Source organism: Azospirillum agricola (assembly GCF_017876095.1).
GTDB classification, from domain to species: Bacteria; Pseudomonadota; Alphaproteobacteria; order Azospirillales; family Azospirillaceae; genus Azospirillum; species Azospirillum agricola.
In genome coordinates, this window is sequence record NZ_JAGINM010000020.1 from 56,863 (window position 1) to 111,069 (window position 54,207).

Annotated in this window: 61 protein-coding genes and 1 pseudogene (2 of these 62 cut by a window edge); 6 read left to right on the forward strand and 56 right to left on the reverse strand. The window is 68.6% G+C overall.

Annotation, left to right across the window (positions count from 1 at the left end; all coding sequences use genetic code 11):
* Together J2847_RS25210 and bcsA are read right to left on the reverse strand one after the other, a co-directional pair.
* Positions 1-1,987, reverse strand: the 5' portion of a protein-coding gene (locus J2847_RS25210) for a cellulose biosynthesis cyclic di-GMP-binding regulatory protein BcsB (protein WP_209781537.1). 527 nt of this gene lie to the left of the window's left edge; the window shows 1,987 of its 2,514 coding nt (coding positions 1-1,987); the start codon lies at positions 1,985-1,987; the stop codon falls past the left edge of the window.
* On the reverse strand, positions 1,984-4,266 hold the full coding sequence (gene bcsA / locus J2847_RS25215) for a UDP-forming cellulose synthase catalytic subunit (protein ID WP_209781538.1): 2,283 nt from the start codon (positions 4,264-4,266) through the stop codon (positions 1,984-1,986). The genes J2847_RS25210 and bcsA overlap by 4 nt, the downstream gene beginning before the upstream one ends.
* 778 nt (positions 4,267-5,044) lie before the next feature.
* Here bcsA and J2847_RS25220 point away from each other — a divergent pair.
* The 3 genes from J2847_RS25220 to J2847_RS25230 all read left to right on the forward strand — a co-directional run bounded on the left by J2847_RS25220 (position 5,045) and on the right by J2847_RS25230 (position 7,396).
* Positions 5,045-5,839, forward strand: coding sequence for a LuxR C-terminal-related transcriptional regulator (locus J2847_RS25220; protein ID WP_209781539.1), 795 nt, complete (start codon positions 5,045-5,047; stop codon positions 5,837-5,839).
* Positions 5,840-5,999: 160 nt separating this feature from the next.
* On the forward strand, positions 6,000-6,890 hold the full coding sequence (locus J2847_RS25225; protein WP_209781540.1) for an AEC family transporter: 891 nt from the start codon (positions 6,000-6,002) through the stop codon (positions 6,888-6,890).
* 23 nt (positions 6,891-6,913) lie between these two features.
* The gene (locus J2847_RS25230) at positions 6,914-7,396 is read left to right on the forward strand and encodes an OsmC family protein (protein WP_209781541.1); all 483 of its coding nucleotides are present in this window, start codon (positions 6,914-6,916) and stop codon (positions 7,394-7,396) included.
* 29 nt (positions 7,397-7,425) lie between these two features.
* On the opposite strand, the gene J2847_RS25235 is transcribed toward J2847_RS25230, so the two are convergent.
* Genes J2847_RS25235 through J2847_RS25255 form a run of 5 tightly spaced genes read right to left on the reverse strand, consistent with a single transcriptional unit; the run spans position 7,426 to position 13,577 of the window.
* Positions 7,426-8,739, reverse strand: a complete 1,314-nt coding sequence (locus tag J2847_RS25235) for a four-carbon acid sugar kinase family protein (protein WP_209781542.1) — start codon at positions 8,737-8,739, stop codon at positions 7,426-7,428.
* Positions 8,740-8,742: 3 nt separating this feature from the next.
* The gene (locus tag J2847_RS25240) at positions 8,743-10,014 is read right to left on the reverse strand and encodes a ribulose-bisphosphate carboxylase large subunit family protein (protein ID WP_209781543.1); all 1,272 of its coding nucleotides are present in this window, start codon (positions 10,012-10,014) and stop codon (positions 8,743-8,745) included.
* Positions 10,015-10,028: 14 nt separating this feature from the next.
* Complete coding sequence (locus J2847_RS25245) at positions 10,029-10,568, reverse strand: VOC family protein (RefSeq protein WP_209781544.1); 540 nt, start codon at positions 10,566-10,568, stop codon at positions 10,029-10,031.
* Positions 10,569-10,609: 41 nt separating this feature from the next.
* Positions 10,610-12,499, reverse strand: coding sequence for a TRAP transporter large permease (locus tag J2847_RS25250; RefSeq protein WP_209781545.1), 1,890 nt, complete (start codon positions 12,497-12,499; stop codon positions 10,610-10,612).
* A 49-nt stretch (positions 12,500-12,548) separates the two neighbouring features.
* Positions 12,549-13,577, reverse strand: a complete 1,029-nt coding sequence (locus J2847_RS25255; protein ID WP_209781546.1) for a TRAP transporter substrate-binding protein — start codon at positions 13,575-13,577, stop codon at positions 12,549-12,551.
* Positions 13,578-13,687: 110 nt separating this feature from the next.
* Here J2847_RS25255 and J2847_RS25260 point away from each other — a divergent pair, with 110 nt between their 5' ends.
* Complete coding sequence (locus tag J2847_RS25260) at positions 13,688-14,797, forward strand: LacI family DNA-binding transcriptional regulator (RefSeq protein WP_233474774.1); 1,110 nt, start codon at positions 13,688-13,690, stop codon at positions 14,795-14,797.
* Between the two features lie 6 nt (positions 14,798-14,803).
* Here J2847_RS25260 and J2847_RS25265 read toward each other — a convergent pair whose 3' ends face one another.
* The 17 genes from J2847_RS25265 to J2847_RS25345 form a co-directional block, all read right to left on the reverse strand.
* Entirely contained in the window at positions 14,804-15,589 is a 786-nt protein-coding gene (locus J2847_RS25265; RefSeq protein ID WP_209781547.1) for an AraC family transcriptional regulator, read from the reverse strand.
* Positions 15,590-15,623: 34 nt separating this feature from the next.
* Positions 15,624-16,037, reverse strand: coding sequence for a hypothetical protein (locus tag J2847_RS25270; RefSeq protein ID WP_209781548.1), 414 nt, complete (start codon positions 16,035-16,037; stop codon positions 15,624-15,626).
* A gap of 13 nt (positions 16,038-16,050) precedes the next feature.
* Positions 16,051-17,511 carry an SPRY domain-containing protein gene (locus tag J2847_RS25275; protein WP_209781549.1) on the reverse strand — a complete coding sequence of 487 codons (1,461 nt, stop codon included), beginning with the start codon at positions 17,509-17,511 and terminating at the stop codon, positions 16,051-16,053.
* Positions 17,508-18,374 carry a hypothetical protein gene (locus J2847_RS25280; RefSeq protein WP_209781550.1) on the reverse strand — a complete coding sequence of 289 codons (867 nt, stop codon included), beginning with the start codon at positions 18,372-18,374 and terminating at the stop codon, positions 17,508-17,510. The genes J2847_RS25275 and J2847_RS25280 overlap by 4 nt, the downstream gene beginning before the upstream one ends.
* Positions 18,375-18,387: 13 nt before the next feature.
* A complete protein-coding gene (locus tag J2847_RS25285; RefSeq protein ID WP_209781551.1) occupies positions 18,388-19,929 on the reverse strand; it encodes a hypothetical protein in 1,542 nt (513 codons plus the stop codon).
* The gene (locus J2847_RS25290) at positions 19,926-26,774 is read right to left on the reverse strand and encodes a tape measure protein (RefSeq protein WP_209781552.1); all 6,849 of its coding nucleotides are present in this window, start codon (positions 26,772-26,774) and stop codon (positions 19,926-19,928) included. The genes J2847_RS25285 and J2847_RS25290 overlap by 4 nt, the downstream gene beginning before the upstream one ends.
* Positions 26,775-26,876: 102 nt before the next feature.
* Positions 26,877-27,221 (reverse strand): DUF1799 domain-containing protein, encoded by a 345-nt coding sequence (locus J2847_RS25295; protein WP_209781553.1) that lies wholly within the window; start codon positions 27,219-27,221, stop codon positions 26,877-26,879.
* Positions 27,222-27,277: 56 nt separating this feature from the next.
* Entirely contained in the window at positions 27,278-27,781 is a 504-nt protein-coding gene (locus tag J2847_RS25300) for a hypothetical protein (protein ID WP_209781554.1), read from the reverse strand.
* 22 nt (positions 27,782-27,803) lie between these two features.
* The gene (locus J2847_RS25305) at positions 27,804-29,102 is read right to left on the reverse strand and encodes a hypothetical protein (RefSeq protein WP_209781555.1); all 1,299 of its coding nucleotides are present in this window, start codon (positions 29,100-29,102) and stop codon (positions 27,804-27,806) included.
* 6 nt (positions 29,103-29,108) lie between these two features.
* Positions 29,109-29,315 (reverse strand): hypothetical protein, encoded by a 207-nt coding sequence (locus J2847_RS25310; protein WP_209781556.1) that lies wholly within the window; start codon positions 29,313-29,315, stop codon positions 29,109-29,111.
* The gene (locus J2847_RS25315) at positions 29,312-29,791 is read right to left on the reverse strand and encodes a phage tail terminator protein (RefSeq protein ID WP_209781557.1); all 480 of its coding nucleotides are present in this window, start codon (positions 29,789-29,791) and stop codon (positions 29,312-29,314) included. The genes J2847_RS25310 and J2847_RS25315 overlap by 4 nt, the downstream gene beginning before the upstream one ends.
* On the reverse strand, positions 29,788-30,387 hold the full coding sequence (locus tag J2847_RS25320) for a phage virion morphogenesis protein (protein WP_209781558.1): 600 nt from the start codon (positions 30,385-30,387) through the stop codon (positions 29,788-29,790). Before J2847_RS25320 ends, J2847_RS25315 begins: the two co-directional genes overlap by 4 nt.
* Positions 30,387-30,812: a gp436 family protein gene (locus J2847_RS25325; protein WP_209781559.1), complete on the reverse strand. Its 426-nt coding sequence runs from the start codon at positions 30,810-30,812 to the stop codon at positions 30,387-30,389. The genes J2847_RS25320 and J2847_RS25325 overlap by 1 nt, the downstream gene beginning before the upstream one ends.
* Positions 30,813-30,889: 77 nt before the next feature.
* A complete protein-coding gene (locus J2847_RS25330) occupies positions 30,890-31,123 on the reverse strand; it encodes an HI1506-related protein (protein WP_209781560.1) in 234 nt (77 codons plus the stop codon).
* Positions 31,124-31,134: 11 nt separating this feature from the next.
* Positions 31,135-32,034, reverse strand: a complete 900-nt coding sequence (locus tag J2847_RS25335; protein WP_209781561.1) for a Mu-like prophage major head subunit gpT family protein — start codon at positions 32,032-32,034, stop codon at positions 31,135-31,137.
* 13 nt (positions 32,035-32,047) lie between these two features.
* Positions 32,048-32,458, reverse strand: coding sequence for a hypothetical protein (locus tag J2847_RS25340; protein WP_209781562.1), 411 nt, complete (start codon positions 32,456-32,458; stop codon positions 32,048-32,050).
* Positions 32,459-32,461: 3 nt separating this feature from the next.
* Positions 32,462-33,655, reverse strand: coding sequence for a phage protease (locus J2847_RS25345; RefSeq protein WP_209781563.1), 1,194 nt, complete (start codon positions 33,653-33,655; stop codon positions 32,462-32,464).
* A 530-nt stretch (positions 33,656-34,185) separates the two neighbouring features.
* On the opposite strand from J2847_RS25345, the gene J2847_RS25350 reads away from it, so the two are divergent.
* Positions 34,186-35,061 (forward strand): DUF4238 domain-containing protein, encoded by an 876-nt coding sequence (locus J2847_RS25350; RefSeq protein ID WP_209781564.1) that lies wholly within the window; start codon positions 34,186-34,188, stop codon positions 35,059-35,061.
* Between the two features lie 52 nt (positions 35,062-35,113).
* Here J2847_RS25350 and J2847_RS25355 read toward each other — a convergent pair whose 3' ends face one another.
* The 32 genes and pseudogenes from J2847_RS25355 to J2847_RS34995 form a co-directional block, all read right to left on the reverse strand.
* Entirely contained in the window at positions 35,114-36,403 is a 1,290-nt protein-coding gene (locus J2847_RS25355; protein WP_209781565.1) for a phage head morphogenesis protein, read from the reverse strand.
* Positions 36,404-36,409: 6 nt separating this feature from the next.
* On the reverse strand, positions 36,410-37,177 hold the full coding sequence (locus J2847_RS25360; protein WP_209781566.1) for a DNA-methyltransferase: 768 nt from the start codon (positions 37,175-37,177) through the stop codon (positions 36,410-36,412).
* Entirely contained in the window at positions 37,161-37,337 is a 177-nt protein-coding gene (locus tag J2847_RS34985) for a zinc finger domain-containing protein (protein WP_209781567.1), read from the reverse strand. The genes J2847_RS25360 and J2847_RS34985 overlap by 17 nt, the downstream gene beginning before the upstream one ends.
* A gap of 161 nt (positions 37,338-37,498) precedes the next feature.
* Positions 37,499-39,091 (reverse strand): DUF935 domain-containing protein, encoded by a 1,593-nt coding sequence (locus J2847_RS25370; RefSeq protein WP_209781568.1) that lies wholly within the window; start codon positions 39,089-39,091, stop codon positions 37,499-37,501.
* Between the two features lie 2 nt (positions 39,092-39,093).
* Positions 39,094-40,698 carry a hypothetical protein gene (locus tag J2847_RS25375; protein ID WP_209781569.1) on the reverse strand — a complete coding sequence of 535 codons (1,605 nt, stop codon included), beginning with the start codon at positions 40,696-40,698 and terminating at the stop codon, positions 39,094-39,096.
* Positions 40,695-41,264: a DUF3486 family protein gene (locus J2847_RS25380; protein ID WP_085557921.1), complete on the reverse strand. Its 570-nt coding sequence runs from the start codon at positions 41,262-41,264 to the stop codon at positions 40,695-40,697. Before J2847_RS25380 ends, J2847_RS25375 begins: the two co-directional genes overlap by 4 nt.
* Before the next feature lie 3 nt (positions 41,265-41,267).
* A complete protein-coding gene (locus J2847_RS25385; RefSeq protein WP_209781570.1) occupies positions 41,268-41,564 on the reverse strand; it encodes a VpaChn25_0724 family phage protein in 297 nt (98 codons plus the stop codon).
* Positions 41,564-41,863, reverse strand: coding sequence for a DUF2730 family protein (locus J2847_RS25390; protein WP_085557923.1), 300 nt, complete (start codon positions 41,861-41,863; stop codon positions 41,564-41,566). Before J2847_RS25390 ends, J2847_RS25385 begins: the two co-directional genes overlap by 1 nt.
* Complete coding sequence (locus J2847_RS25395; protein ID WP_085557924.1) at positions 41,851-42,066, reverse strand: TraR/DksA C4-type zinc finger protein; 216 nt, start codon at positions 42,064-42,066, stop codon at positions 41,851-41,853. The genes J2847_RS25390 and J2847_RS25395 overlap by 13 nt, the downstream gene beginning before the upstream one ends.
* Before the next feature lie 7 nt (positions 42,067-42,073).
* Positions 42,074-42,544, reverse strand: coding sequence for a hypothetical protein (locus J2847_RS25400; protein ID WP_209781571.1), 471 nt, complete (start codon positions 42,542-42,544; stop codon positions 42,074-42,076).
* 11 nt (positions 42,545-42,555) lie between these two features.
* Entirely contained in the window at positions 42,556-43,089 is a 534-nt protein-coding gene (locus J2847_RS25405; protein ID WP_209781572.1) for a hypothetical protein, read from the reverse strand.
* Between the two features lie 137 nt (positions 43,090-43,226).
* Positions 43,227-43,811, reverse strand: coding sequence for a hypothetical protein (locus tag J2847_RS25410; protein ID WP_085557927.1), 585 nt, complete (start codon positions 43,809-43,811; stop codon positions 43,227-43,229).
* Positions 43,808-44,257: a regulatory protein GemA gene (locus J2847_RS25415; RefSeq protein ID WP_209781573.1), complete on the reverse strand. Its 450-nt coding sequence runs from the start codon at positions 44,255-44,257 to the stop codon at positions 43,808-43,810. Before J2847_RS25415 ends, J2847_RS25410 begins: the two co-directional genes overlap by 4 nt.
* Entirely contained in the window at positions 44,254-44,520 is a 267-nt protein-coding gene (locus tag J2847_RS25420) for a hypothetical protein (RefSeq protein ID WP_209781574.1), read from the reverse strand. The genes J2847_RS25415 and J2847_RS25420 overlap by 4 nt, the downstream gene beginning before the upstream one ends.
* Positions 44,520-45,368, reverse strand: a complete 849-nt coding sequence (locus J2847_RS25425; protein ID WP_209781575.1) for a ParB/RepB/Spo0J family partition protein — start codon at positions 45,366-45,368, stop codon at positions 44,520-44,522. The genes J2847_RS25420 and J2847_RS25425 overlap by 1 nt, the downstream gene beginning before the upstream one ends.
* Positions 45,361-45,612 carry a hypothetical protein gene (locus J2847_RS25430; RefSeq protein ID WP_209781576.1) on the reverse strand — a complete coding sequence of 84 codons (252 nt, stop codon included), beginning with the start codon at positions 45,610-45,612 and terminating at the stop codon, positions 45,361-45,363. Before J2847_RS25430 ends, J2847_RS25425 begins: the two co-directional genes overlap by 8 nt.
* On the reverse strand, positions 45,609-45,803 hold the full coding sequence (locus tag J2847_RS25435) for a hypothetical protein (RefSeq protein ID WP_209781577.1): 195 nt from the start codon (positions 45,801-45,803) through the stop codon (positions 45,609-45,611). The genes J2847_RS25430 and J2847_RS25435 overlap by 4 nt, the downstream gene beginning before the upstream one ends.
* Positions 45,800-46,144, reverse strand: coding sequence for a hypothetical protein (locus J2847_RS25440; RefSeq protein WP_209781578.1), 345 nt, complete (start codon positions 46,142-46,144; stop codon positions 45,800-45,802). Before J2847_RS25440 ends, J2847_RS25435 begins: the two co-directional genes overlap by 4 nt.
* A 43-nt stretch (positions 46,145-46,187) precedes the next feature.
* On the reverse strand, positions 46,188-46,523 hold the full coding sequence (locus J2847_RS25445; protein ID WP_209781579.1) for a hypothetical protein: 336 nt from the start codon (positions 46,521-46,523) through the stop codon (positions 46,188-46,190).
* Positions 46,523-46,789, reverse strand: a complete 267-nt coding sequence (locus J2847_RS25450; RefSeq protein ID WP_209781580.1) for a hypothetical protein — start codon at positions 46,787-46,789, stop codon at positions 46,523-46,525. Before J2847_RS25450 ends, J2847_RS25445 begins: the two co-directional genes overlap by 1 nt.
* Positions 46,782-47,135, reverse strand: a complete 354-nt coding sequence (locus J2847_RS25455) for a hypothetical protein (RefSeq protein WP_209781581.1) — start codon at positions 47,133-47,135, stop codon at positions 46,782-46,784. Before J2847_RS25455 ends, J2847_RS25450 begins: the two co-directional genes overlap by 8 nt.
* A gap of 8 nt (positions 47,136-47,143) precedes the next feature.
* Positions 47,144-47,680: a host-nuclease inhibitor Gam family protein gene (locus J2847_RS25460; RefSeq protein ID WP_209781582.1), complete on the reverse strand. Its 537-nt coding sequence runs from the start codon at positions 47,678-47,680 to the stop codon at positions 47,144-47,146.
* A gap of 7 nt (positions 47,681-47,687) precedes the next feature.
* Positions 47,688-47,870 (reverse strand): hypothetical protein, encoded by a 183-nt coding sequence (locus J2847_RS25465; protein WP_209781583.1) that lies wholly within the window; start codon positions 47,868-47,870, stop codon positions 47,688-47,690.
* Positions 47,867-48,262 carry a hypothetical protein gene (locus J2847_RS25470; protein ID WP_209781584.1) on the reverse strand — a complete coding sequence of 132 codons (396 nt, stop codon included), beginning with the start codon at positions 48,260-48,262 and terminating at the stop codon, positions 47,867-47,869. The genes J2847_RS25465 and J2847_RS25470 overlap by 4 nt, the downstream gene beginning before the upstream one ends.
* A complete protein-coding gene (locus tag J2847_RS25475) occupies positions 48,259-48,606 on the reverse strand; it encodes a hypothetical protein (protein WP_209781585.1) in 348 nt (115 codons plus the stop codon). Before J2847_RS25475 ends, J2847_RS25470 begins: the two co-directional genes overlap by 4 nt.
* Entirely contained in the window at positions 48,603-48,956 is a 354-nt protein-coding gene (locus tag J2847_RS25480; protein WP_209781586.1) for a hypothetical protein, read from the reverse strand. The genes J2847_RS25475 and J2847_RS25480 overlap by 4 nt, the downstream gene beginning before the upstream one ends.
* Complete coding sequence (locus J2847_RS25485) at positions 48,953-49,561, reverse strand: hypothetical protein (RefSeq protein WP_209781587.1); 609 nt, start codon at positions 49,559-49,561, stop codon at positions 48,953-48,955. The genes J2847_RS25480 and J2847_RS25485 overlap by 4 nt, the downstream gene beginning before the upstream one ends.
* Complete coding sequence (locus tag J2847_RS25490) at positions 49,558-50,322, reverse strand: AAA family ATPase (protein WP_209781588.1); 765 nt, start codon at positions 50,320-50,322, stop codon at positions 49,558-49,560. Before J2847_RS25490 ends, J2847_RS25485 begins: the two co-directional genes overlap by 4 nt.
* Positions 50,323-50,385: 63 nt before the next feature.
* The gene (locus J2847_RS34310) at positions 50,386-52,356 is read right to left on the reverse strand and encodes a DDE-type integrase/transposase/recombinase (protein ID WP_325169480.1); all 1,971 of its coding nucleotides are present in this window, start codon (positions 52,354-52,356) and stop codon (positions 50,386-50,388) included.
* 12 nt (positions 52,357-52,368) lie between these two features.
* Positions 52,369-52,572: pseudogene (locus J2847_RS34990) on the reverse strand (DNA-binding protein); the annotation flags it as partial.
* Positions 52,573-52,578: 6 nt separating this feature from the next.
* Positions 52,579-53,277: a phage regulatory CII family protein gene (locus J2847_RS25500; RefSeq protein WP_209781590.1), complete on the reverse strand. Its 699-nt coding sequence runs from the start codon at positions 53,275-53,277 to the stop codon at positions 52,579-52,581.
* A 27-nt stretch (positions 53,278-53,304) separates the two neighbouring features.
* Complete coding sequence (locus J2847_RS34995) at positions 53,305-53,616, reverse strand: helix-turn-helix domain-containing protein (RefSeq protein ID WP_209781591.1); 312 nt, start codon at positions 53,614-53,616, stop codon at positions 53,305-53,307.
* 118 nt (positions 53,617-53,734) lie between these two features.
* Between J2847_RS34995 and J2847_RS25510 the strand changes: the two genes are divergently transcribed.
* On the forward strand, positions 53,735-54,207 hold the 5' portion of the coding sequence (locus tag J2847_RS25510) for a hypothetical protein (protein ID WP_209781592.1). The gene runs 79 nt beyond the window's last position; only the first 473 of its 552 coding nucleotides appear in the window; it begins with the start codon at positions 53,735-53,737; its stop codon lies off the right edge, out of view.

Sequence of the window (54,207 nt, forward strand, 5' to 3'; positions counted from 1 at the left end):
CGGCCATGCGCTGCCAGCGGCTCTGCGCGCCCCCCTCCGGCACCGGAGCGATGGGGGCGAGCGCGCGGGAGCCGCCGCCGATGCGCCCGCCGTTTCCGGTCCAGCCGGTGCGCAGCCGGTCGACCAGGGCGCGGCGGTCGGCCGCCGCCATGGGCTCGCCGCGGGCGCTGGCCTGGGCGATCAGCGCCCCGGCCTCCAGCAGCCCGGCCAGCCGGTCGGCCGGCAGCGGCGCGCTGGCGAAGACGGCCTGCGGCAGCGCCGCCATCGGGCCGACGATCAGGGCGTTGTCCTCCGGCCCGCCTTCCCAGCCGACATAGGGCACGATGCGCAGCACGTCGCCGGCCTTCTGGGCCAGCCGGGCCGCCATCGTCCAGGCGGCGCCGAACCAGGACGGATCCTTGCCGACGACGACCAGATCGAAGGGAGCGGTGGGGTCGCGCCCGGCCATCCCGCCATAGGGATAGGCGGTCTGCGCCAGGGTGGCGAGGTTGGGCAGCGTGACCAGCCGGGCGAAGCCGGGGATCTCGATGCTGGAGCTGTCGTGCAGCGTGAAGCTCGGCCGCCGCACCGCGAAGACGCAGTCGGTGCCGCCGGCCGGCGGCAGCTCGGCCTCGACCTCGATGACGTTGGGGCCGGGACGGAACAGCGCCATCGGCAACTGCATCTCGCCGTTGTCGATGATGCCGCTGGAACGCTTGTCGATCTCCATCGCGGTGGCGGCGCGGCCGTTGACGCGGACGTTCAGGATGGCGCCGGGGCCGAGGTCGCCCTCGAAGGCGCCATTGACGTGGAACAGCACGGCGCGGTCGCTGACCGGCGCGTAGCCGGTGGGCAGCGTCAGGGTGAAGCGCCCGGTGTAGCGGTAGCCGCTGTGCTGCACGCTGGGAAAGCCGAGGTCGGAGAGGCGGTAGCGCCCCTCCTCCTGCACCTCGCGCGGCGGCGGCGGCGCGGGCGGGCTGTCGGAAACGATGACGCTGCTCTGGGTCGGCAGCGGGCGGTTGACGTCGGCCAGCCGCATCACCGCCTGATCGACCTCCGCCGGGGTGCGGCCCGAGGCGACGCCCACGAAGGCGCCGCCGGCGGCTCCCCCCGGCCCGTTCGCGCCGGCAGCCGGATAGACCGCCAGGAACGGGCCGGTGATCGCCGCCGCGCGGGCCTCGCCGAGCAGCGGGGCGAGCTGGTCGCGGGTGCCGATCAGGATGTTCTTGGCGCTCGGCAGCGGCATCGTGTCGAGCGGCGAAGCGGGTGCCGGGCCGGTTCCCGGATTGCTTCCGGCCTTCACCGGCGGCAGCGGCGCGGCGATGACCCGCGGCGACTGGTCGCCCAGCAGCAGCCCGTAGGACTGCGCCACCATGGCGCCCCAGCCGAGATGATCGGCGTCGATGTCGGGGCCGGCCTTCAGGATGGCCAGCGGATCGCGCGCCCGGTCGGAGGCGGCCAGCAGTTGCCGCATCATCGCCAGGTCGGGGGCCGGCGCGCCGCCGTCCGACACCAGGGTCAGCGAGGAGGCCGCCAGATTGACCCGCGCCCACAGGTCGTAGGTGCCGCGCACCGTGCAGATGGCGCGGTGCTGGGCGTTGCTCTGGAAGACGATCAGGTTCTCGCCGGGCCGCATCAGGCTGGCCGGCAGGGTGATGGTGGCGTTGACCGGCCCGCGGAAGGCGGCCAGCGGCAGCTCCGCCACCGCCGCGCCGTTGATGAAGACGGCGAGCGCCCCCTTTTCCGGCAGGATGTCGATGCCGTTCTCGTAGCTCAGCGTCAGCAGCACCGACGACAGCGGCCCGGTCGGCGGGATGAAGGCGCGGAGCGCCGCCGTGTCGGTCTCGCCGTTCAGGGTGACGTCGGGCGGACCGTCGCGCAGGCTGGACAGCGGGATGAGCCGGCGGTCGAGCGCCTGGGCCGGCGCCGCGATTCCCGCCCACAGCGCGGCGGCGACGCCGAGCGCCGCCAGCACCCTGCCGGCTTTGGAGAAGGCCATGGCGGTCATGGCGCGCGGAACGTCACGATTCGCGCCACCGCGCCCGGCAGGGCCAGCAGAACCTGTCCCATGCGCGGAACCACCCGTGTCAGGAAGAAGAACAGCCCGCCGAAGAAGGTCGGCGCCCGTTCCCGCTTGCGGTCGAGGAAATCGTCCCAGCCGACGCTGTTGCCGAAGACGAAGCGCGCCATCTCGACGATATCCTGGCGGTCGCGCGGCGCGAAGCCGGCGCCGACGGACAGCCCGCCGCCGCGCGACTCCAGCCGGTGGATGCGCACGCCGGTGGTGGTCGCCGCCTCCGTCTCGGTCGCGGTGATGGTCAGGACCGGGTTTTCCGGCCGCGACAGATGCTCGCGCCACTGCGGCGCCACCTCCAGCCCGACGCCGCCGGCCGACACGTCGGCCACCGTCACGTCGAGGCTGCTGCCGTCGGCGAAGGCCAGAACCGCCGCGCGGTCGACGGTGAAGCGCTCCTGCCGGCGCACGCGCTTGCGCTCGTACACCACGGCCAGCCCGCCCAGCGCCAGCACGAAGCTCAGCAGGTTCCACACCGCGACCGGCACGATGGCGGCGCGGTGCTCGGGGAAGATGGCGTAGCGCCACGCGCAGGCCGCCAGCCCGAGCCCGAGCAGGAAGGTGACGACGATGAAGGGGGTGGCGAGCGGCGAGAAGCCGTCCTCGTCCACCGACTGGCCCTTGGCCGTCACCTTGAACACCGGGTTGCGCGGCCGGATGATCGTCGCCAGCGCCGCGCGCGAGACGTGGAAGCTCTGGAGATACTCGTAGAGTTCCGAGAACAGCGGCCAGCGCATCCGCCCGTGCAGGAACTGCGACAGGAAGGCGGCGGCGAAGACGTGCGGGATGACGAAGCAGGCGAAGTCGGGCAGGTTGATCCGGTAGATCTCCAGGCCGAACAGCGCGTAGCACAGCGGCGACAGCAGGAAGATCGGCCGCCAGAACCAGAAGAACCAGTAGAGCATGGTGCTGAGGTAGCACAGGCGCTGCGGCACGGTCAGGCCGCGCTTGAACAGCGGGTTCTTCAGCAGGAAGAGCTGGATCATGCCCTGGGTCCAGCGCGAGCGCTGGACGATGAAGCTGTCGAAGGTTTCCGGTTGCAGCCCGGCGATCAGCGGTCGCGGCAGGTAGACGCTGCGCCAGCCGCGCGAATGCAGTTCCAGCGCGGTCTCGCAATCCTCGGTGATGGTGTCGCCGGCGAAGCCGCCGACCTCCTCCAGCGCCGCGCGGCGCAGCACGGCGGCCGAGCCGCAGAAGAAGGCGCCGTTCCAGCGGTCGAGCCCCGGCTGGATCGAGTAGTAGAACATCTCGTTCTCGCTCGGCATCCGCTCGAAGGTGCCGAGGTTGTATTCCACCGGGTCCGGGTTGACGAAGAAATGCGGGGTCTGGACCAGGAACAGGCCGGAATCCTGCTGGAAGAAGCCGACCGTCGCCTGGAGGATGCCGACCGTCGGCACATGGTCGGCGTCGAGGATCAGCACGAGGTCGCCGCCGGTCTGCGCGAAGGCGTGGTTGATGTTGCCGGCCTTGGCGTGCTCGTTGCGGGCGCGGGTCATGTAGGTGACCTGCAAGCGTTCGCACAGCGCGGTCAGCGTGGCGCGCCGCTCGCTCGCGGCGGCGGCGGCCTCTGGGTTGGCCTGGTTGATCTTCTGATCGGTGCCGCCGTCGTCCAGCAGATAGACCCGCAGCTTGTCCTTCGGATAGTCGATGGAGACGGCGGCGGCCAGCGTCGTCTCCAGCAGCTCCGCATCCTCGTTGTAGGAGGGGATGTAGACGTCGACGCTGGGCCAGAAGGCCGGATCGCCGGTCGGCTCCGCCGGCTCGCGCTTCAGCGGGTCGATGATGACGAACAGCGAGGTCAGGAACAGGACGAAGGACAGCGCCTCGGCCGCGAACAGGGTCACGCCGGGGATGAAATTCACCAGATCCTCGACCGGCGGCATCGTGCCGGTCAGCCGCCAGAAGAAATAGCGGAAGGTGACGAAGGCGAGCAGCAGCACGGTCAGCGTGCGCGCGTGCCAGAATTTCGGCGCGAACCGGCCGAGCACGAAGGCGGCGGCGACGACGCCGGCCGAAATCGCGGCGCTGGCCACGCGCCCGACCGGCAAGGCGGCCAAAGCAAGAAACAATCCTGCCGAAAGCAACAAGAGAACCCACAACAGCAACCCCCGAAGGGTGAACCGGCGTGGGCGCGGGTTTGGCTGACGTTTTGCTTGTTGCGCCTTATTGTTCAGGGATCGAACAACACTCTGCGCGCCGGGGTTGGATGCCATACAAGTCCGCGGATTTTTCGGTTGCCATGATAGACACCCCCTCCTTATGGCTCAAGCATGGTTACAATTCGTTACGGCGCCGCGACGTTTCCCCCCAATGTCGAGAAAAGGGCCGCCCTGTCGGCGCATGGGCGGCGGCGGACCGAAGAGACGGCGTGGGCAATCCGGCGCCGGGCACTCCCAGCACGCTGACCGGCGCAGGATTGGACGGCGATGTTATGATGGCCTTCTCCTGTCCTTGATCTTTGGAACGATTCTCAAACTCTAATGTTTGTAATTTTACCCCGGCAACAGAGCAATCGGCCGGAATTTCCCACCCTTCGACAGGCCCGGCCCCGCAACCCTCTCCGCTCTTTCAGGCGGCGCGACGCTGTTGCGATCCGTGCGGACGGGTGATCCGGATCGATCGGCGATTTATGCTTCGAAATCGAACCATTCGGGAAAACCCCACTCCCGATGGTTTCATCCCGACACGCCTGCGTGGCTCTTCCAAAGCGCAGCGGACAAATCCGAGCGTGCCGGATCATAGTTCGGCGCTATGCCCGTCCGGCCTCGGCGCGCTCCCCAGCAGGGCAAGCCGTCCAGCATCCCGGACCCATAGGCGGTCCCCTGCATGCCCGGCGCTTTCCCCGCCCGGCCGGCGGCCCGCCCGCTCACACCACCCGCCGCTCAGGGGCGGGCCAGACACCATCACGCTCCGGCGCCGCCGAGTCGCCGCACGGCCTGAGGGAGGCCGCGCGACGGCTTGCGCCCGGCTTCACATCGGGGGGACAGGACCATGACGGATCGCATTCGCGTGATCATCCACAACCAAAGCCGGCTGTTGCGGGAATCGATGCTGAACATCCTGGACGACGCCTTCGAGGTCATCGACCCGCTCGACCGGCTGGGCGGGGCGGCGAACGGCGGCACGCGCCTGGACGAGCACGGGATCGGCGGGACCGGCGGCGGGGTCCGGCACGGGGATGACGGGCGCGGAGACGACGGTCATGGAGACGACGGTCATGGAGACGATGGGCGGCCGCCCGACATCGTGCTGTTCGACCTGCCTTCGCTGAAGGTGGACGCCTGGAACTTCCGGTCCTGGTACGGCGACCGGGCGCGGCTCGCCATGATCGCCGACGAATTCTCGCCCCACTGCATGCGGGTGGCGCTGCGCTTCGGGGTGCGCGGCTATCTGCTGAACCGCATGTCCTCGACCGCCTTCATGCTGGCGCTGCGCCTGATCCACGAGGGAGAGCCGGTCTTTCCCGAGGAAAGCCTGGATCATTTCTCCCCCACGCCGGTCCGCAAGCCGGCCGACGAAGCCGGCCTGCCGGTCCAGGAGACCGAGCTGTTCGGCTATCCCGGCCTCTACCCGCGCCACGCCCGCATCCTGAAGCTCATCATGGACGGGCACAGCAACAAGGAGATCGCCCGCGAGCTGGATCTGACCGAGGATCTGGTCAAGCTGCACGTCCGCCACATCATGCAGACCATCAACGTGCGCAACCGCACCCAGGCGGCCCTGTGGGCGGCGCAGAGCGGGATCATCCAGGACATGGAGTATTTCGTCGAGCGGTTCGGCTCGTAAAGCCTTTCCGGCGGCCTGGGCTCCGCGACCCTGCCCTGCGCGGGATCCGGGGCCGGGGAGCGTGACGGGAGGCGCGTTTGCCGCCATGGTGCGGGGTGGGCGGATCGTCGCCCGTCCCCGCAACCGTTTCCGGTCCCGCCCGTTCCCGATGTCGTCCCCCATGCCGTCCCTGGCCCTTCTGTCCGACGCCTTCGCCGTGATCGCGCCGGTGTTCCTGGTGGCCGCGATCGGCTATGGCTGGAACCGGGCGAAGCTGCCCTACGACAGCGCCTTCATCACCACCTTCGCCATCAACGTGTCGTCGCCCTGCCTGGTCTTCTCGGCGCTGACCCGCCTGCATCTGGGCGGCGACGTGATGGCCGAGATGGCGGTGGCGGCGACCGCCTGCATGGGGCTGGCCGGGCTGCTGTCCATCCCGGTGATGCTGGCGGCGCGGCTGCCGCTGCGGGTCTATCTGCCCGCCATGGCCTTCCCCAACGCCGGCAACCTCGGCCTGCCGGTCTGCCTGTTCGCCTTCGGCGAGGAGGGGTTGAGCCTCGGCGTGCTGTTCTTCGCGGTGATGTCGGTGTCGCAGTTCACGCTGGGGCCGGCGCTGGCCGCCGGACGCTTCGATCTGGGCCAGATGATCCGCACCCCGTCGATCTACGCGGTAGCGCTGGCGGTGGCGGTCCAGCTGAGCGGCCTCGCCCTGCCCCAGTGGATTTCCAACACCACCACCCTGCTCGGCAACTGCGCGGTGCCGCTGATGCTGCTGGCGCTGGGCGTCGCCCTGTCCAAGCTGAAGCTGTCGGGGGCGGCGCGGGCGCTGTCGATGTCGGCGCTGCGGCTGGGGCTGGGCTTCGGCGTCGGGCTGCTGGTGGTGTCGGCGATGGGGCTGACCGGGACGATGCGCGGCGTCGTGCTGCTGCAAAGCGCGATGCCGGTCGCCGTCTTCAACTATCTGTGGGCGCTGCGCTACGACAACCGGCCGGAGGACGTGGCCGGCATGGTGCTGGGCTCGACGGCGCTGGGCTTCGTCGGGCTGCCGGCGCTGCTGATGATGGTGATGTGAAGCAACCGGAGGAGAAGCACGCGATGGCGCACAAGCAGCACCGCTACGGGGTCCGGCTCGACTGGACGGGCAATCTGGGAACCGGCACGTCGTCGTACCGGGGCTACAGCCGCGACCACAGCCTGAGCGCGCCGGGCAAGAGCGTGGCGATCCCCGGCAGCTCCGACCCGGCCTTCCGTGGCGACCCCGCCCGCTGGAACCCGGAGGAATCGCTGGTCGGGGCGCTCGCCGCCTGCCACCATCTCTGGTATCTGGCGCTCTGCTCCACCAACGGAATCGTCGTCACCGCCTACGAGGACGAGTCCGAGGGGGTGATGGAGGAGGAGCCCGGCGGCGCCGGCCAGTTCGTCAGCGTCGTTCTGCGCCCGCGCGTCACGCTGGCGCCGGGATCCGACCGGGAGAAGGCGCTGGCCCTGCACCACGAGGCGTCGGCGAAATGCTTCATCGCCCGCTCGGTGAACTTCCCGGTGACGCACGAGCCGGTGGTCGTGGTGGCGGAGGGCTGAGCCCTCCGGCCATACGTTTCCCTGGTCCCCTACCCCAGCAGCCGCTCGAACAGGTCGTCCGGCCCCATCTGGCCACCCTTCAGCATCAGTTCCAGCCCGTCGGTGGCCGGGTCGTCGCCGTGGGTGCGGCTGACGGTGACGCCGGGCGACAGCGCGGTGCGGTAGGACAGGCCCCAGCAGCCGAGCGCCCGCACGGCGAGGCTGGAGGTGTCGCCCCCGGCGATGCCGACCCGGCGCAGCGGCATCGCCCGTAGGACCGAAGCGACAAAGGCGGCGGTGGCGGCGGCGACGTCGCCCGCCCGCCCGGTGTCGGCGGTGGCCGCGTCGGCCGGCGCGGTCCACACCAGCGTGTGGCGGCCGTCGCGCAGGTGGACGGCGACCTCAGTCAACAAGGATTCGGCGTAGGCCGGATCGCCGCACAGGCGCGCGGCGTCGGCCTGGAGGCGGACGTAGCTGCCCGCCGCCTCGATCTGCCGCCGCGTCACCGGCGACAGGCTGCCGGCCATGACGAAGACGGGGCCGTCGGTGCGGGCCAGCGGCGTGTCGTCGGGGGAAGACGCGACCTGTTCCGTGTTCCAATGGGCGGTCAGCGCCTGGGCGACGCTGCTCGGCCCGACGGCCAGCAGGGGAGCCCGTTGCGCGTGGCTCCAGATCAGCCGGCCGGCGACCGCCAGATCGGCCGGGCGCCCGATGTCGAGCAGCACCGCCGGGGGAGCGGACTCCAGCAGGCGGTCCAGCGTCGCCGCCGGGTCGCCGTCATAGTCGGTGTAGGGCAGCGCCGCCATCCCCTCCAGCCCCTGCGCGGCGAGGTGGAGGCGCAGATCGGCTTCGGTCATCGGGGTGACCGGGTGGACCCGCATGGTCGGGTGGCGGTCGATCCGGTGGACGGCTCCCCCGGCCCCGGCGGCGGCGAAGAGGGTGCCGAACAGGCAATAGCGCCCGATGTTGGGCTGGCCGCCGACCACCGGGACGAAGGGGTTGGCGAAGAAGGGCCGCAGGGTACGGACAGCGGCGCCGATGCTGCCGATGCGCGGGGCGCTGTCGAAGGTCGAGCAGCATTTGTAATGCATGACCCGCACCCCGAGTTCGGCGAAAAAGCGCCCGGCCGGCTCCAGCTCCGCCGCCATCGCGGCGGGGGCCAGGGTGCGCGAGGCCCCGGCGATCCCGACCGCGTCGAGCGGCCCGACCGACTCCAGCCGGGCCGCGTCCGGCCGGTCGAGGAACAGCAGCGCCCGCTGCCCGGCCTGCGCCAGGGCGGCCAGCGTGTCGGTCGCCCCGGTGAAGTCGTCGCCGTACCAGCCGAGCCGTGGGCCGAGCCGTGGTGTGGAGCCGCCCGCCGCCATGCCTCAGCCCTTCTTTCCGAAGAAGTCGAGCGCCCGGCGCAGCTCCGCGTGGTCGCGCGCCGCCGCGTCGAGACTCACCCCGGCGCGCACCGCGTCCCACGCCTGCCGGATGCCGAGCACGCCGGCGGCCGGGCCGTCGGGATGCGCCATGATGCCGCCGCCGGACATGAACAGCAGGTCGGCGGTGCCGACCGCCTCCCAGGTGACCGGCACCGTCCCCGCCCATTGCCCGGAGGAGAAGGCCGGCATCACGGCGTCGTCGGTGCCCTCGGCGAGCGGCGCCAGCGACGCCCGCGCCCCGTCGATCACCTCCTCGTCGGGCTGGGCGAACTTGCCGTTCAGGCCGTGGACATGCATGTGGTCCACGCCGGCCAGCCGCCACAGCGCCTGATAGGCGTCGAAGCCGATGCCGAGCAGGGGATGCCGCGAGAACGCCCCGAAGCCGTTGCGGTGCCCGTGCAGCGCCAGCCCGCTGTGGCGGCGCAGCGTCTGCACGGCCGAGTAGCCGCACCAGTTCAGGCTGACCATCACGCAGCTTCCGCCCTCGCGCTCCACCAGATCGGCGTGGCGGCGCATGGCGTCGGTTTCGTCGGTGATGTTGAAGGCGACCATCACGTGCTTGCCGGTGCGGTCCTGGTGGCGGCGCACCCGCGCCATCACCGCCGGAACCCGCTCGGCCAGCGGCGCGTGGGCCGGGTCGGCGCAGATCTCGTCGTCCTTGATGAAGTCGAGCCCGGCCGCGCACAACGTGCCGACCAGTTCGCCGGTCTCCTCGGCCGACAGCCCGACGTTCGGCTTGATGATCGAGCCGACCAGCGGCCCGTCGGCCACCCCGGTCAGCCGCCGCGTGCCGGCGACGCCGTGGCGCGGCATGTCGAATTGCCGGCGGTAGGTGGCCGGAAGCTTCACGTCGACCAGCCGCAGCCCGGTGACCTCGCCCAGATCATAGAGGTTCCCCGCCACCGTCGCCGCCAGCGTCGGCAGATTGGCGCCGATGTTGGCGGTTGGGAAGGCGATGCGGACGCGGGCGCGCCGCCAGGGACCCGGCGTCCGCTGCCGTTCCAGCCAAGTGTTGGGCAGGCTGGGGGTGTCGGCGGGCGGAAGCTCCTCCACCGACTCCACGATGGCGCGGGCGCGGGCGCGCAGGTCGTCGGTCTCGCCATGGACGCGGGTGAAGGTGCCGCAGGACTGCTCGCCCGCCATCACCTCCGCGACGCGAACGGGGTCGAGCGGCGTTTCGATCAGGTAGCTGGCTTCGATCATGTCGGCGCGCATGGAACCCACCGCCTTCACAGGGTGCCGAGGTCGGGGAAGGGGCGCACCGGGTCGCGGCCGTCCCAGTCGATCGAGGCGTTGCGGATCAGGTCGAACATCTTGCCCTTCGGGCCGGCGACCTCGGACAGCTCGATCACCGTGCCGGGGTGGTATTCGGTGTCGAAATAGACGAAGCGGCCCTTCTCGCCGACCTCGCCGCTCATCACCGGCTTGAAGCCCTGTTCGGTCAGGCGGGCCAGATCGGCGTCGTAGTCCTGGGTCCAGTAGGCGACGTGCTGGAGCCCGGTGTTCCCGGCCTTCAGGAAGTCGCGGTACATCGACGGCGCGTCGTTGCGGGTCTGGATCAGCTCCATCTGCAACGGGCCGGAGTTGGCGAGCGCCACCGAATTGTGGACCTCGTAGGATTCCCCCCGGTAGGTGTAGTTCCTGATCGGAACCCGCTCGTTGTAGAACCAGGGACCGATGCCGAGCGTGCGGCTCCAATAGTCCATGGCGGCCTCGATGTCGTGCACCACGTAGCCAGCCTGACGGATCTGGCCGAAGAATCGGCTCATTGCGAACTCCCGAACACTAGGATGTGAGGTGGACCGGCGGCTCAGCGAGCCAGGAAGCCGGTGGAAATCCAGGGGATGGCGGCGACCACGACCAGCCCGACCAGCAGGGCGGCGACGTAGCCCCAGATGTGCTTCAGGCCCTCGTCGGGGTGCACCTTGCTGATGGCGCAGGCGCCGTAGTAGCCGACGCCGAAGGGCGGGGCGAACAGGCCGATGCCCATGGCGAAGATGACGACCATCGCGTAATGCACCTCGTGCACCCCGGCGGCCCGCGCGATGGGGAACAGCAGCGGGCCGAACAGCACGATGGCGGGGATGCCCTCCAGCACGCTGCCGAGGATGATGAAGGCGACGATGGAGATGGCGAGGAAGCCGTAGGCGCCGCCCGGAATGCCGGCCATCCAGGCCGCGAGATCCTGCGAGAAGCCCGACTGGGTCAACCCCCAGGCCATCGCGGTGGCGCAGCCGACGATGAAGATGATGGCGCCGGTCAGCGAGGCGGTCTCGATCAGCATCGGCTTCAGCCGGCGCCAGTCGAACTGGCGGTAGACCAGCAGGCCCATGATGGTGGAGTAGGCGATGCCGATGGTCGACACCTCGGTCGCCGTCGCCACGCCCTCGACCACCGCGGCGCGGATGACGAAGGGCAGAGCGATGGCCGGCAGAGCGATGGCGGCGAGCTTGGCGATCTCGGCCTTCGGCGTGCGGGGAACGTGGGTCAGATCCTCGTGGCGGTAGCGCCACCAGACGACGGCGCACAGCGCAGCACCCAGGACGACGCCCGGCAGCATGCCGCCGGTGAAGAGCGCGGCGATCGACACGCCGGTCACCGATCCGATGGTGATCAGCACGATGCTGGGCGGGATGGTCTCGGTCTGCGCGCCGGTGGCCGACAGCAGCGCCACCAGATCGCCCGGAGGGGCGCCGCGCTTCTTCATCTCCGGGAACAGCACCGGGGCGATGGCCGCCATGTCGGCGATCTTCGAGCCGGAGATGCCGGAGACCAGATACATCGCGCCGATCAGCACGTAGGACAGGCCGCCGCGCACATGGCCCAAGAGGCTGGCGAGGAAGGCGATCATGGCGCGCGCCATGCCGGTCATCTCGATCAGCAGCCCGAGGAAGACGAACAGCGGCACCGCCAGCAGGATCAGGTGCGACATGCCCTCGTCGAGCCGGCCGACCATGACGAGCAGCGGCGTCGTGGTGGTCAGCGCCAGATAGCCGAAGGTGGCGAGCGCGAAGGAGAAGGCGATCGGCACCCCGGCGAAGACGTTCACCGCGACCAGACCGACGAAGAAGATCAGCAGGTTGGCCTGCCCCAGCGGCTTCAGGAACGGCCCGGCGAACCAGAAGCCGGCGACCACGGCGGCGGTCAGCGCCGTCGCCGCCAGCACCGTCGCCGGCCGGCCGATGCGGACCAGACGGAACAGCGCGGCGATCATCATCAGCGCCAGCCCGGCGGGGAGCGCCGAGGCGCGCCACGCGTTGCTGATCTCCAGCGCCGGGGTGACGATGAACTGCTCCTCCACCGCGTAATCGACGGCGTGGTAGAGGATCATGCCGAGGAAGGCGACCGGGGCGGTGATCGCCAGCGTCTCCAGCAGCGCGCGCGGCTGCGGACCGACCCGGCTGACCAGACCGGTCATCCGCATGTGCTCGCCACGGCGCAGCGCCACCACCGCGCCCAGCATCGACAGCCAGAGGAACAGGATCGAGGCCAGCTCGTCCGACCACACCAGGGGGGTGTGGAAGACGTAGCGGGCGGTGACGCCGGCCAGCAGGACGGCGATCTCGACCAGCACCAGGAGCCCCGCCACCAGCTCCACCCCGACCGACAGGCCGCGGTCGAAGCGGCCGGCCAGATCGGCGACGGTGCCGCCGCCCCGGTCGGCGTAGAGGGAAACGGGGTCGGAGGCGGGATGCGACATGGGAGGCTCCTTCATCGATTCAGCCGGCGGCGCGGGAGGGGATTCGCGGTCAGGCGAGCTTGCCGACCGCCTCCTCCAGAAGGCCCCAGGCCTCGTCGCCGAAGCGGCCCTTCCATTCCGAATAGAAGCCGGCGTCGCGCAGCTTGGCGCGGAAGCTGTCGGGCGACGGCTGGTTGAAGGCGAGGCCCTTCGCGGTCAGGTCGGCCTGCACCGACTGGTTCAGCGCCTTGATGTCGCCGCGCTGGGCGACGCCCGCGTCGTTGATGGCGTTGGAGACGATGGTCTGGAGATCCGGCGGCAGGCCCTTCCAGCTGCGGCCGTTGGCGATGAACCAGAAGCCGTCCCAGATGTGGTTGCTGAGCGCGCAGTTCTTCTGCACCTCGTACAGCTTGGCGACCTGGATGATGGGGAGCGGGTTTTCCTGCGCGTCGACGATGCGGGTCTGCAACGAGGAATAGACCTCGCTGAACTGGAGGCTGGCCGGGGCCGCCGACAGCGCCTTGAACATGGCGATGCTGAGCGGGCTGACCGGCACCCGGATCTTCAGCCCGTCCATGTCGGCGGCGCTCTCGATCGGCTTGCCGCTGGTGGTCATCTGGCGGAAGCCGTTGTCCCACATCTTTTCAAAAGCGTGCAGGCCGACCTTGGAAATGGCGGCGCGGACATGGGCGCCCAGCTTGCCGTCCATCGCCTTCCACACCTGATCGTAATCGGCGAAGGCGAAGCCGACCGCGTTGATCGCGGCGACCGGCACCAGCGTGGCGATGACCAGGGCCGAGGGCGTGAAGAAGGTCAGGCCGCCGCTGCGGACCTGCGACAGCATGTCGGTGTCGCCGCCGAGCTGGTTGTTGGGGAAGATCTTGATGACGACGCGGCCCTTGGATTCCGCCTCGACGCGGGCGGCGGCCTCCTGGGCGCGGACGTTCAGCGGGTGGGTCATCGGCAGGTTGTTGCCGTACTTCAGCTCATACTCGGCCGCGCGGGCGACGAGCGGCATGCCGATCACCGCGCCGGCGGAGCCGATGGCGGGGGTGGCGGCCAGCGCCTTCAGCATGGTGCGGCGGGTCAAACTGGTCATCGTCGATCCTCCCTTGCGTTTTTGATGTGATCTGATGTCAATTGATGATTGTTGGCTGGACGGTAGGTCTAGCGGACATCGGTGTCAAACGACAAAGATGATGGTTTTTGATGGTCAGCACGATGGCGGGTGACAATGGACGGGACGCCGCGCCGGACGCTGCGGGAGAGTCGCGCGGCCTGCCGCGCATCGCCGACATCGCCCGCCTGTCGGGGGTGTCCACCGCCACGGTGGACCGCGTTCTGAACCAGCGGCCGGGGGTGCGCGCCGCCACCGTGCAGCGCGTGCTGAAGGCCGCCGCCGAGCTGGACTATCTGCCGGAGGAGGAGCTGCACGCGGCGCTGGCGCCCAAGCCGATGCGGCTGGCCTTCCTGCTGCCGGCCGGCGACAACCGCTTCCTCAACCGTCTGGGCGAGACGATCCGCGCCTCCGACGCCCGGCTGGCGCCGCAGGGCGTGCGCGCCCAGGTCGAGTTCATCAAGAGCTTCAACCCCGACCTTCTGGCCCGCAGCCTGTTCCAGCACGGCCGCAAGGCCGACGGCGTCGCCTTCATGGCGCTGGAGCATCCGGCGGTGCGCGAGGCGGTGGACGCGCTGGCCGAGCGCGGCGTGCCGGCGGTGACGCTGATCTCCGACATCCTGAACTGCCGGCGCGCCGGCTATGTCGGGCTCGACAACCGGGCGGCCGGGCGGACCGCCGGCTACCTGATTTCGCGCTTCCTCGGGCGCGGCCCGGCCAAGGTGGCGATGATCGCCGGCAGCCTGAGCTACCGCGCCCATGAGGACCGCGAGATGGGCTTCCTGCACTACCTGAAGGAGAACGCGCCCAACATCGAGGTGGTGGGCCTGCGCGAGGGGCACGACGACGACGGCAAGACCTACCGCCAGACCCGGATGCTGCTGGGCCTGCACCCCGATCTGGCCGGGGTCTACAACATCGGCGGCGGGCCGGAGGGGGTGGCACGCGCGCTGAAGGAGACGCGGCGCGAGCGCGAGATCGTCTTCCTCGGCCACGGCCTGACGCCGGAGACCCGCAGCCTGCTGATCGACGGCACGCTGGACGCCGTGATCACCCAGGATCCGCGCCACACGCTGGCAGCCTGCGTGACGATCTTCGGCAACCTGCGGGCCGGGCGCCCGCCGATGCAGGGCGTCGAGACGCCGCGCGGCGAGGTGATCTTCCGCGAGAACCTGCCGCAGGGGCTGCTGCCCGATTCCTGACCCGCTTCAGGCGCCGGCCAGCAGGCCGGGGGCGGCGTGCAGCCGGGCGGCGTCGCGCATCGGCGGCTCGCCGAACAGCCGGCGGTACTCCCGGCTGAACTGCGACGGGCTGTCGTAGCCGACGTTGAAGCCGGCGGTCGCCGCGTCGGCCGTCCGGCCGAGGATCTGCCGGCGCGCCTCCTGGAGGCGGAGCTGCTTCTGGTACTGGAGCGGGCTCATCGCCGTCACCGCCTTGAAATGCTGGTGCAGCGCCGACCGGCTCATCCGCGCCTCGGCGGTCACGGCGTCGATGCTGAAGGGCGCGGCGTAGTTGCGCTTGATCCAGGCGATGGCGCGGTTGACCTGCTGGAGCCGGCTGTCGGCCACGGCGATCTGGCGCAGCTTGGCGGCTTGCGCGCCGGTCAGCAGCCGGTAGAGGATTTCCCGCTCCGCCAGCGGCGCCAGGACCGGAGCGTCGCGCGGGGCGTCGAGCAGCCGCAGCAGCCGCGCCGCCGCGTCGAGCAGCTCCGGCGTGACCGGGCTGAGCGACAGGCCGGGCGGCGCCTCCGCCTCGCGATCACCGGCGGGGAGGCCGCCGCCATCGCGACCGTCCAGCCCGGCCTCCATCATCAGGGCGCCGAGCATCGCCGGGTCGAGGTCGAGGCGCAGGCACAGGTAGGGCCGCTCGGGCGACGCCTCCACCACCTGCCCGACGACCGGCAGATCGACCGACACCACGAGATACTCCGCCGCGTCGTAGAAAAGGACACGCTCGCCCAGCATCACCTGCTTGCGCCCTGTAGCGCGCCGCATGGTTTGACGTGATCCGCCGCATGGTTTGACGTGATCAATCCGGCCAAACAAGTGACGGCAGCTCGTCGATCATCTCCTCTGGAGTGAGCGGCGCGCGCCGGCCCGCCAGCACGTCGTCCAGCGCGGCAAAGCAGACTTGCCAGACGGCCGAGCGCCACGCGCGGACAGCGCGTGCCTCCGCGTCCCACTGCGGGTTGGGGTCATCGATGTACGAGACGGCAGCGGCAGCAGAGGCGTAGTTGCGCGCCGCGACGGTGGCATCGAGGTGACGCTGCACCGCCTCCGCGACCCTGGCCTTGAGCGTGGCCGTGACCTCAGCCAGCGGGATCGGCTCCACATCCCAGACGCGTACGATCCGGTTGTTGGCCGGGTCCGGCTTGTCGGTGTAGGTGGTAGCCTGCCGGTGCGTGGCCGCGTCGAAGGTCGGGATTTTCTCGAAGATTTCCATGGGAGAAGTCACCTCAAAGCGGCGTAAAGCCGGAGGGTGGGGCGAAGATCAACCCGGAATTGATCCGCCAGGATTGAGCGCCGCTTGTGCCGTCCATGTAACCGGCCGGGTAATAGACGCCGGGCAGCAGCGTGAACATGGGGTTTGCCCCTGTAACGGGATCGCCGCCCCCTTGCCAGACACCGTTTTTCCGGGGCCAGACGCCGAGCGTATAGGTGTTGACAGCAAACCCTAGAACGTCACCGGAAGTATAGGTCGATCCGAATGCGGTTCCAGAGCCGTTATTTGCCTTTGTTCCGTTACTATTGTATCCGTAACCCCGCGCGTTGCCAACGAAAGCTGTATTCGTCAGGGATGCTCCAGCAACGCACACGCCAGCAATCCTTTGACCAGTTCCAGAATCAAGCGCAGTCAACTCGTAATACTTGAGGCCGGCGATTTCTGTGTTTCCAAGCACGGAGCCATAACTTGTTGTCGAAACAACGGTATTGGCGGACGATAGCGTCAATCCGGTTCCGATCTGGGCGGGGTCCCAAGTCCAACTGCCGTCCGTGGCCGGGATGCCAATGGCCTGCCATCCCGTCCCGTCGCAGACCAAAATTGCCGACGCTCCACGCGTGATCGCTACCGTCGCGCTGCCGTTGATAGTCTCACTGCCGGCCGGATCGACCGTGATCGTGCCCGACGACGTGTTCTTGAGCAGGATCGAGAACCCGTTTCCGGCGCTCGCGGCGGCAGGCAGTCCAAGCGTCCACGTCCCAGACGCCAAGATGAGCAAGCCGGCGTCGGCGGTGGTGACCGTGTAGGCGGCGGTCTTGGAGGCTACCCCCGCAAAGCGGCCGCTGCCGAGGCTGGAGGGCCGGACCCACCGGACAACGGCACCGGACGCATCGTAGAGGGGGATGCGGTCCGCCTCGCGATCGATGTTGAGGCTGGTCAGTTCCGTCAGGTTGGGCAGCCAGCCGGCAAGGGCGGCCGGAGTGACGGCCTTGGTTGTGCTGGTGCCCGTGGCAGCCTCCGCGCCGGTCGCGGCCGGGAGGCCTGCCTGCCCCGTCACGTAGCCGGTGCCGGCCGGGTTGACGACCAGCGCCTTGCCGGCGTCACCCATCGCGATCGCCGGCAGATTGACCCCGGCGGCGGCGGCCTGCGCTTGGTCACGGTAGCCCTTGGCCGCGTCGCGGTAGGCCAGAGCCAAGTCGTTTGCAGCATTGGCGGCGGCGACCGCCAGTAGGACAATGTCCTTAGCGGCCCCGGCGCTGGTCGCGTGCCGTTCGCCATCGGCGACCACGGCACCGACATAGGCCGACACCGCGCCCAAATCCTCCAGCGCCGCCGGGAAATTGATGACGTGGCCGGCGACCAAGCCGTCGTCGCTCTCGTCCAGTCCACCAGCGTTCTCGACGGAGTGGAAAGCGCGTGAGTTGTAATAACCGTCCACAAGCCGGCCGATGGCCGCGTCGGGGCGCGTCGTCATCCAATGATCTCCAGGAGCTTCAGGGTGGCCGACCACAGGTCGCCCTCGTTCTGCGTGACGGGCACCGTGCCGTCTTCAAGGGTCGTGAGCTTGACCCGCCGCCACTGGTGGCGGGTCTGGCCGATGTCCTCGATCATCAGCAGCGGGCCGGACTTGCCAAGGCGCAGGCCCATGTCGTGCAGCCGCATGGCCTCGTCCTCGGTGAGGTCGTCGAAGCGCACGGTCTTGCGCACCGGCGCCGGCCGGCTGTCGGGGATACGGCGCCCACCCGGCGTGACGTCCACCGGACTGTTGTCCACCGGCTCCAGCACCATGCCCCAGTTGTGCGGCCAGTCCGGCCGGAAGGCACGGGTGACGAACAGGTGGCCGAGGTCGAGCGGGGCGCCTCGGTTGTCTATCTCCACCCGCAGGGCGGCACAACGCGGCGAGCGTGGCGGGCGGGTGAGGAGCTGGGGCGTCTTGCCGGCGAGGTCGCGGACGGTCGGGCCGCCGGACCAGTAGTTGCCGGCGTAGTAGCTGCGGTCCTTCCGGCGGTCGGGCGAGGGGTAGACCCGCAGGAAAGGCGTGTCCGGTCCGCCCTCCAAGACGTCGGCCGGCGTCCGGTTGGTCGGGTGCGACCACCACGTCAGCCGGAAGGTGGCCTTGGGGTGGATCGACCCGCCGGCGATCACCAGCGTGTCCCATTTCGTGCGGGAGCTGAAGACGACGTCAAACCACGCGTCGGCCGGGTCGCCGGACACACAGCGCGCCGTTGTCTCCTTGACGGTCGGGTCGAGCAGGTTATCCAGCGGCCGGACCCAGTTGCCACCGGACAGGGTGGCGGTCAGGGCAAAGTTTTCGTCGAGGATGGCGGCGGTTCCCATCGGCAGCCCCTTCTTAACCGAACAGCCGCAGGCGCATCAGATGACGCGACGGAGTCGCGATCTGCGTGCCCAGCAACAGCATGTCGTTGGCGATGCCCTCGCGTGGGTAGGACAGATGCAGGGACCGCCCTGGCCGCCAGGACAGGCGGGCGGCAGTCATCTCCACCGCCACCCACAACGAGCGGCGCGGTTCCCCGTCCGGGCGCGGTCCAAACAGCGTCAGCAGCCGGGCGGCGAGCGCCTCCATGGCGGATTGCTCCGTCAACGCCGTCTCGACCTCGACCGACCGCGCATCGTCCCCCCAGCGCGTCTTGACCCATTCGGCAGTGGCGACGGCGCGGCGCCACTCTTCCCGGAGCCACACCTCGCGGTCGGTGTCGCGCAAGCCGGTGGCGATGCGGCTGCGGTCCATCGGCTGGTGGTTGCGGCGGCCCTTGACGGTTACCTGCCAGACCGGGACGGCCAGCTCCTGATCGTCTACCCCAATGTCGAGGATCTGCCCCTCGCCGATGCTGGCGATGGGGGCGGACGGCGCGTCGAGCCGGGCAACCTGCCAGCGGCCGAGCGCATCGGGCAGCACCGCCGCCCCTTCGGACCGGGCCAAGGTGTCGATCACCTCGCGGTATTTGACCGCCCCGGCCCACCATGCCCCGATCTTGGCGGTCGATGCCCAGGCGGTCAGGGTGTCGCCGATGGTGCCGGCACCGCGCCGGCCAAGCGCCCAGCGGATGGCGGATGCGGCGGTGTCGCCGGCGTCGACCCGGCCGATGGGGTCCATGGTCAGGTCGCCGCCCAACGAACCGCCGAGTTTGACCAGGCCGCGCGCCAGGTCGCGGGCATACTGCGTCGCCGTCAGCGTCACCCCGTCGAAAGCGGCCGAGTTGGCGGTCGACGCCAGCGTCATGTTCGCGGCGTCACCCCGGTCGTACAGCGTGCCGGCGCTGGTGACCGGCCCCTCGTCCAACTGCCACGTCCGGCTGACGCTGTTGACCATCTTGCCCGGCACGTTCGCCGGCCGTCCGAGGCAGAGCGGCACCACGTCGCCCTTGCCGGCGTCGACCGTGCCGTCGTAGCCGACCGCCCCGACATTGGACCCGCCATAGGTGCGGGTGACGACGTCGGTGTCGAGGCTGGCGCGCAGGTCGTAGAGCGGCAGCGACACCTTGCCGGCCGAGCGGGCCGACAGGGTCGGCTGCGGCGCCTCGGCCCGGCCGGTGATCACCGGCGTCATCTCGGCCCAATACTGCCCTTCGTGTCCCATCCGGATATGGATGGCGCCGGGCGCGCAGCCGGCGAGCCAGCTGTAAGCCCCATCCCCATTGTAGATGTCGAGCATGCCGGCGCCGACGTCGCCGGCCAGCCGGGACAGGTCAGCGTGGGTGCCGACCGAATAGGCCGGCGGACCCGCGAGGCGGGAGCGATAAGCCACGTTGGGTCTGTCTGGATCGTCGTGCGGAAAGGGCAGGATCGGGCTGTCGCTGACGTGCAGGGTCTCGGCGATGCCGGAGGGCCGCGTCACGGTGATGTCGGCGATCCAGACGGTGGGAGTGCTCATCGGGAGGCCACCTTGAGGATCTTGACGCCCAGCGCCCGTTGCTCGGCCGCCAGCCCGTCGATCGCGTCCTCGACGTTGGCGAGGCGGCTGGACAGGTCGCGGATCAACCCGCCGATTTCCAACACGGCCGACCGGACGCCGCCGATCGCCGTGACCACCGGCGCCACGTCCAGCGTCACGGTCGGCGCGGACGGTGCCGGCTCGGCCAAGCGCGCCGTCCAGTCCAGCGCCGAGGCGCCGCCAACGATGCCGCCGCGCTGGTAGGCGCCGACGACGCGGTCGTTGGCGGGCGGCAGCGTGTTGTGCCGGTTGATCCAGGCGATGGCCGCCTCGCCGCCGATGGCGTCGGTCGCGCCGGCCGTCAGCACGCCCTCGCCGCCGGCCAGCCAGATGCGCCCACCGCCGGCGTACTCGGCCGCCACGCTGTCGATGCCGTACAGGCCATTTCCGACCACGCCGCCCGGCGTCTGGCCGATGACGCCACCGCGCTGGTACGCACGGCCCTCGGCCGCGCCCCACATCTGATAGTGCTGGGCACCGCTGGTGATCTCGCCCCGGATGTAGGCGTCGGCGACGTCGGGATAGCGGGCGATGTACTGCTGATCGCGGCTGAGCACCATCCCGAAGGATTGCCGGCCCTCACGGGCGCCATACAGGATGTAATGGGCGAGCGCCGTCAGGTTGCTGGTAGCGACGTCAGGATAGGCCGCGACGTACTGTTGCTCGGGCGTTGCGGTCGTGGCGGCGGCGGGCGCGCGGGCGGACATCAGGGCTTCCCACCGGCCGGTTTGCCCGGTCGAGACCAAGAAGGTATTGAAGGCGCGGTCGCTGACGGCGCCGGTCCAGCCGACCTGACGGGCCGCCGCCGTCAGCTCGTCCGCCGTCATGGTGGCGGCGCCGGCGTCGGCGGCGGCCGAGGCGGCGTAAGGCTTGGCCTGTGCCGCCGTCCAGCCGCGCACCAGGGCCTCGTAATCGGTGTTCTTGCCGTTGGCGACCAGGAAGTCGTTGAAGCCGGGGTCGCTGGCGTTCCCCGAATAGCCGAGGAAGTGGGCGACGCTGTTGCGGGCGTCGGCCGACAGGCCGGACCACGTCGCGATGACGTCGGACGGCGCGGTGTAGGGCTGATAGCCCGGCATCTGACGCACCAGCGTCACCAGCTGCGCCATGTCGGTGTTGCCGGCGCCGATGGCGACCTTGATCTGGTCGAGCAGGGCGCGCTGGGCGCTGCCCAGACCGGTCAGTTCGGTCAGGCGGTCGATCTGCGCCTCGGCGGCGTCGGCGCGCTTGGTCTCGCTGTCCTTCAGGGTCAGCCCGAGCTTGGCCGTCTCATCCCAGCCGCTGCGAACGTCGGTCAGGGTCTGGTTGTAGGCCGTGCGGTCGCCGGACAACGCCTGCTGAAGCTCCAGCCACGTCTTGCCAGCCGCGTCGAGCTGGCCGGCCGCGTCGATCGCCGCCGTCCGCTGGTCGTCGGTCGCGGTGCCGGCCTGGAGTGCGCTGGCATAGGTGTTGACGATGCCCCGCAACCGCTCGAATTCATCCCGCGCCGCATCCCGCAGTGCGACCGGGCCGAGGTTGGAATAGGTGCTGTCGGTCATGATGTCGCGGCGGGCGCGGTCGAGAGCATCGGCGACGTTGCCCCAGGCGGTCGCGGCCTGCTTGGCGGCGGCCGCCGTGGTGCGGTAGCCCTCGGACACCTCTTGGATGGCCGTCGACAGCAGGCTGGACCACGACGAAGCGACCTGCTGCTGACGTGCGGCGGCTTGGGTCTGCGCGTCGGTCGTCGCCTCCAGCCCGTGCACATAGCGCAGGCCGGCGATGTAGGCGTCATCATAGCCCGCCGCGATGGCCGCCTGAATTTCACGCTCGTTCTTGAAGCGCCGCTCGGCCGCGTCCGCCTCGGCGGTACGGCCCTGCCCCCGCAGGGAGCGCACATACAAATCCTCGGCCCCTTGCTGGCGCTGGTCCGCCGCCGACCACGTCGTCGTGATGCCCTGAAGGATGGTGTTGAACTGCTGCCCGGTGATGGCGCCCGATTGCAGCAGCGGCACCAACCGTTGATAAACGTAGGCAAGATCGGCAAAGGACGCTGTGCCGCCGTCAACCGCCCGGAACAAGTTGTCCATGCCGGTGGCGAAGGCCGACACCCCGGTGCCGGCACGATTGACCATCGCCCCGTCCAGAACATCCGACGCCGTTTGCCGCCTTCCCGGTTCCGTGATGGCTGCAATCGACGCCCAGCCCTGGCGCAGGGTGGACAGCGTCTCCTGGCTGGACTGGTACGCCGACGTCACCATGCCGATGGCGCTGGCGTACTGCTCGGCCGTCAGCACCCCATCATAGAGGGCTTGATCCAGCGCGACCTTGGTCCGGGTAACGTCCGACACCGTCACAGCGCCCAGGTGTGCGGAGCCGGCCAGCGTGTCGAGGTTGGACGTCAGCGCCGCGAAGGCAGGCCCCGTCACCGTCGCGACGCTGGCGCCGGCGACTCGGAACTGATCGGCGGCGGACAGTGCCGCGCGGCTGTTGGTGAGAGCGTCGATCTGGACGCCGGCTTGCCGTTGCAGCAGCCCGACTGCATCGGTGTACGCGGCTTGGAACTGCTGGGTGTAGCGGACGGCAAGGGCCGCCACCTCGCCCGCTGTAAAGCCCAACGAGACCAGCGCCGGCCGGAACGCCTCGAAGTTGATCTCTGCTTCCTTCGTGGCGGCGGCCATGCCGACCAAGGGTTCGGCAGCGGGACCGAGACCCATCATCGCGACGATGCCCTTCCTCGCCGCCTCGGTCAGTTCGGTCTCGGTCGCCAGCCCCAGCTCGGACGCCTTGTCGCGCCACTCGACGATGTTGGTCTTGACCTGCTCGCCGAGGGATTTGGCCGACGCTGTGAAGCTCTTGATTTGGTTGTTAGTCGGATCAAGGTTCGCGTTCAGCAGGTCGAGCTGTGCCCGGAAGCCGGCCGCGAACTCCAAGTCGGACGCCAGATCCTCCGCTTTGGTCGCCTTGCTGTTGCGCAGGGCCGTCCGCACGTCGTCGCTGACACCGGAGACGCGGCCTTCCTGATCGAGGCGCTGGATGGAGGTCTTGATCAGGGCGGAAATGAACTGTTCCTGGCTGCTGAAATCCTGCCGGTTGTTGCCGGCCTGATCCATCAGCGTCCACTTGCCGTCCTTCTCGTAGTAGGTGAAGCGCTGGAACGCGCTTTCACCCGCCTGCTGGAAGGTGGCGCCGATGCCGGTGATGATGGTGTTGATGGACGCGGCGGCGGCGTCGCTGATCTGCCGCATCGCGCTGCCGTCCATGCCGTTGTCCCCATCGGACGGGCCGGACTTCGCACCGTTGCTGTCAACGAAGATGTTGCCGGCGCCGTTCGGGCCGACACTGGCCTTGACCGTGCCGAGCATCCCCATGATGCCACCGACGATGGCGCCGATGGCGATGCCGACCGGCCCGCCCAGCGCACCGAAGCCCATGGTCGAGGCAAGAGCGGATGCACCGGCGCCGGCCGCCGCACCCGACAGACCGCCAACGACCTTGCTGTTGGTGGCGGTGCCGAGCAGCCCGCCGACAAGGCCGCCGCCCAGGGCGCCGGCACCGGCCGCGCCCAGGTAGGCCGAAATCCCGCCGTTGACGGCGGCACCCGCGCCCTGCGCACCCGCCGCGCCCCAGCTGTTGTAGGCCGCGAGGCTGCCCGTGGCCGGGTTGATCGTCGTGGCGGCCAAGCTGGCGGCCTGTCCACCGACCGCCGGGACGATGGTCGAGGTCGCCGTGCCGATGCCCAGCGCGTTGGCGCCCCAGAGGTCGACCTTGTCCATCAGGCTGACGCCGCCGGTCAGCTTGTCGAACGCCCAGCCGCCGCCCTTGGACAGGGCGGTGTTGGTCAGGCTGCCGGTCAACCCGCCGCCCGACTGGGCACCGGTGGCGGAACCGCCCACGGAAAAGAGCGACGGGGCGTTGCCACCCGTCATCCAGTTCTTCATCGGGTTCAGGACGGTGAGGGTCAGCGCGGCCTGGATCACCTCCGACATGACCGCCTTGGCGATCGACCCCCAGCTGATGGTCGAGGCGGTGCCCTGTGCAAAGGCTTCGGTGATCGCGCTGCCGACCCGGTCGAACGCCTGCTCGCCCAGTCGGCCCAGCTCCGTCCACAGCGCGCCCTGCTGCTCGATGTCGGCGCGCAGCCGGATGGCCGCGTCGTGCTTGCGCAGCAGCGCCGCGACCTCGTCCTCGGTCGCCGCCGGAAACTGGCGACGGATCTCCAGCTCGGCGCGGGCGAGTTCCAGGGTGCGCGCCCGAACCGTCTTCCCTTCGCCCTGAAGAGACTGCTCCAGCTGCAACAGCTGGATCTCTTCGTCCTTCGACCGGATGGCCTGATTGTAGCCCTGCTGCTGCTGCCACTTCGCCAGCTCGGCCGTCTTCGCGCCGATCGCCTTGGCCCGCTCGCCGTCGACGGCCACGCCTTCCTTCTCAACCTGCGCGGCGGCCTGATTGCGGAGGGTCGCCTCGGCCACCGCCTTGGCGCCGCCCAACTCGGCAGCGGCCAGTGCCTTCGTCGCGGCGATCTGGAGGTCAAGGTCGCGGTTCCACTGCGCGGCGGCAAGCGTCCGGCGGGCGGCGTCCTCCTCGGTCAACCGCTTCGCCAGCTCGCCATGGGCGCCGGCGCCGACCTTCAGCGTCTCGTTCTCGATCTGCTGCGCCAGCGTCACCGCCGCGACCGCCGCGCCGCCCTTCTCCGTGGCGGCGGCCATGTCGAGCAGCTGGCGGGCCTGCCGGCTGCTGGCGGTGGCGGCCTCGCCGGCCTGACCCGACAGGCCGGCCATGGCCTCGCGCAGCTTGCCGGTCCGGAAGGAGGCGGCGTCGGCCTGGACGATGACGCCGTCGCGCAGGGCGTCCGCGACCGCCTTGTCGGCCTGCGCGGCGGCGATGGTGGCCGGGTTTCCGCTGGCCTGCGCCTTCGCCAGCTTGTCGGCCGCCATCGCCGCCTCGTTGGTCAGGCGGACCTGCTCGGCGCTGTTGGCATTCCGCTTCGTCCGCCACGCCGCCGTCAGGCCGGCGCTTTCGTCATCGGTCAGCGGCCGGCCCTTGTCCTGCTCGACCTGATCCAGCGTCTGGTACAGGTCACGGAACTTGGGCGAGACTTCGACGGTGGCCGCCTCACGCTTCAACCGTGCGATCGCCGCCGCGACCGGGGAAATCTTCTCCTCCAGCTGTCCCATCAGGAAGGCGGCGTCGGCGGCGGAAATCCCCAGCTTTTTCAGCTCGGCCGGCGGCAAGGCGAGAACGCGCGTCAGAACGTCGGTTTGCGTCCGCAGCTCGACCTCCGACTTGGTCAGCAGGCCGTTGCGGGTGACAACCAGGTCGACGGCGTCGGCGGCATCGGCGAGGCGGCCGGCCAGCTTGTCGGTGACCGACTGACCGGCTTCCGCCGACCCCCACATTTCGGCCCAGCCGTCCTTCGCGTCGCCGAGCGCGGTCTCCAATGTCCGCAGCTTCGCAAGGCTCGCGTCGATGTCCTTCTCGACGTCGGCCAGCTGGCCGTCCGTCATGGCGAGGTTGCGTTTGGCGTAGACGCCGCCGGCGCCGGCGGCGTAGCGGGCGCGGTCCGCCTCCAACTGGCGGCGCCGGGCCAGAAGCTGATCCAGGGCGAACTGCTCGCGGATCAACGCTGCTTCGTCCGTCTTCCGCGTTCCCCAGGACAAGGCGCTGTCGGCCGTGTTCAGAGCGATCGTTCCAGCGTTCAGGATGCTGATCCAACCGTCAATCAGAAGCCTGCCGCCGTTGGCCAGGAACCGCTGCTGCGCATTCTCGATCCGCTGGAACGCGGCTTCGACGGATCCCGATGCGCGCTCGGCCTCTCCGGCGTAGCCCTTCAGCGCTTTCAGCAGGGTGTCGCGGAAGACCTCCGACGTCACCCGGCCTTCGGCGATCAGCTTGCGGAAGCCACCGGTCGGCAACCCGGCGGCCTTGTCCAGGTCGAGCAACAGGCCGGGCAGCGGCTCGACGACCTGATTCAATTCCTCCATGTGGACGATGGGCGACGCCAACGCTTGGCTGAGGCCGTACATGACGTCACCCATCCGGCCGGCGTCCGCCGCGTATTTCACCTGTGCGTTCGCCAGCCCCTCGGTGAAGGCGCGGGCTTGGTCGACCGTCACCAGACCGGACCGCGACAGGTTCAGCAGGCGGGCGTAGCTGTCGGCCAGGACGGCGGTGCTCTGCCCCAGCCGGTCGGCCGACTTCGACAGCCAATCCTGATTGTCGCGCAGGGCGGCGCCGGTGCCCACCAAGCTGGCCAGCCGGCGTTCCAACTGCTGCGCCTGCGACGCGGCGCCGATCAGCTCGCCGCCGAAGGCGAGCACGCGATCGACCGCCAGCAGGGCGCCCATGGTCTTCAGGCCGCCGGCAAGGGTGCCAAGCATGTCCGTCAGGCCGGATGCCCGGTCGTTGGCCCCGTCCAGCGCCGCGCTGAACGACCGCGTCATGCCGCTGTGAACCGACAGGATGTCGGCGGCCTGCCGATGGACGGTTGCCCCGTCGGCAACCGTCCGCTGCAACAGCTTGGCGCGCTCCGAGACCTCCCCCATGTCGGCGGACAGTGCGCCGGTGGCCCGGCGATGCTCCTCCAGCGACACCACGACGGAGCGGTCACCGACGCGGCGCAACTCGGCGCCAGCATCGTTCGCGGCGGCGCCCAGCCGCCCCAGGTCGGTCACGCTGTCCCCGGCCACGCCGCGCAACCCGGCGCCAGTGGCGGTCGCGGTCGCCGCGAGCTTGTCCATTTCCTCGCGCGACACACGGACACCACCGATCAGCCCGGCGGCGTCGGCGGTGAACTGGAAAGCGACCTTCATGTTCGCCACGATGGAGGAACCCGGAAAAAGAACAGCGCGACGGCCATTATCGACCGTCGCGCCGTCCCCGTTCGACGGGGCAATCTGCGGGGGGATACCCCGCTATCCCTTGGTTTTTGGCGGGTTCTTCCGCTTCCATTCGGCCAGCCAGATGCCGCCCGCCTCGGCCTCGGCCGCCTGAAGAAGAACCAGCGTGGTGCGGTCCCAGGGCACTCCGTACCCATCGGCCAGGACGCGCAGCTGCGACCAGTCCAACCCGATGGGCGGGCCTCCCAGCGCCGGATACCGCCACAGCCGTTCCGCCGCCGTGAACAACTCGAACACCGGCCAGATGCCGGACCACACCCGCACGATGTCCGGCACCTCCTCCCTCACCGCCTCGGCGACGACCGGCGCCGCGCCACTCAGCTCCGACCAGTCGGCCGCTGTCGGCCGGGGTGAGACCATCCGGCGGCGCTGGGGGGAGGAGGCGTCCGCCCCAGCCCAGCGGCGGACGGCGGTGATCAGTTTCCCTTTTTCGGATCCCCGTTCAGCACGAGCAGGAAGGCCGTCCACAGCGCGGCGCGCACGGCGCGGTACTGGCACAGCCGGCCGACCAGCTCCGGCGAAAACTCACAGGGCGTGCCGTCCTTCTCGGCGAAACCGTGTCCCTCCGGCAGGCCGACGACGAACGCCTTGAGCTGTTCGGCCTGCTGAAGCCGCAGCTCGCGGCGCAGCTCGGTCAGCCGGCGTTCGGCGGCGGCGCGCTCGGCGTCGTCGGTCGCTTCGCTGCGCTCCCGCTCGACCTCGGCGATGCGCTTGGCCTGCGCCTCGTTGTGGCGCTGGACCTGCTCGGAGACGTCGTCCAGCTCGTCCTCGGTGGGCACGCGGAAGGTGACGTAGGCGGTGCGGGTGACGAAGCCCTGCTGCGACTTGCCGCCGCCGGTCCGCGCCGAGGTCGGCTGCTGGATGTGGACCGGGCTGGTGACGGTCAGATCATCGTCGAGAACGAAGACGGGTTTGCTCATGGAAAAATGTCCCGTGGTTGGATTACGCGGCGGCGGCCGAGGCGAAGATCGTCCAGTCGGTGCCCTCGGTCAGGGGAACCGCCTTGCCGGACAGGTCGAAGACGAAATCCTTCTTGCTCTCGCCGGGCTTCGGCGGGTCGAGCTGCCAGCGGTCGGTGCGGATCACCACCGCGTCGCCGGCGTCGACGCCGTGCTGGAGCACGAAGGAGCCGAAGGCGCGGCTGACGCAGAGGGCGAAGAAGTCGATCGACGCCATGGAGGGGGCTTCGATCTTGGCGGTGAGGCTGGCCTTGGCGTCGTTGATGCGGGCGCCCTTGCGGCCGACGCGCGAGACGTACTCGACGGTGTTGCCGGCGTCCCAGCCGAAGCTTTCCAGCACGACGTCCTGGCCGAAGAGGTTGGCCAGCGGCGTGTTCTCCGTCGACACGACCAGCGGGTCGGGCCACGCGGTGTAATCGGGCTCGATCTCCAGCACGAGCACCGGCGCCGCGTAATCGGCCGTCACCTCGATCTCGAAGTACGGGAAATCGTCGGCGGTCCCGCTGGCCTTGATGGTGCAGCGCCCGCCGAGCATGCGCCAGCGCTGGACCTTGGCGGCGTCCTCCGGGTCCGGCAGGGTCAGAACCACTTCCAGGCTCTTGTGGCCGGCGCGGTCGCTCGACGGGCTGTAGGTGCAGCCGGCCGGCGTCAACGCGATGGTGAAGACGTCGCCGGCGGCGAAGTTTGTGCCGATCGCGCCGGGGGTGATGACCGCGCCGCCCGGCAGCTGGAAGGGCGAGGCCGTGGTCATGACGACGCCGGTCTGCGAATAGGCCGGGTCCGATCCCAGGGCGGGCGCCGCGACCGTGAAGGCGGCCACGCCGGTGCCGCCCGGCGTCGTGCAGGTCAGCGTCGCGGTGCGCGGGTGGACACCGCCATAGGCCGTGGTTCGGGCGTAGGTGAAGGCGCCGGTGCCGCTCGTCTTCACCGCCGTGGCGGCAATGGTGGCGTTGGCCGTCGCGGCGACCTGCGCGCGGACCGCGCCGCCGGCGCGGGCGAAAATGTCCCAGCAGGGAATGCCGGCGGTGCCGGCGCCGACCAGGGCGACCTTGGCCGACAGCTTGGAGCGCTTGTTCAGCAGGATGGAGGCGTTCGCGCCGAAGAAAGGCTTCACATACGGAAGCTCCTTGGTGTCGGCTTCGAGCGGCGTCCACGTCACGTCCCACAGGCGGACGGCGTTGGCGCCGGTCAGCGCCGCCGCGCCGGCGCCGAAGGCGGTCTCGACGTCGGCGAGAACGGCTTTGTGGTCCCAGTGGACCGGAGAGCTGGGCAGGGTCGACACGGCGGCTTACTCCTCGCCGCCGGTGGCGCGGCGGCGCTTGGTGGTGGACGCCGGTTCGACCGGCGGATCGGGGGGTGTCTCGGCGGTCTCGACGCCGATCGGCGCGTCGACGGTGGCGGGTGCCGGGTCCGGACTGGGGATGTCCGGCGTCGGGGTGACGGGGACCGGGCCGTCGGCCTGATCGTGGACGATGGTGTCGATGGCGCGTTTCACGGCGCGACCTCCTTGCTGTGAAGGTGCCAGTTGGTGACGAAGCTGATGGTGCTGGCGACGCTGCCGGCCGCGCCGGCGCCGCCGAGACCCTGAAGCCGGCTTTCGGTCAGGGCGAAGCCGGCGTAACCGGTGGCCGGCGACCAGCCGGCGAGCGCGAGGATGACCCGCAGCTCCAGCGGCCAGACGGCGGCACGGGCCAGGGCGCCCGAGGCGTCGCCGGCGTGCGACTGCACCAGCACGACGCCGAGGCCCTGCGTGATGTCGTGGCTGATGGCGCCGGCCCGGCGTTGGAACTGCGCGTTGAAGCCGGTGGCGATGACGAAGGCGGCCGGCAGACGCGGCGGCAGGCGGCGTTCCGCCACCAGCGTGGCGAAGTCGGTTTCGCCGGCGATGTCCGGCAGCTCGGCGGCCGGGATGCGGTCGCGCAGACGGGCCTGCACCGCCGCCGCCAGATCGATCGGCACGAAAGCGCTCATGCCGCCCCCCGAATGCCGGCGGCACCGGCCAGCCAGTCGCGGGCGATCACGCCCAGCTCGGCCATGCCGCTTTCCGACTGGCCGAGGAAGGGACGCGCCGGCATGGTGACGCTGTGCGCCTTGACGGTGTGGGTCTCGCTGTAGTTCGCCTTGGACGCCTTGGCGAAGCTCCAATCGGCGAAGGTTCGGCTCGCCCGCCAGGACGCCTTCGACGTGTCGCCACGGTGGTGCCAGTACATGGTCTGCCGCCGCTCCGGCATGTGGATGGTGCCGCCAAACTGATGGATGGCGGCATAGACGACGTTGGTGCCGACCTCGAACGCCGTGGGGCTGACGCGGCTGGTGATGCTTTGGCGCAGGCGTGCGGTGTCGGTCAGCGTCTCGCCGTTCTCGGCGAGCGCACGGACCGATGGCGGCCACGGGTTGCCGTCCGGATCGGTCTGCGTCTCGAAGCGGCGCGCGGTGTCGAACTCGACCTGCGCGGCCAGCGTCTCCATCAGGTCGGTCAGGTTCCGGCCGGCGGTCTCCAGTCCGCCGAGCAGCTGGCGCAGCTCGGCGTCGTCGATCCGGACGGAGGCGCCGGTCGGGTCCGGCATCACCAGCCCCGCAGGTTCTCGCGCCCGAAAGCGCGGGGGGCCGCGTCGACCTCGATGCCGGCCGGGGTGGCGGGCGCCGCCTCGACACCGCCGACGTCCAGCTGGACGGTGCCGGCGGCGATGTCGCGCAGGGTCCGGATCGCGGCCTGACAATCGGCGGTGATCTTCTCCGGCGCGGTGTCGACGTGCAGGGCGGCGACCGCCAGCCGGGCGGCCACGTCGGTCAGCAGCGGCGGCACGACCGTCAGCGGCAGCGTGTAGCGGCCGGACAGATGACCGTCGATCACGCTGCCGGCCGAGGCGATCCCCTGTTCCAGCACCGCGTCGACGATGGCGCCGGTGTAGGGCGCCTCGCGGTCGGTCAGCTGGCGCAGCTTCGTTTCGGTGTAGCGCCGGATCAGGTCGGCTTTGGTGATGTAGGGCACGGGCGGTCTCGCTGGATGGTTTGACGTGGCGGCGGGGACCTGCGATCCCCGCCCGCCTCATGGGCGCGGTGCGGACGTCAGCCGGCCGACACCCCCTTGCCCCGCCCGGCCTTCGCCGAGCCGCCGCCCTCCGGCTCCGGGTCGACCTCGATCACGACCAGTTGGGGTTCACGCTTCAGCAGCGCGATCTGTTCCTCGCTGAAGGTGCCGGCCGGGTGGCGGACCTGCTGTGCGGGGTGATGGTGGCCGGCCCGGCGGAAGCCGTCCGCCGGCCGGGCGACGATGATCAGATCCTGCTTCTTCTCTTCCATGCTTCCGCTCCTCAGCCCAGCCAGGGCACGACGACGAGTTCGGCCGAGCCGGCCCAGACGTTGCTGCCGCCGCCGGCTTCCGTGACGGCCTTCAGGACCGCCCTGGCCTTGCCCTCGTTGCTCGGGCCGCAGACCAGATGGGTGCCGCTCGTGTCGAGGGGATCGCCGCCGTCACGCGTGAAAAGCCCCATCTTGGTGCGGGCGTCCTCATAGGCGTCCTTGTCCAGCGGCGCCTTGGAGCCGAAGGCGAGCTGCCAGAACCCGAAGCCGACGTTGCAGCGCCCGGCCGTGCCGTAGCGATACTCGTTCCGATCGAAGACGACCTCGTCGGTGTCGCCATCCATGCGCGTGAAATCGAAGCTCTTGCGCGACTGGAAGACGATCGGCTTGACCGCCCGGCTCAGGTCCATCAGGAACCAGGGCGATCCGGAGCCGTCCTGCATGTTGCTGACCGACATCGTGCTGCCGTCCGCCGCCGTTACCGGATGGTCGGTGTCGAAGAAATACTGCCCGTCCCAGCAGCGGGTGAAGAAGCCGGCCTTCAGCAGCTCGAACACCAGCTTGTTGGGGAAGCGGCCGCCGGACTGGCCCAGTTCGCTGATGAACGGCGTGTAGATGCCGTAGGAATCATCCTCGATCTTGTCGCGACCGATGCCGATGGTCAGTTCCCACGCCCTGTTGCGGATGCTGTAATCCGCCGTGTCGAGCGAATGGATGACACGGGGGCCGACCCATTCGCGGATGCCGGGCAGGTCCTTCATCCAGCCGTAGTTTTCCGCCGCGTGGGTCGAGTTCACGACCATGGCGACGGTGCGGTAGGCGTCGGCGCCGGCCACGCTCCGCAGGCCGCCCATGAAGGCGGTTTGAAAGCCCGTGAACAGGGCCTGGAGGTTCGGACGGGTCAGGTCCATGGAATGCGGCTCCTTACAGCTCGATCCAGACGCCGAGGGCGTCGACGTTGCGGACGATGCCGGCGGCCGGCCGGGCGCCGCCGCCGTTGGTCTTGGCGACGGTCTGGTCGTCGACCGCGTAGACCGTCTTCCCGTAGTCGCCCAGCGTGATGGCATCGGCGCTGGACGAGTTGGCGAACCGGAAGACGCCGCGGTCGAACTCGACGCTGGTCGGCCAGCCGGCCAACTCGGTCGAGGCGCGATGACGGGCGCAGCCGAGCATGGTGATCGAGACCTGCGGCCTCGCCGGCACCGCCAGCCCGGCCGAGGTCTGCCCGACCAGGGCGCCGGCGAAGACCGTGGTCGACGGCGCCAGATCACGCACCCCGTGGGTGAAGCCGTTGTTGGTTTTCGGCGTGTTGCGGTCGTTGGAGAGCGCGGTCATGGATCAGGCTCCCTTTCCGCCGGCGGCCAAGGTCGCCTTGAAGGCGTCCTCGGTCAGCCCCATGGCGGCACAGACCGCCTTCTGCTCGGCGGTCAGCTCGCCGGCCTTGGCGCTCTGGCGGGCCTGTTCGCCCGGCGTCAGCACCGGCACGGCGCTGCCGGCCAGCCGGTCGAACAACGCCTTGTCGGCCGCCGCGAGCGCCAGCAGCTCCGCACGCTGGGCGGGGACGAACTTGCCGGCGGCGATGGCGGCGTCGACTTCGGCGGTGACCTTGTCGCCCTCCAGCGTCTTCAGCCGGCTGGACAGGGTGGCGACCTGTGTCTCCAGCACGGTGGCGGCGGTGGCGTTCGTCTTCAGCGTCGTCACGGCGGCGACCAACTCGGCCGGGGTGGCGGTCGCGGCCAGACCGGCGGCCGAGGCGATGGCCGGCAGCTGGTCGGCGGTCGCCTTCAGGCTGGTGACGGCGGCGGCCAGCTGTTCGGCGGTGGCGCCGGCGGCGAGGCCGGCGGCGGCGCACAGCGCGGTGGCCGGCCCGGTGCCGGCCTTCAGGGTGGTGACGGCGGCGACGGCGGTGGACTGGTCGGCGGTCTTGGGCAAGCCAAGGGCCTCCAGCAGCACCGCGAGAAACGGATCCATGCGATCTCCATGGGCATGAGCGAGGGCGGTGAGCTGCGGCAGCGCCGGCCGGTTGACCAGGGCGGCGCCGATGACGCGGGTGATGGCGCGGTCCTTCTCGGCGTAGAGGAAGGACGGCGAGAGGAAGCGGTACTCCTTGGACGCGATGGCGCGGGCGCCGGCCTCGGTCCATTCGACGTCGGCCCAGACCTCTCCGTAGGCGTTGACCTCCATGCCGGTGATCCAGCCGGCCGCCGGGGCTGATCCGCCCTTCGGGGCTGCCAGATCGGCGGCGTGGTCGTAGTCGATCGCCAACACCCCATGCGGGGCGGCGGCGAGCGAGGCCCGCACCACGGCGGCGGCGTCCGCCAGCGTCCACGGCGCGCGACCGTCGGATGGTTTGACGGTGCCGGCCGGCAACAGCTGGATGCGGCGCGGTGGCGTTCCCGCCGTCGTCAGATCCGTCATGCCGGCGGCGGTGGCGACGGCTTCGTTCGCCGGGCCGGTGGCGCAAAGGGCCGGCGCCGGCCCCGCGAGGGCACCGGCGCCGGTGGGTTGGGAGAAAGGGCGCGTCGTCGTCATGCCGCCAGTTTGGCGTCTTGGCGCGCGGGAAACTCCGGGACGAGTTGCGGGGGGATTTCCCGCCGATTTCGGTCTGGTCCCGCCCATGCGGGGCACCCCGTCTGGCGGGATGGGTCAGGAAGCCCGTTTAAACGGGGTTTTAAACCGGTCTGGGGCGCGTCGGCCCCGGACGTGCGGCGGCGGGGACAAAACGCATGGGTGGGCGTTTGGCGGGGCTGGACGCGATCGGGCCACCCGCCTATGTAAGAGGGGAGCCTGTGATCCTGACAACCGGGAAATCGCCGGTCCGGTTCGGTGGGCGGGAAACCGCCGACCGCCACGGGGAAAGTGGCGTGCCCCCTTGGTCACAGGCTCTCGATCATGGGTTGCCTTCACGCCCGCACGTAATGCAGCATCATTTCAAGCATGGTGTTGTTTAATTAATACGTTGTGTTTTCCCAGTATTAGATTGCTTATTCTTTGTCGAGTACATCGCGCATTGATGTGCCTTGATAATAATCATCATAATTCTGGAAAGGGGTCGTCGAAATATGTCAAAGCCTAAATTACACCATTGGCTGCCTCAGTTTTTGATGCGTCCTTGGTGTGGTGAAGATGGTCTTGTGAACAGGTTTCACCGCCCTCATAAAGATGTAGTTTACGGGAGAAAAGGGCTTAAATACCTTGGAAGCGAAAATAGGTTGTACGAGGCGAGCTGGAAATTAATTGGCGATCCCTATCATTATGAAAACAATATTTTTTCGAAGGTTGTTGATGACCCGTCTTCTTCACTTATTAAGAAAATAATCAATTTTGGGGTGGGAGAATTAACGCCAATGGAGAAGAAAAGCTTTTCACATTTTTTATTATTGCAAATGATTAGATCAAGTGAAAGATGTATTGGTGAAAATCAGGCCGATTTTATATCTTTTGAAGAGTTTTTATTAAGAGTAAGAAAAAGTGAGAGTGATATGAAGCGCCTCGATGACGTGAGCATATTTAATATATATGTTAACAATATCAAAGGATCTGGAAGTCATTCATGGATACAAGCAATGTTAGAATTCGCCACAGATCCAAAATTAGTTGATTCCATATTAAAGTTAGAATGGATGCTAATTGGGTGCTTGGATACTGGATTGGATTACGTTCTTGGGGACAAGCCAGTTTTGGCGCAAATAGCAAATGGGAAAGTTATGGAGATAGCGATTCCGCTTTCTCCAAACATCCTATTCCACGCATCATCTCCCGATCGCCACTCTTTCGATCCAATTTTTAGCGAAAATTCTAGAGAAATATTCATAGTATTAAACGTTATCGAACAGATGAAGCGCGCAAAGGACTTTGTCATATCAAAAAACCTTGGTCGTAACGGCGGATATTTAAAAATGGCGGAAGAATATATGAAGCATCCAGTTCCTTCCTAATCGGTGACACCTCATAAAAAATGCGTTCATCTGCTGATGAAGGGGCTATCCCTCACGCCTTCCCGTGGACCCGGACATAGCGGGCGTCGCGCTCGATGTCGGCCGGCGCCACCAGCCCGCCGGTGACGACGAAGTTCCCTCGGACCGATGTGCGGTTCGGCATCTTGGTGGCGAAGTTCACCCGCACGACGATCTTGCCCAGCTTGCCGTCGCGGCCCGGCGGGTCGAAGACATAGAGCAGCGCCGGGTTCTGGTGGTCGAAATAGACGGCGGTCGGCTCGGCCAGGATGGTGGGCAGGCGCTTGACGTCGGCCGGGATTAGGCGTTGCGCCTCCTTCTTGGCATCGCGCAGCAGGTGCGACAACCCCTTGTCGGAGACCATCAGGGCACCGCTGTCGGGCATCAGCTCGGGCTTGTTGGCTGCCAGCCAGCGGACGATGGGTGGGGACAGGGTGCCGACCGGTCGCATGTCGCCGCGCGGCCGGGCCAGATCGAGGCCGTCGACCCACTGGGCGAACTCCGGCTGGATTTGCCGGGCCAGCGTCGGCGGGTCGGCCACCTCGGCCGCCAGCTCGGGCGGCAGGGCGGCCATCTTCTCCAACAGCTGCCGGGCGCTGGACGCGGTGCGGGCGGCCTTGCCCTTGTGGTAGGCGAAGCCGGGATCGACGCCGGCCGGCACTTCGACCGTCTCGCCGGTGCGGCTGTTGTGCCACGAGCGCGGGTCGAGCGGCGGCGGGTTGGCCGTCACGGTCCAGCTGGCCCGCTCCAGATCGCGGGCCGAGAGCTGTTGCACGGTGCAGCGGCAGCCCCAGCCGCAGGGCGGGCTGTGAGTGTCCCACCAGCTGTGGCCGACCGGCAGGATGGTGCCCGACCATGCCAGATGGTCCGGCCGGGTCCGATCATCCCGGACGGCGACGTAGCGGAGATAGGGTCGGGCCGGCGCCAGCCGTTCGATCCGCTCCCACTGGCCGGCCGCCATCGCCATGCGGACGTTGGTGTCGAAGATGGTGCGCAGCCGGCGCGGGCTGCCGAGCTGGACCGCCTTCTCCTCTCCGGTCAGCGGATCCGTCTCGATCGACTGTCCCCACCAGCCGCGCGCCTGAAGCATCGGCTCCAGTCCCTTGCGCCACTGGTCGAAGCTCTGCCCCTCCTTTAACGCCGTCACCAGCGAGGCATGGACGTCGGCCAGAAGGTCGACCTGCATCATCTTGGCGACGGTGAAGGAGACGGCGTGTTCCGCCTCCCACACGTCCTGCCACGCGAAGCCGACCCGGTGGCCCTTGGCTTCCAGAAAGCGGATCGCCTGTTCGGGCGGCAGGGGTGTGAGAGACGGAGCGGGCATGAACTGCTACTTGGCTAGGGCTGTACGGATGCGGGACGCTGCGGTTTCAAAGATGGCTGGTGACTGTTCGATGCCAATGAAGCGGCGGCCGGACTGGATGGCCGCGACACCGGTTGTGCCCGACCCCATGAAGGGATCTAGGATGATGTCGCCGGGTTGGGTGATCCGCAACAGATCGGCCATGAGCGCCGTTGGCTTGCCGGCCATGTGGTGCTTGTCCACCGCCCGCACGGGATGACGGAACACGCCAGGAAGACACGGGGCGTCAGGGCCGGGCCGGTGCGGTCCATGGCTGGCCCACAGCAGGTATTCCGCCTGATGACGGAACCGCCCTTTGTCCGGTCGGCTCCCTTCCGTCTTGTCCCATACGACCGTGCCACGCCAGACCAAACCGGCGGCCTGGATGGCGTCGCTGGTCGCGGGAGCCTGACGCCAGTCGGTGAAGGTGGCAAACACCCCGCCCGGCTTGAGAAGCCGATAGCAGAACGATGCCCAGAGCGTGAACCAGTAGGCGTAACCGCGCTGGTCTCGGTTGTCGCCCAGGAAGTCGGGATAGCGGCCTGCCTTCTTGTCACCGAAGATGTATTTCTGGCTCGTGATGCCCATTCGAGCGCCACGGGATTGGCCGCCGCTGGAGTAGGGTGGATCGGTGAAGACGTGGTCGACGGAGCCGGCTTCCAAGGTCGGAAGAACATGCAGGACGTCGCCACGAAACAACACCGCCGCTCTATCGCCAAGGGTGATAGGGGCGAAACGATCAATCGCAATGTCCACGAACTCTCTCTATCGAGTCGGGCGCTCTCGGGCGCTCGGGTAGGGGGTTCGTGACCCTCACATGATTCATGGTGCCGCAACGCGGACACTTGATTTCGAGCATTTCTGCGGTCCCGCGCGCCAAAAGCCGGCGGCAGGATCCACAACGGATTTCCTCCATGGGTCGGATTGCCTATGGTGCCCGCCCCCAGCTGGGGAAGCGGGACGGCCGTGAGACGGCCTATTGCGGTCGTGCGAGGCGTACCCTCGCGGTTCGGGCTGTTGGCGCAGCCCGACCCCCGCCGGCCGCCCGGCTGGGGGTATCTCGAAGCTTGGGAAGGTTCAGCCGGCATCATCGCCACCAGCGGCGCCGACCTTGGCCGCAACCCGCGCCATGAACTGACCACGCGCCAGGGCGTCGACCAGGGCGCCGGAGTGGTCAGCGCCGGCGACCTCGACCAGACGCGCGACGAAGTCCTCGGCGCTGGTCGCGTCCTCGGCCGCCGCCAGGACGGCGGTCACCAGCGGGGCGGCCAGCGGTTTCCAGTCGGCGAGCAGCTCGTCCACCATGACGTCGACCGCATCGGGACCGTGCGCGCCCTGCGCCGCCAGTGCGGGGGCGTCAGCGGCCGGGGTGGGATCGGCCGGCGGCGTCTGTGAAGGCGGCGTGGCGGGAGCGCCCAGCAGCTCGTCACCCTCGTCGGGATCGGCGAAGCCGAACCGGTCGCGAACCTCGGAGGCCGACACCTTCAGTCCCAGCGGCACCAGCCCCTTCAGGGCGTCGAGCTGGAGCTTCAGATCCTTGGTGTCCGGCCGGCCGATCCGGATCGTCGGGTAGGCGTCGCGAGGCCCCAGATTGAGGATCACGGCCGGCACGACCAGATCGCGCTTCAGCGTCACCATCAGCTGGCGCGCGTCGGCGCGCTCGATGTCCTCCTGGACCTGCCGGTGTTCCTGGCCGACCGCGTGGCCGCCGGCGATCGCGTCGGTGGTGGCGGTCTGGCCGAGCACCAGCTTCGACGTCTGCCGCTCGAAGAACTCCACCAAGCCCTGGAACACGGCGGCGTTGGCGGCGGCCTTGCTCGCCTCCACGAACTCCAAATTCATCGACTGGGGGATGATGGCGGCGGCGTCGGCCGCGATGTTGCGCACGGCGCGGAGCAGCGCCGCCATGTCCTCCTTTGACGCACCCGGCCCGTAGCGACCGACGCGGATCGGCTGGCCGTAGGTTTCGACGAAGGACAACCAGTCCTTGGTGCCGAAGGACGTGAACAGCCACGCCCAGCAGGCTGGCCGGGCGAGGCCGCCCCGGATCGGGATCCCGGATTTCGTCCGGGGCTTGTGGACGATGTACTTGAACGGGTCGAGGTCGCGGCCCTCGGCGTAGCCCGGCTCGCGAAGGCGCAGGGTGGTGCCGTCCGTGCGGTCGAACTGGAACCAGCGCGGATCGCGCCAGACAATCCCGGCCGGAAGCCAGGGCTGCCGGCTGGTGTCCCAGACGATCTCGGCGACCGAGAAGCCCTTGCCGATGCCGTCGAGCAGATCGTAGAGCACGTCGGCGAAGGCGTCGTCGGCGACCACCAGACGAATCAGGTCGGCCGCCTCGATGTCCTCGGGCTTGTCGCTGGCCGCCTCCACCGTCACGTCGAGCTGGGAGACGGACAGCCGCCGGGTTCCCAGGACGGACCGGTAGTGGATGAACTTCTCCTCGATGTCCTCAGCAAGCGCCAGATAGGCGGACGGGTCGCCCTGCTCGGCCTCCAACAGGATGGAGCCGAGACGGCGCGGCGTCAGACCATGCGACGGATGCTCGGCCAGGACGCTGCGCACCCCGGTGACGGTCGGGGCGGACAGCTCCTCGGCCAGCACCTCGCGGACGATCGGCAGGCCGGTGACCGGGTCGAGGATGGGGGACGTGATGCGGATGGTCGCCATGGTCAGTAGCCTCCGGCGCCGAAGCCGAAGCCCCGGTCGTCGTCGTCGGTGAAGTCGGGCAGATCGTGGCGGCGGTTGGCCTCGGCGCTGCGGGCCGGCTCGTAGCCGTAGCTCTGCGCCGGCAGGCGGCTGGCGTAATGCGCCAGGACGGCGGCGATGCCGGCGTCGCCGTGGCGCTTGTGACCGTCCGTGCCGGTGGTGCGCGCCTGATGGCGCTTCAACTGGGCGACGCCGTCGCGCATTTCGAACTGGCCGAAATCGACCAGAATGTCGGCGTCCTTCGCCAGCAGCATGGACGCCCCCTCCAGCGCCGCCTTGAAGGGCGGCATGTTGACCCGATACCACTCGGTCGAGAACTTGACCTCCTCGACCCGGTCCGGCCCGAACAGCTGGCGCATGCGCTCGGCGAGGCTGGCGCCGTTGCCGCCGGCGTCGATCGCCGCCTTCACCAGACGCGGCATCCGGTCCAGCACGTAGCGGACGATCAGCTTCTGCTCTTCGTCGGGGACGTTGCGCAGCTCGAACACGAAGGCGGTGCGCAAGGTCAGGTCGGACATGATCTGCGCCGGCCAGCCGACCGAGGCGTCACGCAACCGGGCGTAATCGTGGCCGTAGACCGACTGGCGGGTCGGGTCGAGACGGTCGAGCAGTGGCTTCAGATGCTCCTCGCACCACGCGAGGGCGGCGGCGCGGCGGGCGAAGTCTGGCAGATCGACGAAGCCGGGTTCGCACTCCCAGCGCAACACCGGGATCTCGGCCGACATGCGGGCCACGACCAGGTCACGCGGCAGCCAGGTCCCACCCTTGTTCTTCGGGATGACCCGCAGCTCCTCGTCGGCCGCGTCGCCGTAGCTGGCGTAGATGCCAGCCGCCCAGACGTCCTCGGCCTCCTGGCTCCAGTCGTCGCCCTTGACCAAGCAGATGCGCCGGAACAGCCCGTCCTTCAGGGCGTCGTCGAAGGTGACGCGCAGGACGGGGTACGGCTTCTTGCCGGCCCGGCAAGCGTCGATCAACTGGTTGAAGGGATGGGCGGTGCCGTTGTGCGTGCTGATGACGGCGACCTTGCCGCCCCAGATCAGCAGCGCCATCGCCGCCTTCAGCAGCTCGTCCAGATCGTCGTGGAAGGCGGCTTCGTCGATGATGACGTAACCCTGCCGGCCGCGCAGGGAGCGCGGGCGCGAGGCCAGGGCGACGATTTCGAAGCCGCTGGCGAAGCTGATGCGGAACGCCTTGATGCCGTCGTCGGACCCGTCGTCGAACAGCTCCTCCGACATCGCCGAACACGCCTTGTCGAACAGCCGCGCCCAGGCGCCGCAGGTGTCGATGAACTCCCGCGCCATGTCGAGGTTGTAGCCGATGTAGAGCGTGTCCATGCCCTTCGCGGCCTTCCCGGCGGCGCTGGTCAGGACGGCGTCGGCGGCGATCGCCCAGGTGTAGCCGATGCGGCGGCTCTTCTCGACGACGACGACGGGGAAGAGCGCCGTCGTCTCCAGCAGATGCTTCTGGTAGGCCAGAAGCAGGTCCATGGGGGGACCGCCGTTGTGGCCGAGAGACGGGATCTCGGCGGGCAGGCGTCCGAAATCCTCGGCGGCGGGGCGGGGTTTCATGGCGCCTTCCGGATGCCGAGAAAGTCCTTCTTGATGTCGGCGATGGTGTCGGCCGACAGCCCCTTGCGCTTGGCGGTGGCCTCCATGGCGGCGATGGCGCGCTTGTCCGCCTCGGTCTGGAGACGGAGGATCAGCTCGGCGTCCGTCTTGCGGGCACTGGCGAGCTTCTGAATGGAGGAGGTCAGGAACATGACCTGCTCGGGATCGAAGGTGACCGGGCCGCCTTCCTCGCCATCCTCGCCGGCGCCGGTAAGCAGGTTCATGATCAGCGCGTGCCCCAGTTCGATGTTGAGCCGGGCAACCTTGGTGTCGGGTTCGTCGCCGAGCTGGCGCACCAAGCCCTCGGCCATGGCGCGGGACTGGCGCAGGCGTTCGCCGATCTTGTCCATCCCCTGCACGTAGCGGCCGACCGCCGACCGGGAGACGTCGACGTCGTGGCGGCCCTCGGCGCGCAGGGCTTGGAGCTTGGACAGCAGCTCGTCGATCGTCCAGCCATCCTCGCGCAGGCGGCCAAGCTCCTCCCGGATTTCCTTCGGCAGGCGGTCGAGGGTCGAACGGGGGGCCATGGGTCAGCCCAGCGACGGCAGCTTGACGCCGGGCAGCGGCGGGCCGAGACGACGCAGATGGTTCTCGCCGTTGGTGCGCAGCGTCGCCACCAGCACCGGGCCGACCTGCTCGGTGGCGACGGCGTCCAGACTGGCGAGATAGGTGATCTGCTGCGTCACCTGCTCGCGGGTGACATGATGACCCAGCGCGTTGACGGCGGTCTGGATGATGGAGGCGTTGCCCCGGTTGCCCGGCGCCTCGGACAGGACGCGCAGGATACAGAGGCGCAGGTCTTCGGTCAGGTGGGCCTGGAAGCTCATCACACTTTGGCCTTCAGCAGGAAGTCTTCGATCCGGGTCACGCTGGCCGCGATGCGGTTGAGCAGCTGCTGTTGCGCCTCGCTCTGGCCTTTGAGGGTGGCGAACTCGCCGCGCATCTTGGCGAAGTCGTCGGCGGTGGGCAGGTGCGTGAGGTCGCGTTCGATCAACGCGACGCGGGTGCCCAGCGCGTCATGGTCGGAGCGCGAGACGTAGCCCGTGCGCAACGACCAGACGATCCAGGCCAGCACGGTGTTGAACACCAGCGCCGCCGCCCAACCCCATTTCGTCACCGCTTCCATTGCTTACGCTCCCGTTCCAGTCGTTCTTCGCAGTCCACGCACCGCGTCGCGGCGCGGTAGGCGTCGCGGCGCCCCTGTGGGATGGCCGCGTCGCATTCGATGCAGGTGGCGGTTCCTGCCCGCGCCAGCCGGCCACGGACGGCGGTGATCGCCACCGCCGTGTCGTGGGCGCTGCGCGCCTCGCCTTCGTCGCCGAAGTCCACCGCAGCCTCAGCCCAGCGGCGGCGTGGGGGCGGTCGGGTCGAGCGGGGCGACCAGATCCAGACGGCCGGTCAGGCGCTCCTTCAGCCCCTCGGCGTCGATGCGCAGATCCTTCAGCAGGGCGGGCATCTTCGGCAGCAGGTAGCCGGCCGCGACCGCCACCAGTTCGGACCGCGTCGAGAAATCGGTCAGCGGGCTGCCCTTCATCAGGGCTTTTTCACGGGCGTACATCAGGGCGTAGGTCATGCCCTGTTCCAGCCGCTCGACCAGCAGGCTTTCCCGCCGGACGTGCAGCAGGTCGGTGCCGCGCTTGATCGCCCAGGCCAGCAGGGTGCTGATGCCGAGGAAGGCATAGTCGAGAATGGCCGAATACAGCTCCTTCGGCAGCGCCACGCTGTAGACGTCGGCGGCCAGGGCGGCGCGGTTGGCGAGAACGAACAGGGCGGCGACGGCGCAGAGCGTCCATCCGATGATGCGCAAGATCGGGATCCTTACAGGTGCGGCGCGACGAGACGGTTGAAACGGGCGACGAACTCTTCCGGCCGGCCCTTGCCCTTCGGCGTGTTGTAGACCTGCTTCCAGACGCGGGCGTGCCCCTCGATGTCGCCGGGGGCGGCGAGGCGGACGGGCGAGCGGTAGTAGATCAGCCGGGCCACGGCCGTGGCGTAGGCGAGGTTCGTGCACAGCTGCACGGCCGGTGACGGCCAGGAGGCGGCGAGGCCGGACAGGCGCGCGGCCAGCGTCGGGCGGAAGCGGAGGAAATTGGTGTGGAGGTCGTCGAGGGTGGCTGGCTCGATCTGGTACAGGCCATAGGCCGGGCCGAGCTGGCGATCACCGGCGCCGGTGATCTGGTCGAGGGCACGGAAGCCGCTCTCGACGGCGGCGGTGCCGAGAAGGAGTTCGACGGCGGCCTCACTGTCGAGGCCGGGGACGTCGGGGCCGCTGATGGCGGAGAGGGTCGGCCGCACGACGAACAGGGCGAGGTGGCGGACCGAGAGGCCGGAAGGCGCGGGGGTGTTGTCCATACCCCCTAGTTTCGAGCATCGCGCCCGAAGGGTTTACCCCTGGAGTTGTGACCGGCCGACCTGTCGGCGATCAGGGCGGGGCAGCCGGTGCAGCAACCGAATTATGCGTTACAACGCACCCGTAACGCGCAATGGCGTCAGGGCGCTTTCCGGGTGGCGGCGTCCAGCTGGCGCAGGTCGGCCACGGACAGCTTGCCGGTGGTGACGGCCGCCAGCAGCAGCGGCGGCTGGCGGGCAAGGAAGGCGTCGTCGGCCTCGGCCGCCGCGACCGGGGTGACCTCCTCGGCCGGTGGCGTCAGCTTGTAGACGCGCCCACAGCAGGGGCACCGCAGCGTCACCGGTTGCGGCGCCGGGTAGGCCGGTTCCAGATCGTCGGTCAGCCGATCGACGGTGCCCTCGCGCAGCGCCAGGGCGCGGGCGATCGGGCGCGACGACCAGCCGGCCAGACGCAGCAGGCGGGCGTTGTGGTGGTTGATCGACCAGCGGCCGGTGGGGATGGGGTATTCCTCCCCGCCGAGCCGGGAGGCGATCAGGCGCGCGGCCCGCCGGCCGAGCGTCTGCACCAGCGGGTGATCGTCGCGCAGGCGGGCCACCTTCGGGATGTACAGCTTGCTGTCGCCGAAGGCCGCCGCGAAGCGGACGGCGACACCGTCGCCGCACAGGCGCTGCACGTCGGCCAGCACGCCCGGCAGGTTGCGGATGGGTAAGCGGGGCGTGGTCATGGCGTCGGCTCTCCGGTGCGCTCGGTCCAGCGCTTCAGCTGCTCGATGGCGCGGCCGGCGTCGGCCGGCTGGAGCCATTGCAGGGCGTCGACGCCGATCCGGGTCTTCAGCCACGCGGCCAGGGCGGCTTCGCTGCGGTCGCTGACGGCGCCGCTGTCGGCCAGGGCCAGCCACATGGCGCGCACCTTGCGCTGCTGCTGCGTCAGGGCCGGGCGCACCGGACGGCCCCGCTTCTGGCCGGCGCCCAAGCCCTTCAGCGCGTTGATGAGGGTGACACGCTCACGGGTGGTGAGGGCGCCGGCGCTGTCGGTCCGGCCGCCGGAGACCTGCGACACGCGGGCGCGGTAGCAGTCCTCCGACAAGGCCAGCTCCTTCCACATGGCGTGGATGGCGGCGAGGTCGCGACGGCGTGCGGCTTCGGCGGATGGTTTGACGTTTCCGGTCATGGCGTGGGCGCGGCCTCCGTGGCGGCGGATGGTTTGACGTTGGCCGGGTCGCCCTTGCACTTGGGGCAGACGCGGCCGGCTTTCTCGGCGGTCTCGCTTCGCTCCGGCACCCAGTCGGTTTTGTGGCCGCACACGTCGCAGGCCAATCGGACGTGAGCCCGGTTGGTCGGGCCGGGGTTGCCGGCGTCGAAGACGAACAGCGTGCGGGGATTGCGCTTGGCCGGGCGACGTGGTTTGCGAAACAGGTCGAGCTGTCGAGTCATCAGACCTGCTCCGGCAGGCGCTTGGTCTGGTCGCGCATGCCCTTGTTGTAAGCGCGGGTGATGGCCGCGCTCATGGCGATGTGGGTCTTGCCGCCGAACAAGGCCCGACTGGCACGGGCGGCCTCCTCCAGTTCGGGCATGTGATGGTCGGCGACGGTGGTGACCAGCCGCGACCAGTCGATCTCCGCTTCTGCGTGCCAGAGAAAGAAATGAACCAGGGCCTTTATGGCCGCCCCGGTGATCTGGCCGGGTATGGTTGGAAAGGCTTCGGCCAGCAGGCGCAGGGCGTCGACGACCGGTGCGTCGTTGTAGCTCCGCAGCAGGACGGTGATGGTTTTCAGTGCCATCGTCTCCAACGGAGCAAGGTCGGTGGCGGCGCGGGTCCGGCGGGCGATAACGATGCCGGCTTCTTCGCAGGCCGCCTGCACGCGGAGCGCCTCGGGGTCGGCGGCAACGATCCGGCTGTAATGGAGCTGCAACGAACCAACGGCGACCCGGTCCCGGTTCACGGAGACGAAGGCTTCCGCCTGCTCCCGCAGCTCCGGCGCGGTAACGATGTAGCAGGGCACCTCCGGCAGTCCACGCACGCGGGCGCCTTCGACGCGATGCTGACCGTCGAGGATGGCGTAACGGTGATCGTCGAGCGGGGCCACGGTTGGCGGCTGGAAGTTCCTCCATGTGAACTCGGTCGCGATGCGCTGGATGAGGCCACGGCTCCGTGTGGAGGAGGCGTCACGCTGATAGCGGGGATCGACGATGAGAGCATCCAGCGACAACCAGCCGAAGGATGGGGATGGACCGAGAGCGGCGAGGTCGCCGGCGGTCGGCTGTGCGTGCGGATCAGACATTGATGATCTCCATGTCCGCCGTGCTGGCGGAACGCAGCAAATTGGCGAGGTCGGGGAGACCGGAGGCCCAAGGACGCTCGGGGAGGCGCGCGGGAATACCGCGCACCCGCCGGAGGGTCCGGACGTGCGGTCCGTCGATCAGGAACTCGACTTCCTCGGGATGGCCGGGGAGGCCAGCCACCAGCAGGATGGGAACGACACCGTCGAAGACGGTGATGGATAAGGCCGCTGGAGAGACGGTCACGGCATCAGCCCTTCCGCCGCCTTCCCCAGGCGGTTCCAACCGGCGAGGTCATGTTCCGCCCGCAACGCCTCGCCCAGGCGGCGGCAGAACAGGATCAACTCACGTTCGTTGTGCGATAGCAGGCAGCGGTCCGGGTTGGGCAGACCGTCTACCTCGGCAAGCAACGCCGGCACGTCGTGGCGTGCACTCATGCCCGGCCCTCCATCCGGCCCATCGGGACCATGACCTCGCCGCTCGCAAGATCGAGCGCACACACCCGCGCCAGGAGGCAGGCCGCAACGGCGAGCAGTTCGGACCGAGCGCCGTTCCCGTTTGGCGCGCGCTCCAGCTTGCGGATCAGCTTTTCCATGCGCTGGATGGCGGTGTTCTCCATGACACCCGCGTTGCCGACGACCGGGGCCGGATAGTCGGCCGCCAGCCGGGTGCCGACCTCGGCCAGCAGTTTTTCGAGCTTGGGGCAGGCGTCGTCGCTCAGACGCAGACCAGTGATCTCGGCGATTTCGACGACCAGGGAGGCGTTCTTCTTAGCCATGATGCGGTTCCTGTTTATGGGGGTGCGGCGTGTCCGAGGGCGGTCAGGCCCGGCCCTCGGCGTGGATGGTGGTGGTGGCGCCGAGCTTGACGATGGCACCCTCGGGGGCGGTACCACCGAGCATGGCGGCTTTTGCGGTGCGCAACTGATGGGCCGCCGCCTCCAAGCTGACGATCCCGGCGTCGATCGCCGTGACGTCGTAGGTCGCGCCCAACGTGCAGGTCACGGTCAGATAGGTGGACAGGATGGCATCCAGCGTCTGAGCCAAGCCGTAGCGGGCTTCCACCGGGGCAAGGCCGGCGGTCGCGGCGGAAACCTCGGGGCGCACACCGGGCGTCCGCTTTCCATCCTCGTGGAGGCGGCGGATGATGGAGGACATTACGCGGCGCTCCTCTGGCTGGCGGTGACGATGGCGGTGGCGAGATCGGCCACGGTGTTGCCGGCGGAAACCACCAGCGTCACCCGCCAGCGGTCGGTGATGGCGGTTTCCAGCGCCTCGATGGCGGGGGCGGTCAGCAGCAGGCCGACCCGCATGCGGAGCGTGACGGCGACCAGGGCGGCTTCACCGCTCCGGCCCATCAGCTCTCCAATCCGGAGGCGCACCCAGTGGGTGACCGCCTCGTCGAAGGTCGGGCGTTCAGCCATGGGACCGCTCCCGGTTCTGGACCATGCGGGCGATCCGGCTGCCGAGGCGGTCGCCGCCGTCCTTGGCGTCGCGCGCCATGGCCGAGCAGCAGTGCTGGCAAAACCGGTATTCCGTCCGCTTGATGGTTTCGGGTTCGTCGCCGTCCTCTTCGGATCCGGTCTGCTCGACCAGATGCCGGCAGCGGGTGCCGGGGGTCAGCGTGCCGCCGCAGGTGTGGCAGCGGGGCGGCTCGGCCACCGTGATCATGGTGTCGGACACCCGGCGCGTGCCCAGGTCGCCGAAGTCGCCGTCGAACGGGTCGCAGGTCAGCGCGTCGGCTTCGCTGAAGGTGAGGATGTGAGCCATGCTTCGCCTCACGCGCTGGCGAGTTCTTCGGCGAAGGGTTCGATCACGAACTCCTCGGCCTGATGGATGCTGAGACCGTCGATCCCCTTCACCTTGTCCGGCGCGGCGAGGATGGCTTCCTTGTTCAACTCCTCGCTGGTGCGGATGAAGAGGTCGGCAAGGCCAGCGTTGCGGAGCGCCAGCAGGACGGCGGTCATCAAGCCGCGCCCAACCTTCACGGACGGCGGCGTGAGGCGCCATTTGACGGTGCCCGACGACAGGTTGACGGTCTTGGTCTTGTTGCCGTCGGTCAGGACGGACCGGTTGGCTTCGCACCACGTCTGAACGCCGGCGGTCAGCGACTTCACCTTGTCACGGAACGGGCGGGCCTGTTCTTCGTAGCGCTCCTTGATCGACGACAGGTCGTCGTTCATGGCGGCTTCAATGCGCAGCAGCTCGCGCTGGGCTTGGCCGATCTCCGCGATGGCGTCGACGGCTTCGGCGCGGCTCTGGGGGATGTGCACGGTGGCGGCGAGGGCCTTCGTGCGGGTGGTTCTCGGGGCCATGGACAGATTACCTCGTGGGCGCGGTGGTGATGGTCCCGCCAACGGCGAGACGCTGGGGGGTGAGAGCCGTCTTCACCGGACGGGCGAAGATGGCGGGGAACTGGTGAGGGTCGGCCGGCACCGGCGGGACCGGGGGAACCGGGAGGCTGAAGGCGCCGTAGAGCGCCGCCTGGATGCGAGCGGCGGTCATGAACGGGCACCGGCGGCGCGCGCGGCGACCGGATGGCCGGTGGCGCGATGCTGGCCGGTCAACAGCAGCACGGCTTCCGACAGAACGCGCATCTGTTCGGTGACGCTGCGGTGCAGGGTGACGCCGGCCAGAATACTGCGGGCGACGTGGACCGCCCCATCGATCGACAGGGGCGGCTGGACGCCAACCCACTGTCCGCGTTCCGCCGGAGCGATGGTGATGACCGACAGAACGCCGGTCGCCGGGTCGGCCAGCAGGCACGTCCAGCGAGCATCGCCGTGATCCCGGACGGTAACGATCCGGCGGGTGACGATCTGGATCGCCCTGCCGTTCTCGCCGGGGATGTCGATCTCAACCAGGTCGTCGGGTTTCGGCGAAACGTGGACGGTCATGCCGCGTCTCCACCATGCTGGTGGTGGACGACCGTGCGGCGGCCGGCAGCGCGGGCGATCTCGGCCGCCGCCTCCAGCATCTCGACCAGCGTGTTCAACTCCTCGGCCGGCAAGGGCAAGTAGACGCGGGCGACGGCGCGGCCACGCAACGCCTCGGCAACCTGTCCCAGCCGGACGCCGCGCCGGAAGTCCACCCCGCGCATCTGGACGCCGAGGGCGGTGACGCGGTCGGCCAGTGCAGCAGTCTGCGCCGGGGCCTGCTGAGACGGACGGTTGACCAACTGGCGGAGCTGGGCGGCGAGCGCGTCGAGGGACGACGCGACGACGTTGGGCGCGGTGTTCATGACGGGTTCCTCCGTGGACAATCCCGGCAGGCGTTGCGCAGCATGCCGCCGAGCAGTGAGCGGTTGCGCTGGGCACCAGCCTGCTCACGGGCACAGCGCTCTTCGGTGATGTCGCCCAAGACAGGGCAGACGGTGGAGATACCCAGCTTCTCGTTGACCGCCGCCTCGATCCGGCCGAGACCGGCGCCGTAACGCGCCGATAGCACCAGCGACACGGCGGCCTTGCCGTAGCCGATGGCGGCACCGGCAGCGGCAAGGCCGGAGCGGTCGGCCAGCTCGGCCAGGGCGACGACGAAGGGAGGCGGAGTGCCCTTCCAGGCGCGTTCGGCTTTGCTCAGATGCGCGCTCATGGAGCTTCGCCTCCGACCGACAGGTTCGGATCGAAGAGTGTCCCGTCCTGCTGCCGCAAAGGCGCATCCGGGCCGGTGTCCATAGAGGGTTTCAGGCGGTAACGCCCCTCATTGCCCCCCACAGGGCTGTTCTTGGGACGAACCAAGGTTTCGATGTAGCCTGCATTCCGGAGTGCAGTCACATAGTTGCCGGTGGTTGCGGGATTGACCCGAGCCAGCGAGGCCAATTCCGTGATGGTCCAACCGGCGCGCAGGGGTTTGATGGCCGCCCAAAGGCGCTCATTTGGCTTGGGTGTCAGGTCCAGCGCACCAGCTCGGCCAAAGTGCGGGCAGCGCCGTCCAACATCCTTGATCAGCTCATAGGTCCGTGGCGCAACTTCGTCTCCGGAGATGCGCCGCTGTTCGGTTTTGATGCGAACTAGCCCAGCAGTGACCGTCTTTCCAAGGAAGGATCTCGCAACAGGAATGGAAACACCCGGCACCAACAGATCACGGATCGAAAAGACCTTCAATTTCCGCATGCGGTGCCAACAAAGGCGCGAACCGAAGACATGCCGGGTGTAGCGTGTTTGATTTTTCGTCTTGTCAGCGACTTCGACTGTCATGCGAACCGCCGCACGGCCGGTGCCGCTCCCGTATTGATCCGCTGGCCGGCATAGGCGGCGCGATCGATCTGTCTCAGGCCCTCGCCCTGCGCATAGTCCGCGATCGCCACCAGATTGACCGCAACGCGGCCGGTCGAGCGATAGGTCTGGTCGAGCAGCTGCTCCAGCAGGTCGTCAGCCACCTCCACACGCGGGCAGTACAGGCCGGCCAACTGGCGGGCATCGTCGAGGTCACACGGCTCGGCGGCGACGAAATCCAGCACACGGCGGTGGAAACGCTCGTAGCGCTGGAGTTTCTGAGGCAACCCCTCTTCGCCGATGAGGATGATGGACGCCGTGCCCGGTGCCGCCATGTCGTGCAAGGCCCTGACCTTGTCGATCATGTCCTTCTTGGCCAAGTGGTCGGCCTCGTCGATGATGAGCGGGCGCCGGCTGGCCTCCAGCTCCTCGGCGACCTTGGCCGCCAGCTCGTTGTTGGTCGCATGAGGGGGCAAGGCCAGCCCCATGGCGTCGACAATGGCGCGAAGCATCGCCCGCGACGTCCAAAAGTCGTTGGCTTCAACGTAGTAGGCAAGGTGGTCCGAGGCCGCGACCCAGGCGGCGGCACGGCTCTTTCCGTCACCACTCCGGCCGTGGAAAACACCAAGGCCAGGGACATCGGGGCGGCGCGTCCGCAACTTGATCACCAGCTCCTCCATCAGCGTCAGGTTGCGCAGCGGGGCGAAGCTTGCGGACTTGCGGGATCGATTTGCTTTCGACATGGTGGTGTCTTCTCACTTCGTTTCTGTGGACGGTCCGCGCGCCCCACGCGCGGGCCATCTGCGTTAATCCACGGCGCGGGCGAAACCGGCTTTGCGTGCCGCATCGTTCTTGCGGGCGCGATACCAAGCGGCGGTTTCGATGGTGTGCAGCCAGTCGAGATCCTCTTCGCTGATCTCGGCGTCGGCGGCGATCCGCGCCTCGATCTCGACCGCCCGGCGCCACCAACGATCCTCCGGCTTCTCGGCCGCCGCCGCCGGGGCGGCGATCCGGCGGGCAATGTCGGCGGTGCGGGCCTGCTCGGCCTCGTCGCGCGGCCGGGGTGCGGCCGGGGCGGCGGCGGTGAGCGCGCGTTGGGTGGCGATCAGGCCGACCGAGGTCGGAGCGGGCGGGGGCAGGGCGGCGACCGGCGGCGGCGCGGCGGTGGGCAGCGCGGTGACGGTGGCCGCCGGCTTGCCGATCAGGGCGTCGGCCAACTCGTGCGGCTTGAATTTTGTCTTGGCGGTGCGGAGGGCGGCCTTTCCGGCAGCGATGAACTGCCTTTGCAGTTCCTTGGCCTCGGCGGCCAGAGCGGCACGGGACAAGCCGGCGCGCTCCGGGTTCTCGGCGATGCACAGGAACTCGAAGGGTTCGGGTCGGTAGACCCACACCCGGCCCATGTCCTCCGGGTCGAGGCGGACGTCGAAGCGCTCGCCGGTGTTGATGTGGGGGATCAACTCGACCGCCCAGAAATCGGCGTTTTCGACCCGGATGCCCTTCTTTCCGACCGCGCGGTCGCCACCGTCCGGGGCCGGCATCAGCAGCAGGTCGAGCTGGCGCTCATCGACCAGCCGCGCCACCCGGCCGGCGCAGCTCTCGGCCAGGGCGGCGGGGGTACGGTCGCCCAGCCCTTCGTGGGGCCGGTGCTGGTAGACGTTCTCCACCCAGGTGTCGGAAAGGTTCTGAAGCTCCAGGCCGGTCAGCTGCGCCTGGAAGACGTCGGCGTCGGCCTCGCCCATCCGGCTGGCGAAGGTCTCGCGTGACCGGATGGCCTGACGGGCGGCGACGTTGTGGCCGACATAACCCGGCAAGAGCGGCATGAAAGAATGCTGCACGGTGCCGATGGCGCGCTCGACGTGCGGCTTCTGCTCGGGGCTGTAGGGGGTGCAGGTCGGATGGGCGGCGCCGAGAAGGAAGTAGGCGCGCTCCGCCTCGCGGCTGACGAAGTCGGATCCGTTGTCCGTCTTGATCGCCTCGGGCATGCCCCAGGCCAGGACGGCGCGGCGGATCAGCAGCAGAACGGCCGAGGTGCGGGGCACCTTGGTGACCAGCACCATGATCCGGCGCGTGTAGACGTCCACCACCACATAGATGGAATGACGCCCGTCTGTGAGCATGACGTCGGCCGGAGAGGCGTCGATCTCCCAGAGTTGGTTGGGTCGCTCGATGCCCTCGCTGTAGGAGCCGACTGCGGCGCGGTGGCGGTTCTTCCATTCGTCGGGATTGGTGAGCGCTAGATGAAGCTGGCGGTTCTTGGCCTTCCAGTCCTGCCACAGAACGCCCAAGCGCCGCTCACTGGGCATCGGACGGCTCGTGCCGTCGAACAGTTCCAGATCCTCGCCGAAGCGCTGCACGAGGAGCTGGCGAACAGCCTGCATCGACAGGTTCGGGTTCTCCACCAGCACGGCGACCATGTAGCTCTTGACGTCCATGACTGCGCTGTCGAGCACGCCCGTGCCCTTGCGATTGCCATAGCGACCGGCAAGGCCCGCTGCGTCGCCCGTCGCACGGGCCTTCGCCCAGCGTTCCAGCGTCGACATGCTGATGGTCGGGCTGGCGGCGCGGACCCAATCCGGCACGTCGATCTGCCGGGCGTTGTAGAACCCGACGAACTTGTGGCGGGCGGGCGTCAGGGCGTCGCCGCTGGCTTCCTTGAACCGGTCGAAGGCGAGCAGGATCGCCAGCTTGTAGTCCTGTCGGAACTGGGCTTCGAGCGTACTGGGCAGAGCGGACACAGGAGCCTTGGCGACGGCGGGCAAGGCCGGAACGGCAGTCACCACCGCATCGGATGCCGCCTGCCGGCCCAGCGCTAGCCGTGCTTCTTCCGGCAAAGATGAAACGTGGTATTCAAGGCCGCCGCCGCGTCCTCTCCGAGGACGGGTAGGCCCCCAGCCTTCAGCCTGCGCCCGCTTCAGAAAACCTTGCTTCGATCCAGGGATCCCTGGGAGGCCCAAGGCTGCCCATTTAGTGGGAGAGCGCCATTCCGTCGTCATGACACATCAAGCCCGTGTGCGACCGGTCAGCGCCGGCCGCAGGTTCATGTATTCACGGAGCATTGCGTCACCGGCTTCAAGCATGCGGCCGGCTTCAAGTTCGTCGATGCGGCCATCACCAAAGGCGGTGGCAAATTCAGCAAACAGGCTTGAGGCATGTTGGGCGATCTGCCCAACATTTTTCGGGATCGCTTCGGCTTCCGGATCAATTGCGATGGGAAGAAGTGTACAGTTGGCTTCTACCGCCAGCCATTCTGTGACAACCGGAGAGCCGCAATACCTTTCCAGTGCGGCAACGATATCGGCCGGCATGTGCGAGTTGACGTCCTCCTCGCTGTCGTTGGAGTAACGGAAGAGCTGCGAGCGACTAACCCGCGCGACCATCGCAGCACGCGGGTAACCACCGCATTGTTCGATCAAATCCGCGACAGCCGCCTTCAGAGTGCCAGGGCGACGTTGCTTGTAGGGGGATTTAGACATCGTTGTTCCCGTTGTGCCTGTGGCGGTTGCTCTGAGAACGTCCGGAAGCATGATTTCGGAGGATGAAATGAAACTACGGGCTGCTCTGTTCGACGTTGATACGGAACGTTTCTTGGCACCCGCCGTGGCTGGTTTGTGTGTGGCGGTCAGGTCTGGAGCGGCGCCTCTGTCCTTGGCTTTGGTCCGGATGACCGGGCTGCTTCTCAACTGGGCGTCGGCAACCATGGCTGTAGGCCAGCTTTACCGGCGACGTTACGCAGCCTCCCGTGAAGGCACGGGGCGGGTGCGCCGAAGCCGCATTCCTGCGGCGTCATAGCGATCAGGAAACAGGGCCTGCACCGGCAGACGAAGCTTTGCCGCAATGGCTTGCTCCCAGCGGACCGACCCCATCCTCAAAGCGAGTGCACCAGCCTGTCGCGTGCAGCCAAGCTCCTGCGCGATAGCAGCAAGGCTGCTGCCCGCAAGCTTCAGTTCACCAAGGATCCATTGGGTCCGGCGGGGTAGGTCAGCGGGGACCTGATTGTTGTGTTGTTTCGCCTGCATTCTTGTCACGTCAATTGACATGGATATTGTCGTACCCCGAAAGCGTACGGCATTCAAGGCAAACTTTCGATCTGGAAACCGTTGCCGGATCGGATGACCCTTGTCAGAGGGTCGCCACGGAAAAAATTAAGGATTTACAATGGCTAATGCGGACCGGTCGCTTCGCGACGAACCGGAAACCGGGGTTGTCGGTTCCGGCTCCGAATTGGCAACCCGCATGGATGCGGTGGTTCGCTTATTCGAGACGAAAACTTTGGCAGCCAAGGCCGCAGGCATTACGCCTGAGCAGCTTTCAAGGCAGCTGAAAGCGCTAAATCGTCCGTTCTTCGACACAATGGCACGCCTTTGTATAGCAAAGGGCGTGTCCTTGGATTGGATTGCCACAGGTGAAGGAGCAATGCTTCAAAGAGATCGATCCAGTTTATCTTCAGATACCTCTGGATCAACCGGCGAAATTTTGTTGAATAACTTAGTGCAGGGCTTGGAAATATATCTGCGCCATAAAGATTTGAAACCTCAGCCTGCCCAGAAAGCACGCATGATTGTCATATTCTATAGAATTCTTTCGCGCTGGCGGGAGCAGCTTATCGAGTCTGGAAGCGAATTGCCGAT

Bases quoted from the DNA above. Each gene is read 5' to 3' on its own strand.
- bcsA (WP_209781538.1), bottom strand. From the start codon at position 4,266: ATGGCATCCAACCCCGGCGCGCAGAGTGTTGTTCGATCCCTGAACAAT.
- J2847_RS25220 (WP_209781539.1), top strand. From the start codon at position 5,045: ATGACGGATCGCATTCGCGTGATCATCCACAACCAAAGCCGGCTGTTG.
- J2847_RS25225 (WP_209781540.1), top strand. From the start codon at position 6,000: ATGCCGTCCCTGGCCCTTCTGTCCGACGCCTTCGCCGTGATCGCGCCG.
- J2847_RS25230 (WP_209781541.1), top strand. From the start codon at position 6,914: ATGGCGCACAAGCAGCACCGCTACGGGGTCCGGCTCGACTGGACGGGC.
- J2847_RS25235 (WP_209781542.1), bottom strand. From the start codon at position 8,739: ATGGCGGCGGGCGGCTCCACACCACGGCTCGGCCCACGGCTCGGCTGG.
- J2847_RS25240 (WP_209781543.1), bottom strand. From the start codon at position 10,014: ATGCGCGCCGACATGATCGAAGCCAGCTACCTGATCGAAACGCCGCTC.
- J2847_RS25245 (WP_209781544.1), bottom strand. From the start codon at position 10,568: ATGAGCCGATTCTTCGGCCAGATCCGTCAGGCTGGCTACGTGGTGCAC.
- J2847_RS25250 (WP_209781545.1), bottom strand. From the start codon at position 12,499: ATGTCGCATCCCGCCTCCGACCCCGTTTCCCTCTACGCCGACCGGGGC.
- J2847_RS25255 (WP_209781546.1), bottom strand. From the start codon at position 13,577: ATGACCAGTTTGACCCGCCGCACCATGCTGAAGGCGCTGGCCGCCACC.
- J2847_RS25260 (WP_233474774.1), top strand. From the start codon at position 13,688: ATGGTCAGCACGATGGCGGGTGACAATGGACGGGACGCCGCGCCGGAC.
- J2847_RS25265 (WP_209781547.1), bottom strand. From the start codon at position 15,589: ATGCGGCGCGCTACAGGGCGCAAGCAGGTGATGCTGGGCGAGCGTGTC.
- J2847_RS25270 (WP_209781548.1), bottom strand. From the start codon at position 16,037: ATGGAAATCTTCGAGAAAATCCCGACCTTCGACGCGGCCACGCACCGG.
- J2847_RS25275 (WP_209781549.1), bottom strand. From the start codon at position 17,511: ATGACGACGCGCCCCGACGCGGCCATCGGCCGGCTTGTGGACGGTTAT.
- J2847_RS25280 (WP_209781550.1), bottom strand. From the start codon at position 18,374: ATGGGAACCGCCGCCATCCTCGACGAAAACTTTGCCCTGACCGCCACC.
- J2847_RS25285 (WP_209781551.1), bottom strand. From the start codon at position 19,929: ATGAGCACTCCCACCGTCTGGATCGCCGACATCACCGTGACGCGGCCC.
- J2847_RS25290 (WP_209781552.1), bottom strand. From the start codon at position 26,774: ATGAAGGTCGCTTTCCAGTTCACCGCCGACGCCGCCGGGCTGATCGGT.
- J2847_RS25295 (WP_209781553.1), bottom strand. From the start codon at position 27,221: ATGGTCTCACCCCGGCCGACAGCGGCCGACTGGTCGGAGCTGAGTGGC.
- J2847_RS25300 (WP_209781554.1), bottom strand. From the start codon at position 27,781: ATGAGCAAACCCGTCTTCGTTCTCGACGATGATCTGACCGTCACCAGC.
- J2847_RS25315 (WP_209781557.1), bottom strand. From the start codon at position 29,791: ATGAGCGCTTTCGTGCCGATCGATCTGGCGGCGGCGGTGCAGGCCCGT.
- J2847_RS25320 (WP_209781558.1), bottom strand. From the start codon at position 30,387: ATGCCGGACCCGACCGGCGCCTCCGTCCGGATCGACGACGCCGAGCTG.
- J2847_RS25330 (WP_209781560.1), bottom strand. From the start codon at position 31,123: ATGGAAGAGAAGAAGCAGGATCTGATCATCGTCGCCCGGCCGGCGGAC.
- J2847_RS25335 (WP_209781561.1), bottom strand. From the start codon at position 32,034: ATGGACCTGACCCGTCCGAACCTCCAGGCCCTGTTCACGGGCTTTCAA.
- J2847_RS25340 (WP_209781562.1), bottom strand. From the start codon at position 32,458: ATGACCGCGCTCTCCAACGACCGCAACACGCCGAAAACCAACAACGGC.
- J2847_RS25345 (WP_209781563.1), bottom strand. From the start codon at position 33,655: ATGACGACGACGCGCCCTTTCTCCCAACCCACCGGCGCCGGTGCCCTC.
- J2847_RS25350 (WP_209781564.1), top strand. From the start codon at position 34,186: ATGTCAAAGCCTAAATTACACCATTGGCTGCCTCAGTTTTTGATGCGT.
- J2847_RS25355 (WP_209781565.1), bottom strand. From the start codon at position 36,403: ATGCCCGCTCCGTCTCTCACACCCCTGCCGCCCGAACAGGCGATCCGC.
- J2847_RS34985 (WP_209781567.1), bottom strand. From the start codon at position 37,337: ATGGAGGAAATCCGTTGTGGATCCTGCCGCCGGCTTTTGGCGCGCGGG.
- J2847_RS25370 (WP_209781568.1), bottom strand. From the start codon at position 39,091: ATGGCGACCATCCGCATCACGTCCCCCATCCTCGACCCGGTCACCGGC.
- J2847_RS25375 (WP_209781569.1), bottom strand. From the start codon at position 40,698: ATGAAACCCCGCCCCGCCGCCGAGGATTTCGGACGCCTGCCCGCCGAG.
- J2847_RS25380 (WP_085557921.1), bottom strand. From the start codon at position 41,264: ATGGCCCCCCGTTCGACCCTCGACCGCCTGCCGAAGGAAATCCGGGAG.
- J2847_RS25385 (WP_209781570.1), bottom strand. From the start codon at position 41,564: ATGAGCTTCCAGGCCCACCTGACCGAAGACCTGCGCCTCTGTATCCTG.
- J2847_RS25390 (WP_085557923.1), bottom strand. From the start codon at position 41,863: ATGGAAGCGGTGACGAAATGGGGTTGGGCGGCGGCGCTGGTGTTCAAC.
- J2847_RS25405 (WP_209781572.1), bottom strand. From the start codon at position 43,089: ATGGACAACACCCCCGCGCCTTCCGGCCTCTCGGTCCGCCACCTCGCC.
- J2847_RS25410 (WP_085557927.1), bottom strand. From the start codon at position 43,811: ATGACCACGCCCCGCTTACCCATCCGCAACCTGCCGGGCGTGCTGGCC.
- J2847_RS25415 (WP_209781573.1), bottom strand. From the start codon at position 44,257: ATGACCGGAAACGTCAAACCATCCGCCGAAGCCGCACGCCGTCGCGAC.
- J2847_RS25420 (WP_209781574.1), bottom strand. From the start codon at position 44,520: ATGACTCGACAGCTCGACCTGTTTCGCAAACCACGTCGCCCGGCCAAG.
- J2847_RS25425 (WP_209781575.1), bottom strand. From the start codon at position 45,368: ATGTCTGATCCGCACGCACAGCCGACCGCCGGCGACCTCGCCGCTCTC.
- J2847_RS25435 (WP_209781577.1), bottom strand. From the start codon at position 45,803: ATGAGTGCACGCCACGACGTGCCGGCGTTGCTTGCCGAGGTAGACGGT.
- J2847_RS25440 (WP_209781578.1), bottom strand. From the start codon at position 46,144: ATGGCTAAGAAGAACGCCTCCCTGGTCGTCGAAATCGCCGAGATCACT.
- J2847_RS25445 (WP_209781579.1), bottom strand. From the start codon at position 46,523: ATGTCCTCCATCATCCGCCGCCTCCACGAGGATGGAAAGCGGACGCCC.
- J2847_RS25450 (WP_209781580.1), bottom strand. From the start codon at position 46,789: ATGGCTGAACGCCCGACCTTCGACGAGGCGGTCACCCACTGGGTGCGC.
- J2847_RS25455 (WP_209781581.1), bottom strand. From the start codon at position 47,135: ATGGCTCACATCCTCACCTTCAGCGAAGCCGACGCGCTGACCTGCGAC.
- J2847_RS25460 (WP_209781582.1), bottom strand. From the start codon at position 47,680: ATGGCCCCGAGAACCACCCGCACGAAGGCCCTCGCCGCCACCGTGCAC.
- J2847_RS25465 (WP_209781583.1), bottom strand. From the start codon at position 47,870: ATGACCGCCGCTCGCATCCAGGCGGCGCTCTACGGCGCCTTCAGCCTC.
- J2847_RS25470 (WP_209781584.1), bottom strand. From the start codon at position 48,262: ATGACCGTCCACGTTTCGCCGAAACCCGACGACCTGGTTGAGATCGAC.
- J2847_RS25475 (WP_209781585.1), bottom strand. From the start codon at position 48,606: ATGAACACCGCGCCCAACGTCGTCGCGTCGTCCCTCGACGCGCTCGCC.
- J2847_RS25480 (WP_209781586.1), bottom strand. From the start codon at position 48,956: ATGAGCGCGCATCTGAGCAAAGCCGAACGCGCCTGGAAGGGCACTCCG.
- J2847_RS25485 (WP_209781587.1), bottom strand. From the start codon at position 49,561: ATGACAGTCGAAGTCGCTGACAAGACGAAAAATCAAACACGCTACACC.
- J2847_RS25490 (WP_209781588.1), bottom strand. From the start codon at position 50,322: ATGTCGAAAGCAAATCGATCCCGCAAGTCCGCAAGCTTCGCCCCGCTG.
- J2847_RS25500 (WP_209781590.1), bottom strand. From the start codon at position 53,277: ATGGTTGCCGACGCCCAGTTGAGAAGCAGCCCGGTCATCCGGACCAAA.
- J2847_RS34995 (WP_209781591.1), bottom strand. From the start codon at position 53,616: ATGTCAATTGACGTGACAAGAATGCAGGCGAAACAACACAACAATCAG.